Here is a 57,671-nt window from a genome sequence, read left to right on the forward strand (position 1 = left end):
ATTGCAAACAATGCTATATCAAGTACAGAAACAGAAGGTAGAACATATAATATAGCCCTTTCTTTCAAGTTCTAACATAGGCATATTTTAAATTTTACAATTTTTAATACTAAGATATTTGCCATTTTAAAAAAGTGGCAAATATGATAATTAATAAGATTAATTATCACTGTCATTTACATTTAGGTATCGTATATTCTAAGACTCAATACATACACCTCACTCTCTAGTATTAAGAACTATTTTTAAATTTTATAGCATGCTTTAAGCACAATACGATTACAATAACAATTGTAAGAACTGATATCAATATATAAAGTAAAGGCACTATGTTAGCGTATTATAAAGAACTTATTTATTATGTACAAAGAATGGTCGGAGATAAGGACAATGCAAAAGACGTTGTGCAAGAAGCCTATTCCAGAGTCATTCATGTTGATAATAAAACTACTATTTCTAATAAACGCGCTTATTTATATAAAATGGTTAGAAATATAGTTATTGATGATGTACGAAAAAACAAAAACATTGCTAAAATAGCCTATGAAGAAGAACAATTCGTAATTCCTAGCAATGAACAACCAGATGAGCTTACCGTTCAAGACAATACTCAGCAAGTATTAATGAGCATAGTACAAAACCTTCCTACACGTAGCAAACAAGCTTTTATTTTTCATATTTTAGAAGGTTACAGCAGAAAAGAAATTGCACTTAAAATGGGGATTAATATTAGTACAGTAGACAAACATATTACTCATGCTACACTTAAAATCAAAAAAGAATTAGAAGAACAATGAAAAGGCTAAATAATATGCAAACAATAAACGAACAAGCCTCTATTTGGATTTCAAAAGAACAAGATGGTTTAAATGAGCAAGAGAATAAACTCTTCCTTAAGTGGTTAGAAAACTGCACTCATCAAGAAGCCTATGATTCTATTATAAATATAAGAAATGTTTTTAAAACCTTGCCTTCATCCTGTCAAAATCAATTAAAATTTGAAGCAAAAAAAGAACTAAGAATGACTAAGATATTAGAAAAACTGAAACCTTTGGCTTTTGTAGCTATGTTTTTATTGACTGTATCTTTTACAATATTTCAAATGACTTCATCTTCTAATCCTCTTTATTCAGAAGAATTTGTAAGTGAATATACTCTTAATACAGTAATTAATTTACAAGATGGTTCCAAAATAATACTTGATGCTAATTCAAAAATAAAAGTGGATTTTTTTAAAAATACTAGAAAAGTAGCATTTTTAAAAGGAAAAGCAATCTTTGAAGTAAAAAAAGACATTACTCGTCCTTTTATTATTGATTCTAATAATGTGCAAATTGAGGTAGTAGGAACAAAATTTGAAGTTACCAATATTAAAAATATCAGCGCCATTCAAGTAAAAGAAGGAACAGTAAAAGTTTCACGACAAATTTCTGATAATAAATACAAAATACTTTCTTTACTTACAAAGGGTCAAAATATCTCTATCAATACAAAAGGAGAAATTCTTACTTATGGTGAAATAGAACCAAGCGAAATTGCCACATGGCAAAAAGGGTATATAGTTTTTAATAAAACTTCTTTAAAAGATGCTTTAGATGAGTTTTCAAGATATGTAGATATAAATGTAGCATATGAAGATTTTGAACTATCAAAGCTTCCTATTGCAGGTAAATTCTCTATTAATGAATTTGATAAATTTTTAAGCGCACTTCCTAAAATTTACCCCATTAAAATTAAAGACTTGAATAAAACTATAACAATAAGCAATAAAATCAATTAATTATTCATTCAAGAAAAGAACTTTATTAGAACTTATTTTCCTTTTAAAAGAGATTTCAAAAAAAATTAGATTTTTATACCGTTTTTTTTTCTTCTTACGTCTTATTAGTATAGAGAATGATTATCAAAATTATTCTTATCAAAAGGAAAAAAATGAACTTACTAAAATCATCGTTTATTGCAGTTAATCTATGTGCTTTATTAAGCCTTAGTTTATCAGCACAAACATTCAGCATACAAAATAAAACTCTAATTGAAGCCATAAAAGAAATATCAAAAAATGCAAATATTCCTTATTTGGCAAACAGTACTTTATTAGAAAATAAAAAAGCTCCTAATATTAAAAATATTGAAGGACTTGAAAATGCTTTAAAAAAAGTACTACAAGGAACGAATCTAGAAGCGGTAATTGAAGACGGTACTATTTTAATCAGAAAAAAAACAATAAAGTCCAACTCTTCCTCACATATTGGCTCAATAGATGTAATTGAACGTTCTAACATCACTGAAGGCAGTAAATCATATACAATTGGCTCGATGTCAACAGCAACAAAAATGAATCTATCCATAAAAGAGACACCTCAAAGTGTATCTGTAATCACAAGGGAACAAATCAATGATTTAAATATCACTTCCATAGCTGACATAGTGAGAGCTTCTACTGGTTTATATGCAGAATCTATAAATACTGATATCTCGAACTATTACGCCAGAGGATTTTCCATCAAGAATTTCCAAATTAATGGTGTACCTACTAATCTTAAAACAGGATACAAAGGGGATACGTATCAAGACTTAGGAATTTATGATAGAGTTGAAGTTGTTAGAGGATCTACTGGTTTGCTTTCTGGCTCTGGTGAACCCTCTGCTACTATTAACTTTGTAAGAAAAAAAGCAAATTCAAAAGAATTTAAAGGACAAATAGATTTAGAAGTTGGCTCTTGGAACAAAAAGAAAGCCAGTGTTGATTTAAGCTCTGCTTTAAATGCAAAAGGAAGTATAAGAACAAGAATATTTGCTAGTAAAGAAAATAAAGAAGCAGCACAAGATTTTTATGAAAAAGATACCAATGTTTTTTATTCTTTATTTGAAGCAGATATCACAGACAATACTCTATTAAGTCTGGGATTTTCCTACCAACAAGATGATGCAAAAGGTGTAACTTATGGCGAAATACCTGCACTTTTTAGTGATGGAAGTAAAACAGACTTTGATGTAAGCAAAACTACATCAAGCCCATGGACATTTAGAAAAACCACACAAAAAAGATATTTTGCCAGTTTAGAACATACTTTTATGAATGATATTAAAATTAATACCTCATATGCTCATGCCATAATTGACACAACTGCAAAATTAGCAAGATTAACTGGTACAGTAAATAAAACAACAGGTTTGGGATTAACAAGTAAAGCAAACTATTATCCCTCAGATAAAGTAACACAAGATACTTTAGATGTGTATGCAAACATACCCTTTGAAGCATTTTCTAATGAACATGAGATAATTGCTGGTTTTTCTTATAGTAAAATGAAAACAAATACAGACTCTATTACGGGTACAAATAGTGCAGCAAATTCATTCTATACTTGGAATGGAGCTACTGAACCTACTTGGGGAAGTGCCTCAAATAAAACTCAAGAAGTTAGTGAAAGTGGTATTTACACTGCCGCACGCATTAATGTTAGCAATGATTTAAAACTAATATTTGGTTCACGTTTAAGTAATTATTCTTACAATGAGAACAATGCAGGAATCAAAAAAAGTAGAGAAGATAAAAATGTTATTACTCCCTATGCAGGAATAGTTTACAATATAAACGACACGTACTCAGCTTATGCAAGTTATACCAATATTTTTACACCCCAAAGTAAAAAAACAAAAAATGGTGATACCTTACAGCCAATTAGAGGAAATAGTATTGAAGTAGGAACAAAAGCATCGTATTTTGATGATAAATTAAATGCAAGTCTTAGTATATACAAAATGCAACAAGAAAACCTTGCAAAAAGAGACCAAGGACAAACAGTATTGTTAACATCAGAAAATGCTTATACCGAAAGTAAAGGAACAATGAGTAGAGGAATAGAGTTTGAAGTAGCAGGAGATATTACTCAAAACCTAAATCTTTCAATTGGAATGTCAAAAAATACAACAAAATATTCGGATGGAAGTAAAGATGAGTACACACCAGATAGATTATTAAAAATATATGCGAAATATAATATTAACAAACTAACACTAGGAACTGGTCTTAATTGGCAAAGTGATAGAAAAGATGGTGTTGAACAAGCGTCATATGCGATTATAAGTGCTATGAGTAAATATGATTTTACTAATGACTTATCTCTTCAAGTAAATGTTACAAACTTATTTGACAAAAAGTACTACAGTACATTTTGGGTAAATGGCTACAACTATGGAGAAGCACGAAAAATCACAGCAAAACTCAGCTATAAATTTTAAAAATCAAAGGTTCTCCTATAACACTTGATTCGATTTAGTTACAGACATAATATCCATCATTTTTCGAAAATGATGGGTATTAATTTAAAACAATAAACTTTTCAAATATATTCTCCAGCTTCAAAGTTTTCGTCTTATTTACTAAAGATCAGTAATTAAAATATTATTTTAAGCTAAATATAATTACAATATCAATTCTGATAACAAATATCATTTAAATTATATTTTGATAAAGGCACTATGTTAAGCTATTACAAAGAACTCATTTATTATGTACAAAGAATGGTGGGAGATAAAGACAATGCAAAAGACGTTGTTCAAGAAGCCTATTTCAGAATGTTAAAAGTAAATCAGGATATTAACAATGAACGTGCGTATTTATATAAACTCTCAAGAAATATTGTAATTGACCAAGCTAGAAAACATAAAATCACTGCACAAACTGTTTATGAAGAAGAACAGCACACTATTCCACATGAACAACAACCTGATGAACTGGCGTATAAATCTAACCAGCATAAAGTTTTAATGGAAATTGTATTATCCTTGCCTACTAAAAATCAACAAGCATTTATTTTACATGTAATTGATGGTTTCTCAAGAAAAGAAATATCAATTAAAATGGGGATTTCAATTGCTGCTGTCGAAAAACACATTATTAGAGCCAGTGAAAAAATAAAAGATAAATTGAGTGACATACAATGAAAAATATTAAACAAACAGCAGCATCATGGGTGATAAAAGAAACAGAAGGCTTAAATTCCTGTGAACAGAATAACTTAGATTCTTGGTTAAAACAAAATCCTACACATCAAAAAGCATATAGCCAAGAACAAGATATAAGAGAATCTTTTAATACTATGCCCAAAGGAATGCGAGATATTTTAAGTAAAAAAGCCTCAAAAGGGATAAAAAGAACAAATAGTATTCAAAAAATAAAACCTATGTTAATAGCAGCACTTTTTTTATTAAGTATTTCTTTTTCTTATTATAAATATCAAGATTATTCTAAACCTATTTTTTCTAATACCTATGTTTCTTCTACTTTAAAAGAAAACAGCATTATACTTCCAGATGGTTCACATATTGTTTTGGATGTAAAAACAAGCATAAAAGTAAGTATATTTCAAAATAAAAGAGAAGTTAATTTCTTAAAAGGAAAAGCTTTATTTACAGTAGCTAAAGATAAAAATAGACCCTTTATTATTCATTCACTTAATACACAAATAGAAGTTGTAGGTACGATCTTTGAAGTAAGTAAAATAAATGAACAAACCCAAGTAAATGTAAAAGAAGGTATCGTAAAAATAAGTCAAACGTATTCTAATAAAACCTCTAAAGTTATTACTCTTTTAACTAAAGCCCAAAGCATTACTATCAATAAAGCAGGAAAAGTCTTAAACTATGGGAATAAAGATATAAATATCATGGCTTCGTGGGAAAAAGGTTATTTGTTGTTTAATCAAACCTCTTTAAAAGAAGCCATAACTACTTTTTCCAGATACTCCACTAAAACTATCCTCTTAGAAAATGAAACTGTAAAAAATACTCAAATTACAGGTAAATTCTCAATCCAAGAATTTGATAAATTCTTAAATGCTCTACCTGAAATTTATGCTTTAAAAATAGAAGAAAAAAACAAAGTTTTCAACATTCTTGAAAAATAGTGTCTGATTTTGTTTTCTAGTTCGTCTTATTTTTGAAAAGAATGATTATGAGAATTATTCTTAATAATTTAAGGAAAATGAATGAATTACATTAAATCAACATTAATTGCACCAGCATTAGCTGTTCTTTTATCAACAACTTTGCTTGCGGCAGAGTCTTATACAATTGAGAATCAATCCCTAAAAGAAGCGATTGAAGTTCTATCAAAAAAATCAAATATCCCTTATATGGTAGATGGAAAACTCTTACAAGGAAAAAAATCTCCCAATATCAAAAATATTGAAGGACTTGAAAATGCTTTAAAAAAAGTATTACAAGGAACAAATCTAGAAGCAGTAATTGAAGACGGTACTATTTTAATCAGAAAAAAAGCAATCAAAAATGAATCATCATCAAACTTAGGTCAAGTAGAAGTTATTGCAAACGCTAGTAATATAACAGAAGGAAGTGGTTCTTACACAATAGCTTCAATGAATACAGCTACAAAAATGAATCTATCCATTAAAGAAACTCCCCAATCAATTTCAGTAATAACCAGTGAACAAATAAATGATCAAGGCATTGATTCAATAGATGATGTATTGGAAGCTACTACTGGAGTTTTAGTTGAAAAAAAAGATACCCAGCGTACTAGATTTTATGCACGTGGTTTTAGAATAAGAAACTTTCAAATTAATGGTATTCCATCAAATTTAAAAGCCACCTCTACAGAAGAATATCAAGATATGGCTATTTACGATAGAGTAGAAATAGTAAGGGGAGCTACAGGATTACTTGTAGGAGCAGGTGACCCCTCAGCAGCAGTTAATCTTGTAAGAAAAAGAGCCTCTAGTAAAGAGTTCAAAGGAACAATAAATCTCGAAGTAGGTTCATGGAATAAGAAAAAAGCAACGCTAGATTTATCCGGTGCGCTTAATGAAGAAGGCTCACTTAGAGCAAGAGTTGTTTTTAAAAAAAGCACGAGTGATTCTTTTAGAGATTTTGAAACTCAAGAAACAGATGTATTTTATACCGTTTTTGAAAATGATATTTCTGATAATACCTTACTTACAATAGGCGCTTCTTACCAAAAAGTTCTTGCAAAAGGTGCAATATGGGGAAGACTACCAGCATTTTATAGTGATAATAGTCCTACCAACCTTGATAGGTCTACAACAATTGCAAGTCCCTGGAGCTTTAGAGAAATAATTCAAAAAAAGTATTTTACAAATCTTGAACATATCTTTAATAATGATGCAAAAATAAATCTATCTTACTCGCATGGCATTGTAAATTCACAAGGAAAAATATCAAGCTGGTATCCTTATCCAGCATGGGATAAAAATACTGGTCTTGGTTTAGAAGATAAAGCAATTAAATATACTCCTGATGACAAGACTCAAAATACGCTTGATTTATATACATCTGTTCCTTTCGAAGCTTTTAATTTAGAGCATGAATTTATTGCTGGTTTATCTTATGATAAAACAAAAATTTACACTAAAAGATCTATCGGTGCATATACAACACTAGGGGCAACACAAAGAACGACAGAAGAACCAACTATTTGGCCTGAAGCAACAGTTATAAATGATGAAGAAATTGAACAAACAGGAATATATCTTGCTACAAGATTATCTTTAAGAGATGACCTAAAACTTATTTTAGGAAGTAGATTAAGCAATTATAAAGTGAAGGATAAAAAAGAAGCATTAGAAAGAAAAGAACAAAATATTATAACTCCATATGCAGGAATAGTATATGATTTAAATGAGACATACTCATTTTACGCTAATTATTCAGATATTTTCAACCCGCAATCACAACAAGATACCCAAGGTAAAACATTGGATCCAATAATTGGTAAGAATTTTGAAATAGGTTCAAAAGCTTCATTTAATGACGACAAATTAAATGTAAGTCTTAGTATATTTAGAATCGAACAGGATAATCTTGCGCAAAAAGATGCTGGTAAAAAAATACTTAATACAACGGATGATGCTTATTATGGAGCTAAAGGTACCGTAAGTAAAGGTTTTGAAGCAGAAGTATCAGGAGAAGTAAATGATAGTTTATGGCTTTCTTTAGGTATTTCAAAAGCAATAATTAAAGATCATAAGGGAGAAGAACTTAATACACATAATGCCTCAACACTTATTAATTCTTATGCAAAATATAAATTTCAAAAACTAAGTATAGGCGCAGGTCTAAACTGGAGAAATTCCGCTCATAAAGGAGAAGGAGTAAAAAAGGTTGAACAAAAAGCTTACTTTATAACAAGCGCAATGGTTAAATATGACTTTTCTAAATATTTATCTTTACAAGTAAATATTAACAACCTTTTTGATAAAACATACTACGTATCAATTGATACAGAAGAATACAATTATGGTGCACCACGAAATGCCACTGTAAAACTAAAATACACATTTTAAAATAATATACACAAACATGATACTTCTCTCCTAAAAGAAATATAAAAAACCTAAGATTAATACTTAGGTTTTTTATTTTAAACTTTTTTTAATCCTAAGAAATCAAATTAAGAAGTATTATCTTGCTTTAAAAAAATTACTTTTTAACTTAAAAAATATAAATAATATATAAAAACAAGAAACTTTTCAAATTTGTAAAATATAGTGTCCGTTTTTTGCTAGTTTTTCGTCTTATTTAGTAGAGAACGATTATCATAATCAATGGTTTTAAACGGGAATATTTGTTATCTTTTTAATAAATCTTTCTTTACTTGTCATGTTTAATCAAGATATAAGTGCTTATTCAGTCAGTTTTAATTATTATTATGAGAATTATTATTATAAACAAATTTAAATAACAAGGAAAAAAATGAACCCCTTTTTAAAAGTGGCTTTACTTATGGCAATTATTATTAATACTGCCTTATCAAATACACTAGAACCAACGATTAAAGTTATTGAAAAGACAAATTCAAAACTTAATACTTTACAAAAAAAGATTAACAAATCTGAGGACAAACGTTTGGATTTATTTAATGAATACAAATATGTTAATCAGTCTTTAAAAAATACAAAAAACTACAATGCACAACTGCAAAAAATTCTTGATTCACAAAATAAAGAATTAAACAGTATTGATGAGCAAATAACAGACATATCTCAAACACAAAAACAAATCTTTCCTTTAATGAAAGATATGATTATTTCATTAAAAATGCTTCTAAAAGAAGATACTCCTTTTTTATTGACTGAGCGAAAAAACAGAGTTACAAGAATTGAAAAAGCTCTTGAAGCTGGTGATATTAAAACTCATGAAAAATATAGAATTATTTTAGAAGCTTTTAAAATCGAATACGATTATGCTAAAACAATTGAATCTTACCAAGAAAATATCAACGATATAACTTATAATATTTTACGTTTAGGTCGAGTGGCACTTTATACTCAAACGCTTGATTTAAAAGAATATGCATATTTTAATAAAGAAACACAAATTTGGGTAGCCATCACAGATTCATCTGCTAAATCAAATATTAGAAAAGCAATTAAAATAGCTAAAAAACAACAAAATGTTGATTTATTAAGCCTACCATTTTTAGCACTTAAGGATATAAAATGATTAGATATATTGTAGCTTTAAGCCTTATTTTTTCATTTTCATTTTCACTTGATCTTGAATCCTTATTAAAAAGCGTTAAAAACGAGTCACAAGTTGAAGTAGCACTTGAGAAACAAAGATTAAATGATTTTATTAACAACAAAGAACAACAAGCTAAAGTTTTAGCCGGCACGAAAAAAGCTTTAAAAAAAGCAGAAAAAAGAAGTATTACTCTTAAAAATGCAATAGAAGAAAAAGAGTTAGAGCTTATTGAAAAAGAAGCAGAACTTGAAAAAAAAGCAGCTAACTTAGGAGAAATGTTTGGAAGTGTTAGACAAAGTTCATCTGATTTTTTAATTAATTTTCAGCACTCCTTAACTGCCTCACAAGATGTATCAAAAGAAATGTTCTTTTATAAACTTGCCAATTCAAAAAAACTAGCAAATATTAGTGAACTGACTTTATTTTGGCATGAAATGTTAGATGAAATTATCAAAAGTGGTTCTATTTCACAATACGATGCAAAAGTAATTTTAAACTCAGGACAAAGAGCAGAGCAACGTATTACAAGAATAGGACTATTTTCAGCTACGAGTAATGGAAAATACTTAAATTATTCTAATGAAATGAAATCGTTAGTTGAATTAGCAGTACAACCAAGCTCAAGTGTTCAAAACAATGCAAAAAACTTTGAAAATTCATCTGATATTCAAAGTATTTTAATCGATCCTACAAGAGGAACACTCTTAGTAATGCTTGAAAATAACCCAAGCATTCTTGATAGAATAAATCAAGGTGGAATAGTTGGTTTTATTATTTTAGTACTTGGGGGATCAGGACTGTTATTTGCATTGTATAAGATATTGGTACTAAATATGTATTCACGTAATATTAAAAAACAAATTAAAGATTTAGAAAATGCGAATGATAATAATGCTTTAGGAAAAATTGCAAAAGTATTTTATAACAATTTAAATGATTCATTAAATGATTTAGAAATTAAAGTGGGGGAAGCCATTTTAAAAGAAAGTAATAAAATACAAAAAGGTCAAAGTTTTGTAAAACTTCTTGCAGCAGTTACACCTTTATTGGGATTATTAGGAACGGTTACAGGAATGATTACTACTTTTCAAGCCATTACATTATTTGGAACAGGTGATCCTAAACTTATGGCAGGAGGAATATCAACTGCATTAATTACTACTGTACTTGGATTAGTTGCTGCTATTCCTTTATTGTTTGCATATACCTATATTTCTTCAAAATCAAGACAACTTATTTCTATTTTAGAAGAACAAAGTATTGGTTTATTAGCCAAAAATTTAAAATAAATGTTTGAATTATATGTAGATGATTTAATGGGTTTCTTTGAAAAAGGAGGCCTGGTATTGTATTTAGTATTTATTTTAGCCTTATGTTTATGGGCTTTATTAATTGAACGCTATATTTATATATCTTATGAGTTTAAAGCATTCAAAAAAAATGTTTTAGAAGAAGTATCTAAAATACAAAAAGATCACCGATTTAAAGAAGAAATTAAACGCTACTTTATTGAGCATTCAGCCATTAAACTTGAAAAAGGTCTGCCTTTTATTAATACTATTATTATAGTGTGTCCGCTTGTTGGATTATTAGGAACAGTAACAGGAATGATTGAAGTATTTGATGTTATGGCTGTTCAAGGAAGCTCTAACGTCAAATCTATGGCTTCTGGTGTTTCTATGGCTACTATTCCGACAATGGCAGGAATGGTTGTTGCTTTAAGTGGTTTATTATTTGAGAAAAGATTAGAAATTACGATTACCCAATCCAAACAAAAACTTGAATTTGAAATTCAAAAGGTATTATAATGAGAAGATTTACACAAAAACATCATAAAGAAGATACAGAAATCAATCTAACTCCTATGCTTGATGTTGTTTTTATTATGCTTATATTTTTTATTGTTACAACTTCTTTTATCAAAGAAACGGGAATAGATGTAAACAGACCCTCTGCTAAAAGCACTCAAAGTAAAGCACAAGCCAATATTTTAATTGCCATAAAAAACAATGATGAAATTTGGATTGATAAAAGAATGGTTGATATCAGATCAGTTAGAGCCAATATAGAGCGCTTGAAAGCATCCAATGCAAATAACTCTGTTGTTATTCAATCAGATGAAGCATCCAAAACAGGTACTTTGGTAAAAGTTATGGATCAAATTAGATTAGCAGGTATATTTGCTATTTCAATTTCTACTTTAGAGACTAATTAATGAAAATAATTTTAAGCCTAATCTTTTCTACCCTTATTTGTTTGGGCATGTTTTTTGTTATGCACTTGATGATTTCTTCCGATCAACAAGCATTAAATGAAAAAAAGACAACACCTCATCTTGTTTATTTGAGAGATAAACAAGATACACATATTGAGCGTAAAAAAAGAGTGAAACCAAAAGTTCCTCCTAAAGAAATAGTACTTAAAAAAATGAAGTTATTAAGAACACCTCTTGATCTAAAAACGAATAAAACGATTAAAATTAAACCCTTCAAAATTGAGCACCAGAAAATTGATCTCTCTGCTATTAATTCCTTAGGTGGGGCGCAAATTGAGATGAATATGGGACTTATTGATGCCAATTCCTTACAGATATTAAGAAGAGCAAATCCACGATACCCTAGGCGCGCAAAACTTAAAAAACTCGATGGCTTTGTAAAACTTATTTTTACTATTTCAAAAGAAGGTAATGTATCAAATGTGAGAGTCCTAGACTCAAAACCAAAAGGTATTTTTGAGAAATCTGCTATAAAAGCAATGAAAAGATGGAAGTTTAAACATACGGGCATCCAAAAAGATGCAACGATTACATATAATTATAGGTTGGCAAATTGAAAAAATTATTACTTTGTTTACTTGTTTTAACAAGTTTGTTAAATGCAAAAAATACCATTTCAAAAACAGCATACAAACAATTACAAGAAGCACAAAAGCTAAGCGAAAGTAAGTTATATAAAAAGGCTTTATTAATTCTAGAGCCTATTATTAAAACATCTGAAAATAAACTTGAACGTTTATATGCTTATCAAGCAAAAGCAAATATTTATATAAATAAAAATGAATATGAAAAAGTTGCCCTTATATATATAAATATTATTAACTTAGAAGTTTCAGAAGAAAAAGATTTAGATACATTAAAAAAGAATCTTTCTCAAATATATTTAGGAGAATCTTTATACAAAAAATCTTTGAAATACTCTTTTGAAATTCTTGATAGCAAGTATGTAAAAAAAGAAAGTGTTATTAAAAATATCGCTTTAGCTTATTATTATGATGAAAAGTACAAAAAATCTGCACCTTATATAAAATCAGTAATTAAAGCAGAAAAGAAAAAAGAATCCTGGTATCGTATGCTTTATTCTTCTTATATACAAACAAAAGATTATAATTTGGCCATTGGTGTTTTAGAATATATGACACTTCATTATACTAATAAATCATCTTATTGGATGCAACTTATTTCTTTGTATCAACGTACCAAACAAGATAAAAAATCTTTGGCAACACTTGAACTGGCTTATAATAAAAAATACATTAGTCAAAAAGAAAATGCTAAATATTTTGTGAATGTTTTATTGCAAAATGACCTTTTTCACAAAGGAAGTCTTGTACTTAAAGATGCAATCAAAAAAGGTTTTATTACAAAAGATAAAAAGAACTTTGATTTATTAATAGCAGCCTATTTAAATGCCAAAAACTACAAAAGTGCTATTAAAGAATTAAATGCTTCTAAATGGGCACATACTTCTAAATACAGACTTATGCTTGCAAATATTTATTACAATAAAGAGAATTATAAAACAGCTATTAAAGTATTAAAACACTATAAGTTTAAAAAAGGAAGCAGAAAAGATGGGGAGAGATATTCATTAATCGCTCTGTGTTTTCATGAACTGGATGATAAAAAATCTTCAAAAACATACCTTCAAAAAGCTGTTTCTAATAAATACCAGAAAAAAAGAGCGACATACTTAGCAAAAAGTCTGGGTATTAAAATATAATTTAAAACTTCATAAAATAAAAAGGGCTTTTTAGCCCTTTTTTGTACATTGTTTTTATCTATACTTTCGCATGAGTAAAAATGAGATATTAAACTATTTAAAAAATGCTAAAATCAAAGATCATATGTTAGCGCAGATTTGTTACTATTTTTCACTTGATTATACAGCTAGTACAACAGCTAAAGAGCTTAATTTAAGTAGACAAACCATTAATAACTATTACAAGATAATAAGAACCCTACTTCTTAGAAAACAAGAAGAATTGATGTTGGATATGGAAGAAACATCTTCTACAAATGGTTTTTCATTAAAATATCTTCAGTCCAGTTCTTATGTAAACTATTTTATTGAATACAATGAAAAAGTATTTATTATAGATTCTGATTCTACCTTAGTACCTAAGATTGATAATCTATTAAATGAAGATATAAAAAATTCTCTTCATAACAATTCAAAATCAAACTGCGCAAAAGTTTTATTTAATCAAAGAAAACAGAGTTATTTAGTGATGAGAATGTTAAATACAAGCAACAATATGCAAGAGTTTGTGGATAAAAGATTAAAAAAATTCAGAGGTTTAAATAAAGAGAATTTATTAGTGCATTTAAAAGAATCTCAATTTAGATTTAATTATTCAAATGAATATTTACACTCTACTGTTTTGTCTTTGTTAAACCTCAATACAAAATCTTGCACCTTCTAAATCATTAGAAACACTTAATTCACCGCTAAAATGTGTTTCAATAATCATTTTTGACATATACAATCCAATGCCTGAGCTGTTCTGTTTTGTTGTGAAATAGGGTTCAAATATTTTTTCTATGATATTCGGATTTATTCCACCCGCATTATCACTAACACTTAAACAACTTTTATTTTCTTTTGTATCCACGATTACTGTTATTAAAGGATCAGTAATCTTATTCAGAACAAGTGCATCTTTTGCATTTTTTAATAGATTTAGCAGTACTTGCGAATATTCATTTTCTATTGCTTTTATTTTTTTATCACTTTTTATAATATATTTAATCTTTATATTTGAAGATACTAAAGAAGGATGAATAATATCTATTGCTTTTTGCACTGCCATACTAATAAAAAACTCTTCTTTTATTTTTGAGAGTTTATAAAAGTCTTTAAAATTATCAATGGTTTTAGACATAAAATCCAACTGATTATTTGACTCTTCAAGTTTTTCCTCTAAATATTTTTTGCTTAAATCATTGTCATCACTTGCTAGTTGAAGGTTCATATTTATATAAGAAAGATGACTTAAGGGTTGTCTCCATTGATGTGCAATATTATTAATCATTTCACCCATAGAAGCTAATTTACTTTGGTGAACATACATTTTCTCTTTTTCTTTTTTTTCAAAAATTGTTTCTTTCAGTTTGTAACCTAAAGCAAAAGTCAGAACAAGTGACTCCATGGGTAAGCCAATATGTAAAGTATGTACAATATCCAAATCAAAGTAAGGCATATACTCAGTAATAAATAAACTGGCTAATAATACACACCAGCCAAGTACATAAAATCCCGAGCTTTTTGTACCCTTGAAATAAGATATACTTCCAGCAAGAACCAATGAGGCTATTAAAACACTACGTGGTAAATACAAATATAAAATTGAGTATTGAAGTAAACAAGCTAAAAGTAAATCAACAATATGTACATAGAGCAAAAAATTAAAGAAAGTATTTATTCTTTTCATTTTGTTTTTGGTATTTAAAATTTCTTTTGTAAATAAAATGGCAAATAAAGAAGCAAACGTTTCTGCTTGATCAATAATCATTTGTTCAATACTCGTAAAAAAAGTCTGATTTAGAATAGTAGGAATAAGATACAAAGTAATTAAAGCAGATAATTGCATGAGAGAATAATAAATAAAAGCTTTCTCAAATGTATAAAGAAATAAAATAAAATTATATAAAAATGCACAAAAAATAATAGCATAAGCAATTCCAAAAAACAGACCTTCATTTATTTGTAAACTTTTATATCTACTGTCATTAACCAGTATTCTTCCAAAATTAATTAATTGTGCTTCTTTGTGTACAAAATAAAAAACAATTTCTTCTGGACTGTCCTTATTAACATCAAAAATAAGAGAATCATAGGTTTTTTCATATTCAATATTTGCATAAAGTAAATCATTGACAGCTGTAACTACCTTAAGTGAATAGGTTTTATTTTCTAAAAAACGCTTATCAATGTGAAGTTTTATTGCTACTTGTTTAAATTTCTCTTTTTTGATATTGTATTTTTCATAAAGTTTATAATTAATAAAATCTTTTGAAAGATAGGCTTCTTTTATAATTTGATTACGTAAAGGAGCAGCTTCTAAATAAAAAAATAAACATAAAAAACAAACAATATATTTAATCAAGAACTTCAATCCTGTAGCCTACTTTTGCTACATTAATTAAACTATCAGCAGGAAGTTTTTTTCTAAGATTTCTTACAAGTGAGCGAATAGCATCTTCGCTCATTGACGAATCGTACCAAATTTTATTTTCAATTTCTTCATAAGAAACGACCCTACTCTCATTTTTATGCAAAATGTCCAAAAATAGAAGCTCATTCTTACTTACTTTTATACTTTTATTATTTTTAATAAGTGTTCGCTTGAAAGGATCGTAATAACACTCTTTAGAAATATATTTTACCCTGTGAGTATTTTCTTTTATATTTTTAGCACATTGTAATAGTACTGGAAACAAAATATTATGTCGGATGGGTTTAATCATATACTTAAGTAATCCCAGTTCCACAGCAGAAATTAAATAATTGGTATCTGTAAAAGCTGTCATCATTATTATTTGCGTATTTATTTTTTTTTCTCTTAGTTTTTTAACAAACTCAATCCCCGTCATTTTAGGCATCTTTATATCTGTAATAATAATATCCGGTTCATATCTTTCTACCATATCTAAAGCTTCAAGTCCATCTTTTGCTTCATAAACAAAAGGAAATAACCTTTCTAAATAAGAAACTGCATTTTTTCGTATGAATTCTTCATCTTCAACATATAAAATTTTGATATTTTTAAACTCTTCTCTTTTCATAAGCGAAGTATACATTAATTATAATAACAATTATCACAATCGTACATTTATATTTCTTTTTTTCCTAAATTCATTCTTTTTATTATATATCAGGCTTTTATATACTTTTTAATATAATAAACCCAAAATATCAATTAGAATGATAAGGACAAAGAGTGAGAATACTTTCAGGAATACAACCCTCAGGAACATTACATATAGGTAATTATTTTGGTGCTATGCAAAAAATAGTACAAGCACAAGAAGAAGGTGAACTTTATGCTTTCATAGCTTCGTATCATGCCTTAACTTCGGTTAAAAATAAAGATGAATTAAAAAACAATATTTTCGAAGTAGCTGCTAACTTTTTAGCAATAGGAATGGATCCTGAAAAATCTACATTTTGGGCACAACATGATGTAAAAGAAGTATTAGAACTGTACTGGATTTTGTCAAACTCTTGTTCTATGGGTTTATTAGAACGTGCACACTCTTACAAAGATAAAACATCAAGAGGTTTAGGCGCTAATCATGGTTTGTTTTCTTACCCTGTATTAATGGCTGCTGATATTTTATTATATGATTCACAAATAGTTCCTGTTGGAAAAGACCAAATTCAACATGTAGAAATGACAAGAGATATTGCAACATCATTTAACCATTTGTATGGAGATATTCTAACAATTCCTCAATCAAAAGTAGATGAAAAAGTAGCTACCGTTCCAGGAACAGATGGAGCTAAAATGTCTAAATCTTATGGTAATACTATTAATATGTTTGGAAGTAAAAAAGTCATCAAAAAACAAGTTATGGGAATAGTTACTGATTCTAAAGGCCTAGAAGATGTAAAAGATTATTCTACGTGTAATATTTATACTTTATGTAAATTATTCATGAATGAAAATGAACTAGCAAACTTAAGAGATAGATATGAAACACCAGGCGAAGGGTATGGGCATTTTAAACTAACTCTTCTTGATCAAATAACGCAATACTTTGCGCCCTACGCAACAAAAAGAGAAGCTTTGTTAGCCAATCCAAAACAAGTACAAGAAGCTTTAGATTTTGGAGCACAAAAAGCAAGAAAAGTAGCAGCTGCTAAAATGGAAATAATAAGAGATGCAGTAGGTTTATAGTTAAATTAAAAAAGAAGCTTTGTTTATTTTATTTTTATAGGCAATAAACTTAAAAAACTCAAGGCTTCTGGTAAAGAAAAATATGCACCTTTGATATCATTGTAAGCAGGGTCAATTAAATAGTTTTTTGAGCTTTCAAAATTGGCTTTTTTAAGGCTATTTTTTATAAATACGCTTTGTTCTAAATTACAATTATCAAAGAGTGCTTTTTCTAAATTACACTCTTCAAAACCTGTGTCTTTAATCTCTGAGTTTAAAAACTTCATTTGTCGTAAATCCAAAAGATGAAAAGAATTTTGAGAAAGATTACAGCCATCAAAAATAACATCAAAAGATTCAGAACAGGAACTCCACGAAAGTCCAATAAGTCTTGACTTTTTAAACGTAACATCATTAAACACGCAGTTTTTTAGCTCAACTAAAGACAAATCACAATCCGTAAAAGTACATTCAATAAACTTGCAATTATAAAAAACAGCCTTTGAAAAATCACATTTTACAAAAGTACAATTATCAAACTCAATATCTTCTAGATTTTTATCCGTATATTGTTCAAACTCTTCTTCCCAGTAATCATTTTTTGAAAACATAACACTCTTTTTTATTTTGATTTTATCATATTAAGAATAAATAATACTAAAGTATTAACACATATTGTTTAACAAACCTTCATTTTTATAACACAGATTTTTAAATTGACTTTGGAGATATTCACTGCTTCCAATACAATGTTCCATACTTTGTGATATCAATGATATTTCACTGTAAGCAATTAGAGCATCTTGTTTAACTCTCTTTGAAAAAAAACCTTCAAGTATAAATGCAAACATATCTCCTGTAGTATTAAGATAATAAGCAGTGTTTTTTTCTTCATTGCAGATACAAAAATCCAAACAATCCAAACAAATTTCCAGTGTTCTATTAATAGATTCTATACTTGTATCTTGTATTATAATGTTTCTATTCGTTTCAAAAGCAAGCGTATAAAAAGAAGATGCTTCTTTTTCTTGCCCATACATAAATACGCTATGAGCTTGTAATTTGTATTGATTGTATTGATTTATCAGTATATTTGTTCTTTCAAGCATTTAATACTACTTACAATTTACTGTGTAGTCCACACTCACGATTAGCTAAACCTTTAGTGGGATCAAAATAATTTTTTACATTCTCTAAATTATGCTTTTTTAAATACGCATTCATATCTTCTTCTTTAAAATGAAGTAAGGGTGCAACTTTAAGAACTCCATTAAGTCCTGTTGAAAATACTTCCATATTCCCTCTTAGTTCTGTTTGTTCACTTCTAATAGCAGTAAACCATACATCAGGGCTTTCTTCTTTCATAGCTCGTTTAAAGGGCTCTAACTTAAACTGCTCCGTAAATAAATCATGTCGTTCATCATCAAGTTCTGGAATTCCTCCAAAAACACAATCATTTCTCATAGTACTCACCTTTGGAGTATAGATTTTAATATTTAATTTTAAAGCTTCGATGATTTTTTGTGCCACTAAATAAGTCTCTCTTGTGTTATATCCTGAATCAATCCAAATTACATGAATATCAGGTTTTATTTGTGTCACCATATGTAAAATTACTGCTTCGTGATATCCAAAGTTGGTAGTAACTAAAGGTTTAGAAGAATTTTTCAGTACCCAGGAAATAATTTCTTCTGGTGTTTTACTTCCTAAATCTTTGTTCATTTTTTTAATATCTATCATTGTATTTCCTATTTAAGGTACATTAAATTAATAATAATTATTACTATTGTATTTAAAATTTCCTAAATATTTGATTATTGTTTTAAATTAATTTTACACTTCATAAACAATCACAAGGGACAAGATTCATTTTTATACTTTAGTAAAAAAATATCTTTTAGGTTTTGATTTAAACCATTGCTATTAAACATTATAATTTCACGATAATATCGTTGAAAAGAAGAATGTGTAAAAATAGATTTTCCACCATTTAAGACCATTGCAGTTGTAATTAATTCTTGTACAAATAAAAACAACTCTACTCTTAATATACTCAATTCTTTTGCATCCGTACATGCTATAACTGATTCTTGTTTCTTTTTTAAAAGTAGTTTTGATTCTGTTTTAAAACTAATATTATTGGACTCTTTAATAGCAGCTTTTCCCAAACCGTAAATACAGTAATGTATGCTCTTAGCTAAAGAACGATTTTTAGAATAATTACCCAAGTTATGTGAAGATACAATATTTTTATCTTTTACAAAAAAATCTTTTAATTCAATATTTACTGTGTTTATTGAATATCCTACAAAAGTATCACAAGCAGGTGAAATGATAAAACCTTTTCTATTTTTAAAAGAGCTTAATACTTCTAATTCATACTCTTTATAATGAAAACCTATTAATAAAGAATCAAATATTGTATAACCACTGGCCCATGTTAAAGTACCTGTTAATAGATATCCATTTTTAACTTTTCTTCCCTGTACTTGTGTGGTTTTTAAATGCAAATGATTAATAGCAATACCACATTTTTTTTTAAAAAACCGTTCTTTTCTTGCAAAGTTATTTTTATTCATAATGGCATTTGCTGCAAGTATTTGAATAGCCAAAAAAGCAAGAGATCCAGAAAGCTCAGAAAATGTTGACAATAAAATGGCTTTGTATTTTTCTTGTAAAGCTGAAGAATATTTATATAAAGCAAAAGTATCGTTATCAAAAGCAATATCAAAGGCATTTTTCAAAGTATTTTTATCTTCATCCATAACATGTAAAGCTAAGTTTTTGATTTTACAAAGGGTGCTTTTTATTTTCTTATTGTAATTCATTGATTTTATCTTTGTTCCAAAAGTAAATTTTTATAATATTCATAATCATCATGTTAAAAAAAGACAGTTAAAAGTTAACATCTCTTTGTCTAACATAAGGGGGGATATTTATTATTACCACTCTTTTATTCTTGCAATAAGATAATTATATTAGTTATTTAGTTAATCTACTATTAAATTCACTGCTTCTTAAATAATTTGATTTTGTGCCATCAAAATTTGGATAATTTGATTTTTTGTCCTCAAAATTTCAAAATAAATATTTTTTATTCTAGAAAAATAAATAAAAATATAATTTTAAATAATATTTTTTATGCTTATTTTACGCCTAAACTCTTTTTATATATGAATAAATAATTTATATAAAATTACGAGTAAAGGACTTGTAAATAAACACTTAACACAAAAACTTTACTATTACAAATATTTTATATAAAGGATTTGTATTGTACAGATTATTATTTGGTCAAAAAAGAGTATTCGAAGATTTATCGTTGTTGTTACTTAGGTTATTTATGGGAGGGACTTTTATTGTTTATGTAAGTAAAAAAATACTTAATTTTGATAATTATGTCATTTTGTTTTCAGATAAATTAGATTTACCTTTGCCTTTACTAAATCTTTATTTAGTGATTGCAGTTGAAGCAATAGGAGGAGTATTACTTCTAATAGGATTATTTACGAGATTGGCAACAATACCATTAATTATCACCATGATTACCGCATTATTCTTAGTCAATTTAGAAAAAGGTTTTGCAGCATCCAATTTTGGTATGGAAATACCACTTGCGTATATATCCATTTTATTTGTATTATTTGCATTTGGATCCGGTAAATTTAGTCTAGAAAATAAAAAAACAAGTGAATAAATATTCACAGTTTACACTTTATTTTTAAGAAAATTTAAAAAAATCACATTCTAAAGGATCTTAACTCTGACGTTAATAAAGCTAAATCTTTTATTTTTTAGCCCAAAATGCTGAAAACTGTTAGTACATTTTATCACAGAGAGTGCAGGAACAAGAGAGAATTTTTGGACTTAGCTAACAAATAAAAATATTTAGGCACCCGAAGGGCTTTATCAATGTGTCAGTTGCTTTCTTGTTTCTTCTTTTCAAGAAAAGAAGATGCTAGAATGTACAGAGAAAATTCTGCTTGCAGACAAAATAAACGCAAAGGTCACTTTGTATGAGCTCTTAAATAATTACTTTATAAAAAGTTGAGATTCGTCCTCAGGGGCTAAGTAGCTTATTAATAAAGTGATAAAACAATACTCTTTTTCTTGTATAAGAATGATTATGATAATATCTATCAAAAAAATTTGGAATATTTATGATAGATTATTATAAAGAACTTTTTTATTATGTACAACGCATGGTTAGAGACAAAGATAAAACGCAAGATGTCATTCAAGAAACATATGCTAGAGCCATAGAAGTAGACTCACGAATTAAAATCATTAATAAGCGCGCCTATTTATATAAAATGGCTCGAAATATTGTAATTGATGAAATAAATAAAAATAAAAATATCTCAAAAGTAGCGTATGAGGACAATTCAAATATAATACCTGCATCTGAACAACCAGAAGAAATAATATTAAATCAAAGTTTAGAAAATAATTTAATGGATATCGTAAAAACTCTGCCTTCACGATCAAAACAAGCCTTCATTTTACATACAATTGATGGATATTCAAGAAAAGAGATTGCCTTAAAAATGGGAATTACGATAAATGCTGTTGAAAAACATATTACAAGAGCAACTATGAAAATCCAAGAAAAATTAGAAGAGGTTGAAGCATGAAAAATTTAACAACAATTAATCAAATAGCAAGTTATTGGATAGCCTTAGAGAAAGAAGGGTTTTCACCAAGTGAAGAAAAAGAATTTAATACTTGGCTAAAAACGAATACTTTACATGAAGAAATATTTGTGAAAGCCAAAAAAACACAAAATTTGTTTAAAAACTTAAGTAAAAAAAATTCACAACAATTAAGTACTTATGCGAATAAAGCTGCTTTTAGAACAAAAATAATTGAAAAAACAAAACCTTTATTAATGGCTGCAGTATTTATATTAAGCATAGGTTTTGCAGTTTTTGAAGTCCATGATTATTACACTCCTTCTTACAGTAAAATATATATCACCAATAAAAATATTATCAAAACAATCAAACTTCCTGATAACTCTTTATTAAGTTTAGATGCAAAATCACAAATGCAAATTGATTTATTCTCTCATAAAAGAGAAATCTCACTTTTATATGGAAGAGCTATGTTTAATGTAGCAAAAGATAAAAACAGAGTGTTTACCATACAAGCAGGAAAAACCTTGATTGAAGTAATAGGCACAAAATTTGAAGTAAATAAAGAAAAAAACAAAACCTATGTTACAGTTGAAGAAGGAAAAGTAAAAGTTTCTTATATTCTTGCTTCTGGAAAAAATAAAAGTATTGTGCTTTTACTTAAAGGTGAGACCCTAAGTTTAAATAATAATGGGAAAGTAGAAAAGTATGAAAAAAGAGATATTTCATCCTTGGCTTCATGGAGAGAAAATCTACTAATCTTTAAAGAAACTTCCCTGAATGATGCCTTTAAAGAATTTTCTAGGTATAAACACTTTGATGTTTTATACAAAAACAATGAAATTAAAGATTTTCTTATCTCAGGGAAATTTACTAAAGATGAGTTTCAGATATTCTTAACAACCCTTCCTAAGATTTATCCCATTAAAATCACTAAAAATAAGAATTTAATACAAATTTCAAAAATAAATTAAATTCGTGTCCGCTTTTTGTTCTTTTTTAGTCTTATAGTTCAAGAGAATGATTATCAGAATTATTTTCATACAATTTAAAATAAATTTAATTAAATTGCTTTAATTCTAAGGAGAACAGATGAATATAAAAAAAACAGTATTATTAAGTCCCCTTGTGGCTATTTTATTAGCTTCAAATGTATATGCAGCACAAAACTTTTCCATCAAAGCACAAAGTTTACAAGAAGCAATACAAAGTATTTCAAAAAAAGCAAAAATACCTTTTATAGTCGATGCCGTACTATTAAAAGGAAAAACCTCTAAGAGTATTAAAAATATTGAAGGTCTACAAAATGCCTTAAATAAATTACTTGAAAAAAGTGGTTTAAAAGCAAGTATAGAAGATGGCGCAATTATTATTAAACAAATAATAATTATAAAAAATACTTATTCTTCAAATTTAGGAGAAGTGGAAGTTATTGAAAGATCAGGTAATATTACAGAAAAAAGTGGTTCTTATACTATTAGTTCTATGAATAGTGCTACAAAAATGAACTTATCTATTTTAGATACACCACAAAGTGTAAGTGTAGTTACAAGAGAAAAAATGAACGACTTTTCACTTAATACAATCAATGATGTTTTACATCAAGTGCCAGGAATTACTGTTGAATTAAGAGAACCTAACAGAGCTAAATTTACAGCAAGAGGTTTTGCTATTAGTAATTTACAAATGGATGGTTTATCTTTACCACTTGATGCTGAATATTCAATGGGAGGCGTTGCAACTGAGATTTTTGATCATATTGAAGTAACTAAAGGTGCTACTGCTCTTACAAGTGGTGCAGGAGATCCAAGTGCAAGTATCAATCTTATTAGAAAAAGACCTACAAAAGAAGCACAACATTCTGTTGATGTAAGTTTAGGTTCATGGAATAATAAAAAAATAATGGTGGATAGTAGTGACTCAATTAATGAAAACTTTAGAGCAAGAATTGTTGCTTCCTACGAAAAATCAGACTCTTATTTAGACAGATATAATTTCGATAATAACTTATTTTATGCTATTTTTGAAGCAGACTTAAGTGATGATACTTTACTCTCTTTTGGTTTTTCACGTTATCAAAATAACACAAATGAAGGGCCATGGGGAAGTTTACCTTTATATTATACTAATGGTAATGCTACATCTTATGATGTTTCTAAAAACACCTCATCTGATTGGTCATTTTGGGATACTACTAAAAGTGAAGCTTTTATACAAATTGATCAAAACTTAAAAAATGACTGGAAATTACAAAGTGTTTTTAAACATAATACGCACAAAGAGCGTTCAAATTTGTTTTATATGTATGGAACTCCCACACAAGGCGATGAATCAGGACTAAAAGCAAGCCAAAGTGATTATTCTATTGATGTAAAAGAAAATCTTTTTGACTTATCTGTAAATGGGCCTTTTACATTAGCAAATAGAGAACACGAAGCAGTAATTGGAGTAAGTATTGCTCAAAGTTCTATTATAAAAGATTCCTTAAATGCAGATAATGGATATCCTATTATTCCAAACTTTGGCACTTGGAATGGAAGTATTGATAAGCCTAACTTTATTACAAACAGTAAGCCTTCTGCTGATTTTACAAACAAACAAATAGCAATATATGCAGCAAGTAATATAAATATAACCGATTCACTTTCTTTATTATTAGGTTCACGAATATCGAATTGGGAAACAAAAGGTTACAGTTACAAAAACAGTGTCAACTCAAAAGATAAAAATGTTCTGACACCTTATGCGGGAATAGTATACAAACTTAATGACAATCAAAGTATTTATGCAAGTTATACAACGTCGTTTAAACCTCAGGAAAAAATAGATGCCAATTTTAAACAAATCGAAGCCAGTGAGGGAAAAAACTATGAACTTGGAACAAAAGCAACATTTTTCGATGGCGCATTAAATGGTACTTTTTCTTTATTTAAAACAAAACAAAAAAATGTTGCTTCAAAAGGAGCAAAAATATCAGGAATACAAACCTATGATGTGGATGAAGGTTTAGAAAGTAAAGGGTTTGAAGTTGAACTAGTAGGAGAAATATATAAGAATTTGAACCTAAGTTTTGGATATACTAATCTCCGTATTAAAGACCTAGATGATAACGTAGCAAAAACATATATTCCCCAAGAAACAATAAAAATATCTACTTCATATAACTTTGAATCCTTGCCTGCATTAAAAATTGGAACCAGTCTAAGATGGCAAGATGATATTTATAGAAATCAAAAACTAGCAACACAAGGGCCTAAAACAGGAGAAATGATTGTTTCTAAACAAAAAGCCTATACCATTATTGATATTATGTCATCGTATAAAATAAGTAAAAACGTATCTACTTCTTTTAATATAAAGAATATTACCAATAAAAAATACTATTCTAGTTTGTACTGGGCTCAAGGTTCTTATGGTGCACCAAGGTCTTACCATTTTAATTTAAAATGGACATTCTAGTAAATGACTAAGTCACTTCGTAGTATTCACAAATATTTGTCCTTAGCGGTATTTATACCCATTATAATTATTTCATTAAGCGGATCTATTCTTGTTTATAAATATGAAGTTGACAACATTTTAATGCCTAAAGTAACAAAAGTACAGATAAAAAAGAAACAACTTTCTTATGAAAAATTAAAAAAAATAGTGAATCAAAGCCAGCCTAGGCACGAAATTGTAGGCTGGTTAATTCCCACTAAAAAAGATCAAGCTCACAGAGTTTATTTAATCAAACACCATACGAAAATATGGGAATCTCTTTACTTAAACCCTTATACAGGTGAATTACTAGACGTATTAAAAAACCATGATTCTTATTTTAGCGATATTATAGTAGAACTTCATGCAAATTTTCTTCTGGAAAAAAAGGGGTTATATTTGCTTTTACTTGTTGGGATTTTTTATTGTTTTATAGCCATAAGTGGCATTATTATTTATAAAAACTTTTGGAAAAACTTTTTTATACTCAGATTTAATAAAAACCTTTTAGTATATTTTAAAGATTTTCATAAAATGATTGGGATTCTATCTTCTCCACTTATCTTAATCATAGCGATAATAGGCAGTTATTGGAGTATTAATTCCATATTAAAAAAAGAAATTCCTTATCATGTCAAAGAAAATTTATATAATAAAAATCTTTCACTTGATACCTTACATCAAGAAGCAAAAAATAGTATAAAAGATTTTAAACTTACCTATATCAGTTTTCCATATAAAGGAAAAAAACAGCTCAGCTATTATGGAGAAATAAAATCTCAAAACATTATTCATAATCAGTATTCAAGCAGCATTATTTTTGACAAACACACAGGAAATATTATAAGAGTATCTAATGTCAATGATTTATCAATATACCACAAGTTTCTAGGAAGTTTGAGAAAACTTCATTTTGGTTATTATAATGAAGGCACAAAATTATTTTGGTTTTTTCTTGGATTAAGTCCACTCTTGTTAAGTATTACAGGTATTACTTTAATGTATAAAAAAAGAAAAAAATAGTTATTTTCTATTCATTAAAGTGAGAGTAATGAAATACCAAGTAGTAAATAATATATATTGTATTTCGTTTATATAAAAAGTCTTTTTATATTCCTCTATATAACACTAGGTACAAGGGAGAGTACTAATATTATTGCCATAATAACATTAAAGCGTTTTATACCCTTAGGACTTTTAATAAGTTTTTTAAGAACTACTCCACCTATAGCCCAAGAATTTGCGGAAACAAGCACCGTTAAAAAGAAGATGATACTTATTATTATGATTTGTATACTTGCATACTCAACAGATGTAACATATACAGACATACCCGTAATAATTTTAATCCAGTTTTTTGGATTTAGCCATTGAAACAATACAATAGGCAAAAACTTCATGGGTTGAGAGTCTTCATCCTTTTTTTTGAATTCTGGACTTGAATTTGCAATTTTCCAAGCTAAAAAAAGTAAATAGGCAATTCCTATGACTTTTAATACGTCCAAAGCAGAAGGATAGATTTTAAAAAACTCTCCTAATCCAAGCCCCACAAAAATAGTCATTAAAGGAAAACCAAGAACAACGCCTAACATATGAGGAACAGTTCTTCTGTATCCAAATGTTAAACCAGAAGATAAAAGCATGATATTGTTAGGCCCTGGCGTAATAGAGCTTGCAAAAGAGAACATAAAAATTGATATTAAGATTGTTAGAGTAAATGTTTCCATAATACTATTTCCTTAAATATTTTCTAGGTTTATATCTTTTTAGCGATAAAGATATATTTATCCGCATCTTCATCACTGTGAAGATTAAAATTAATTATTTGCTCTATTTTGAAACCACAAGAACTTAATAGAGTTTTTAAATAATCTAAAGCATGATAGTATTGGGTAATACTGTCTTGTTCTTTAGTATAGGTATTGTTTTTAGTTTTTGAAAACAGTGTCATATCTGTTTTTAATTCATTGTTTTCAAAAATTGCATCTATGGCTATAAATTTATCTTTTTGATTAATGTTTAAAGAACCTTGAGCTATTTCTTCAAAACCAAAAAGGGTATTAACATCAAAGATAAAATATCCATTAGGGTTTAATATTTTGTGGGTATTTTTTAAAAAGTCTTCTAAAGAGGTTTTTGGAATATAATTAAGCACATCAAAAATAGCTGTTGCACAAGCAAAAGTATCTTCTACTTCTTTTACATCTATGGCATCTGCACGTAAGTTAAAACTTTGGCAGACTTTTATTTGTTCTACACTTAAATCTATTCCATACACTTCTATACCATTGGCTAAAAGATGCATCATAAATGCACCTTGACCACAACCAATATCGATAATATCGTTTAAATTCTTTTCAAAAATAAGACCTAAAAAAGCTGAGTGTAATTCTTTTACTTCCTCTTCTAATTCTAAATAAGGTTCAATTTTTGAATATAAATCCAATCCCACTATAAAACAGCTTCTATTTTCTCTTTTAATGAAAAAATCGCTGCTTTTTTTGAGTAATAAGCATTTTTATTTACAATTAAATGAGCAGACGTTTCCATAATAGTAGCCCCTACTTCTAAACCGTTTTGTTTCATTGTTGCACCTGTTTCAACAATATCAACAATACAATCAGCAAGTCCAACCAAAGGTGCTAATTCAATAGAACCATAAAGTTTAATAATTTCTACTGCCATTGCTTTTTTTTCAAAGTATTTTTTAGCAATTACTTCATGTTTTGTTGCTACTTTTATAATACTCTTACTCCAATCCAGTTCTTCTCCCGCTCGAAGACCAATTGCAACCTTACATTTACCTAATTGTAAATCTAGTAGTTTAATTAAATCGTATTCTTTTTCTTCTAAAACATCTAATCCAACTACTCCTAAATCAGCAGCACCATGCATAACATAGGTTGGCACATCTTGATTTCTTACATTTAAAAATGTAAATCCCGCTTTTACTAAAATTAGTTTCCTGTCTTCAAATACAAATTTTTCTCCAAAAGCTTTTTCAAACTTCTCTAGAGTATCTTGTGCTATTCGTCCCTTAGGTAATGCAATTGTTAGCATTAATAAGTCCTTTCATATTGTTAAAAATTAAATGTTCATCGTAGGTACACGTAGGAAAAAAAGAAGAAAGTTCTTTTGCATCCCCACCAGTAATTATGATTTGTTTGTTTTTTGCAAACTCTTTTATGGGTAAAATAATTGCTTTTAATATCCCATAAGAGATTGCTTCTTGCGTACTTAATGGGATTTTATCTAAATCTTGCTTTAAATTTAAATCATAGTTTAAAACAGGAGATATAGTAGGATATAAATCATGGAGTTTTTTTAAACCTGGAAGAATAAAACCACCTCTGTGAATTCCATTTTCCATTAAATCTACTTTTATACAAGAACCCGCATCTATTATTACTTCATTTTTGGCATTTAAACACGCCAGTTTTCGATCAAGTCCCAAACCTTTATATCGCGTAGGGAAGTTCAAATATTTTTCTACATCTATTAATGTATTTGTCGTTTCTTTTAACCTTGCAAGTGCAGTTAAATTAACAGATATATAATAAATAGGCTCATTAAAAACAGGAAGTGTTTCATTCATATAATATTTTTTAGATTCATTGTTAATTAAAAAATGAAAAGAGGTATTTCCAATATCACATAAAATCAATTTCAATTCTCCAATCATTTTCTTCAAGATATTTTTTAGACTTAGAACAAAGAGGCGAAGATATTAACAAAATTTTCTTTTTAAAATTGTGTTCTTTATATAAAGCCAGATTTTCACATAAAATCATAAGTTCATCCGCATTTTTTCTTATAAATCTTGATTTTGCCACTAATATAAAAATAGCATAAAACTCTCTTTTAACACTGGTTGCTGTAAAAATATCTATTTTTTTTCTTGTACCCAAATCTTTTAGATTAATAGCTTCTATTTTTTTAAATAAAATATTCTTCTCTAAAAAGTAACCTGTTATGTCTTTCAATATTTTTCCATTTTTTGTGAATTATAGCGTAGTTTGAGAGTTTTTTGAAGGCTTAAGAACAAGGAAAATAGTATTTCCTTGTTTGTTTAATTTATTTTTTACTTAGGGGATGAGTTGAAGCAAAGTTTTTAGCTATGTTTGTAGCTTCAGGACTACATTTGGGATGTCCCCATCCACTTTTACTTATTTTATTTGTAATGTCATTTACTATATTATCACTACCATCACTGTTAACTCCACCAGGAATAGTATCAAGTTTTAATGCAGATCTCAGTTTCCATGCAATATTGTGATCCGCACAAGAGCTGTCTCCACTTACACCTAAAGCCCCAAGAAGTTCGCCACTTTTAGAATATAAAGCCAAGCCTCCACCAAATACATTTACTCCGCCAATTTTTTTACCTACCATGTAGTCATTTTTCATACCAATAGTTTCATTTGAGCCGCCATATGCAACACTGGTATCTACAGGATTACTGTGTTGAAGTCCAAATAAACTTCCCCCATCTTGAGTTGCTGTAAATAAGTTTGCAGTTGAAAGAGATAAGTTTGTTAAACTAAAAGCATTAGCCGTATTTGCTTTTTGAGCTGAAATCACTCTACTTCCTGGCCATTGATCTGCTCTTGTTTTTCCTGAAAAAGTTACTACTTTTACTACCCCATCTCTATTAACAAGTGTAGCCCACATGTTTAATGAAAAACCACCATTGTTTTCTTTTACAATTTTAATTAATTCTTTTTTTACTTCATCATACGTAGGTAAAACTTCCATTGAACTTTTTGCTTCACTTAAACTAGCTACTAACATTAGTGCTGAAAATATACCTGTGTTAATTTTGTTTTTAATCATTTTTTTTCCTTTTTGATTTCTCTTTTTATATGAGAATAATGCTAGAATACTAGCAAAGCATAGTATGTTCGTCAAGAAGTTTACCTTTGGTAGGATAGTATACAAAAGGTTTGATTTGTGCTAAAACAGTGCTTTAATTAAAATAAAAAAATGAGAATTTATGCCAAATGTAAGACAAAATAAAGTGCATTGCAATAATTATACATCTGAAATTGAAATCACAGTAGAAATATTAAGTGGAAAATGGATTGTGCTTATACTTTCGCATTTAAGTGAAAAAAAAATAATACGCTTTAATGAGTTCAGAAAAGTATTACCAGATATAACTCAAAAAATGTTATCGCAACAGCTAAAAAAACTAGAGCAAAATAAAATAATTTCAAAAAAAATCTACAATGAAGTACCACCAAAAGTAGAATATATGTTAACAAAAGAAGGTGAGAAACTTATTCCAATTATGGAAAAAATGCAGCTGTGGGGACAAGAATATTTAAAGAAAGAATAGCCCTGACTATTTTTTCTTTATTTCTAAACGTTGAGCTCGCACAGTAATATCTGTAATAACCCCATTAAAGTTAAGAATATCTATTACTGTAGATGCGATATCTTTAGCTAATAAATGGGTATTTTCTTTTTCACTTGGTTCAAAATTCAAAGCATCGAAAAAAGAAGTTTTTGTAAGGTCTGGATTAATAGATGTTACTTTAACATCAGCTCGTCTTAACTCTTCAAATAATGTTAAAGAAAAGTCCCTTAAACCTGCTTTACTTGCTGTGTACAAAGCAGAAAACTTTGAATGTTTTGTAGCTTCAATGGAAGCTATATTTATAATATGACCTTTTGTTTTTTTCAAAGATCTTAATAAAAGTGACGTTAAAATAATAGGCGCAGTCAAATTCACATCAATTAATTCTTTTATTTTTGCAACTTCGATTTCTTCATGGGGTTTAAATATTCCAAAACCAGCACAATTTACTAAAACAGATATATCTTTCGTTTTTAAAAGTTCTTTGATTTCTTTCTCTAAAGATATACTATCTTCTAATCTTGATTTTAAACGAATGATTTCATAGTTATTTTCCTCTAAACTCACGCATATTTCTTTTCCAATACCAGAGCTATAACCTGTAACCACTGCTGTCATTTTAAGCCTTCTTTTTATAGTAAATTAAAACAATTATACTTAAAATAAACAAAAGTGAATAAATAATATAGGAAAGGTATTCTTTAATTAAGTCTTGCTTATCACCTATGTAATAACCCAAAAGAGTAAGAATTACAACCCAAATACTAGCACCCAGTGTAGTATAAAAACAAAAAGTAAAAAGGTTCATCTTTGCAAGCCCTGCAGGAAAAGAAATAAGCTGTCTAATTCCAGGGATCAATCTTCCTGTAAATGTAGATATATGCCCATGACTTAGGAAAAAGTCTTCCATTTTTGTTATAGTAGCTTCACTAATAAAAGCGTATTTACCAAAACGAATTAATAAAACACGTCCCAGTTTTAATGCAAGAAAATAATTAAATAAAGCCCCTGCTAAACTTCCCGAAATCCCACAAAATAATACAGCTGCCATATTCATTTCACCTTTATATACTAAATAACCAGCTGGAACCATAACAATCTCAGAAGGAAAAGGGAAAAAAGTACTTTCTAAAAACATCATAATAAAGATTCCAGCATATCCAAAACTAGAAACTATATCTACAATATAAAGAGCAATATCATGTAACATCAAGAGCCTTGATTTTAGAATAGTAGGATGTTTTCATTCTGTCTTCCATGTCATCATTCGTAGCATATTCATAACCAAAAACTTCTTTCCATAAAGTATGATTTTCCATACATAAATAAAAATACACATCTTCATGCCAAGCTTTAAAGGAATCGTAAGCATGTTTAAACATTTCTCTTTTTACATCTAAAGAATAAGAAACTTTTCCATTGGCATTTTCAAAAGGCATTTGTAAAATCTTTGTTTTAAAAGAACGGGCTTGAATTTTTTTAATCACAGGTTTAATAAAAGTTAGTGTTCCAAAAGATATCAAAACTACTTTTTTTGAATCAAACATATCAACCACACGTTTGTATACTTCCCCATACTCTTCTAAATAATTCTCATACTGAACAATGGGATGAAAATGAAAACCAATTAGAACATTTTTATCACTTAAAGCTTTTGCAGCAGCAAGCCTTTTATCTAAACTTGCAGTTAAGTGTTCTTCATTGGTAATAATAGTAGGCGTACTTAAAGACCAAGTACAAATGATATTTTTAGGAACATCATTTTCTAAAAAATATTTAATATTATTTGATTTTGTTTTAAACTCTAAAATCACATTAGGGTTTGCACGTGCGAAATCAAAAAGTGCATCTAAAATACCTTCTTTGTTTCCCCACATTAAAGAATCAGAACTTTGTCCTGTTCCAATGTGATACATTTTAGAAGGGTCCAGTTTAAGTGAGAGTAAGTTCTTTTTAAAATTCTCATCAAAACCAATTTTATTTTGATTGTAAAAAGATTGAATGGAACAATACGAACAATCAAAACCACAGGACTGTACGGCATCAAGAGTCATTAAATTACAGCATCGTGTACCTGAACTTGCTACAGGACAGGCCCCAAGTGCAGAAGTATCACTTTTAAATTTAGTAAAAGATACTTTCCTTACATCTTTTTTATACAAGTCTTTTGAAAAGTTACTGTACGAATTGGGTTTGTTTTTCAAAGCTGTCCAAACTCCCCTTATATGATTAAAGGCTTCTTTTTTAGAAGAATATTCATCTTTGAAAATATTAACAATATTATCTTCATTCCATAAAACAAAATCGATTGAGAAATCAATTATTTGTTTTAATTCTTGATAAGAAAATTTGTATTCCAAGAATTTTTCTTTGACAAACGTTTGGTTGTCTAAACTTAGATTTTTATAATTTGTTTTTAAAATATGTTCATTAAATTTGTTCAAACTCATAATAGGTGTTTCCATTCTTTAAAGGTATTTTGTATCAATTGTATTACAAAAGATTTTGTAGGTATTTGTTCTTCTAAATGATCAGAGACCACTTTTATTATATAGATATCTTCTAGGTGAAAAGAAGCTATTTCATCAAAATATTGGCTTTCCATATCCACTAAAACGGTAGAAATTTGATTTTTATTAGTACATATTGTATCTAATGTTGTAATTCTTGCATGGTTTAAGTTTTCAAGTTTTTTATTCGTACAAAAAAGACTTCCAATTTTTATATTTTCATCTACACATCCTGCAATACCTAAATTAATAGCTTTTGATATTTGATAGTTTTTAAATATATATTTTAAAGTATTTTGTGTATTAATTTTACCTACGCCAGAAATCACTATTACTAGTGTATCATTGCTGTATATTTTAATGTGTGTTGCTTGGTTTGGTTTTGTTCTATCAAGTGATAGTTTGTAATAGTTAATAAGTGCTTGTGCCTCACAAAGTAAGGCACAATGAATTAATGTTTTAAACATTAAAAGTGTGTTAAGACTAAGCCTTAACGTTCTTTTTTAATTCTTTAATTCTAGCAGCTTTACCAGTTAATCCTCTTAAGAAATGTAACTTAGCTCTTCTAACTCTACCTCTTCTTAGTACTTCAAAAGTTTTGATTGAATCAGAGTATAATGGAAAGATTCTTTCAACTCCAATTTGATTTGCAGCAATTTTTCTTACTGTAAATGTAGCTGCAGTACCTTCTGCATGTCTAGCAATAACTATACCTTCAAAAGATTGAACTCTTTTTTTAGTCCCTTCTTTAATTTCAATACCAAGTCTTACTGTATCTCCAGCTCTAAACTGAGGGATTTCTTTAGACTCCATTTGTGCTGCTTCAAAGCTAGCAATATATCTGTTTTTCATTTCTTTTCCTTATTAGGTCTGTAATATCTTGTTCTACAAATAGACATTTTTAATTTTAAGTCGTGAATTTTACTATGATTTCCCTTTAAGAATTCTTTAGTGACACTTAAATTTTGGAAATTTTCAGGTTTCGCAAAAGATGGCGCTTCTAAAAGATTGTTTTCATAGGATTCCATGTCCAAGGATTGGGCATTTCCAAGTACTCCTTGTACATTTCTAGAAATTGCATCTGCCATTACTAAAGAAGGCAATTCTCCTCCTGTTAAAACATATTCACCAATACAAAACACTTCATTGGCATATTTTTCAATAACTCTCTCATCAATTCCTTCATATCTACCAGAAACAAAAACAATATTTTTTTTCTTAGCAAGTCGTTTTGCATCGTTTTGTTTGAAAGCTTTTGCAGCAGCTAAGGGAAAAATAATATATGCATCTTCATTTTTAGCTTTTATGTCATCAAGGCAATCAAATAAGGGTTGGCAAGTCATTAACATACCAGCTCCTCCACTGATTATTTGTTTATCAACTTTATGATGTTTATTAGTAGTATAAGCTCTGGGATCATAAAACTCGTAAGATATAAAATTTGAAGCAATGGCCCTTTTTAAGATAGAGTCTTGAAAATAAAACTCTATTAAATTAGGGAACAAAGTAACAAAAGTAAAATTCATTTTTTTCCTTATACATTATTCAATACAAAATTCTTTTTAATCATTATATTATGAAAAATATTTTAGTGAATAATTGTAAGTTTCTTTCTTTAGTAAATTTAGGCTAGAATGTAAGCCAAAATTTCTATAAAGATATGACATGATAACATTAACTGACATAAACCAAGCAAAAGAAAAATTAGAAGGAATAATAAATAAAACTTCTATTACGTACGCACCTTTTTTAAGCCAAGATTCAAAAGGGCAAGTTTACTTAAAAAAAGAGAACTTACAATTAACAGGTTCTTTTAAATTAAGAGGTGCTTTTAATAAGATTTCAACGCTAAGCCAAGAAGAAAAAGACAGAGGAGTAGTTGCAGCTAGTGCTGGAAATCATGCCCAAGGTTTATCTTATGCTGCCAAACATTTTGGAATAAGTGCAACTATATTTATGCCTGAATCAACACCTCTTACTAAAGTATCTGGGGTTAAACTTTATGGTGCGACTGTTGTTTTACAAGGTGCTAATTATGATGAAGCATATGAAGCAGCAAAAGAATTTTCAAATAAAAACAATCAGCCTTTTATTCATCCTTTTGCTGATGATAAAGTTATTGCGGGACAAGGAACACTTGGTCTTGAAATTCTTGAGCAATGTGAAAACGTAGAAGAAATACTTGTTCCTATTGGTGGTGGAGGTTTAATTGCAGGAATTGCAATTGCTGCTAAAAGTATGAATCCTGATATCAAAATAATTGGAGTAGTTGCAACTGGTGCTAGAGCAATGAAAGAATCTTTTGAAGCCAAACTACCTATTGATTCTAAAAGTGTTAAAACCATAGCTGATGGAATAGCAGTACGCTGTGTTATGCCAAAAAACCTGGACTATGCCCTTGAATATGTAGATGAAATTGTTGAAGTAAGTGAACAAGAAATTGCCAATGCTATTTTATTTTTATTAGAGCGTCATAAATTAGTTGTTGAAGGAGCAGGCGCTGTTACTGTGGCTGCTATTATGCATAAAAAAGTTGATATTGAAAATAAAAAAGTCTGCGCATTAGTAAGTGGTGGTAATATTGATGTTACTATGCTTTCTTTAATAATCGAAAAAGGTTTGGTTAAATCTTATAGAAAATTAAATTTATTGGTTACGTTAATGGATAAACCAGGTGCGTTAATGGATATTACAGATGTGTTTACACAATGTGATGCGAATATAGTACAAATTGATTTTGATAGAAATTCTGTAGAAATTGATTTTGGAGAAGCGTATGTAACTATTGCTTTAGAGACAAAAGGTCCTGAGCATCAAAAAGAAATAAAAGAACATTTGAAAAATAATGGTTACAAATTTAAACAAATATAAGTTTTTGCTTAATGATTCATAAGGTATTTAGATTAATGTCATTATAATACGTGAAATAATTAATAAATAGAAACAACAAAATAAAGGAAGACAATGGAAGGAAGACTATTTACGTTCTTAGGTGCTATTGGTGGGCATGGTCAAGAATGGATAATCTTATCGCATTATGCATTAGTAATCGGTATTATCGTTTTATTAGTAAGAGCAGCTACGAGTAAGATACAATTAGTACCATCTGGTACACAAAACGTTATGGAAGCATATATTACAGGTATTATCGCAATGGGTAGTGATAGTATGGGTGAAAAAAATGCTAGAAGATATTTACCATTAATTGGTTCATTAGCGCTTGTAATTTTTTTATCAAATATGATGGGAGTTATTCCAGGTTTTGAATCTCCTACTTCAAACATTAACTTTACTGCTGCATTAGCAATTATGGTATTTGTATACTATAACTATGTAGGTATTAAAATCAATGGTTTTGTGAATTACTTCAAACACTTTATGGGTCCTATGCCTATATTAGCACCTTTGATGTTTCCAATCGAGATTATATCTCACTTCTCAAGAATCATATCTTTAGCATTTAGATTATTTGGTTCAGTAAGAGGGGATGATATGTTCTTAATGGTATTATTAATGTTAGTTCCTTGGATTGTGCCTTTACCTGGGTTTTTCTTATTAACTGCATTTGGTGTACTTCAAGCCTTTATTTTTGCAATGTTAACATATGTTTATATTGCAGGTTCAGTTATGATGGCTGAAGAAGATCACTAGTAATTTAGCTTAATTTTTAAAAGGGGAGACAGAAATGTTTCCCCTTTTTTTATGTCTGATAATTATTATTTTAATTTTTTAGGTATAAAAAGTATTTTATACTGTTATTTTTATCTTTATTTTGGTAATATATTTTTTACCAAAATAAAGGATACAAATGTTTACTTTCTTTTCGAATTTAAGTTTAAGACTCAAAAGTACTATTATTTTAGCAAGTATTTTAACTGTAATATTACTGGCTTTCAATATATTTTCTATGAGAAGTTCAGAAGATCTCATTACAAAACAAATATACTCTCAGCTAAAAGTACAATTACATCAAGTCAATCAAACACTGGAAACCTTTGATGGTTTATTAAAAGATGTAGCAGACAGTTTATATGAAGCTTTTGACAGTCAATTTAATGATATTTCTTTGGATACAAGTAAAAGTATTCTAGTAAATAATGTAAGCACCCCAGAGATCACTTCACAAGGTATTGTTTTGAATAATAATTTCACTTATGTGGATGATTATACAAAATTAAAAGGCTCTACTGCCACCGTTTTTGCAAGAATAGGAGATGATTTTATAAGAGTAAGTACTTCTTTAAAAAGAGGTGATGGTTCAAGAACCTTAGGAACTTACTTAGGTAAAAAATCACCCGCTTATGCACCTATAATGCAAGGTAAAAAATATTTTGGAACTGCTTATTTATTTGGGGAACATTATATGGCAGTATATAATCCTATTATGAAGAACAATGAAGTTATAGGAATCTTATATGTAGGGTATAACTATACAAAAAGTTTTAATAAACTAATAAAAAGACTTAAAGATATCAAAATTGGTAAGAGTGGTTATTTATATATATTAAGTACCAAAGAAAAAGATTTAGGTACATTAATTTTGCATCCTACAAAAGAAGGTGAAAATATTATAAACCTTAGTGATATTAATGGAAAAAAATACATAAAAGATTTATATAAAAAAACAATAGGTCAAGACTCCTATATTTGGACAAATTCTAATGGTGAGCGTTTTCATAAAACAGTTTTACATGAAAACTATACAGATAGAAAATGGAAATTAGTATTAGGAAGTACAAAAGAAGACTTCTTAAAAGAAAGTAATGAATTCTCTATGCTCTTATTAGTATTGAGTATAGTTTCAATCCTTCTAATTGTTTTATGTATTTATTTAGTAATAAAAACCTTAGTCATTAATCCAATGAATAACTTACAGCATGGCTTGGTTGATTTTTTTGATTTTCTTAATAATAAAAAAGACGATACTTCTTTAATCACAATTAAAAACAATGACGAAATTGGCCAAATGGCCTCTCTTATAAACAAAAATATTTCGCAAATAAAAGAAAATTTATCCATAGATAATATTTTGATAAAAGATACTGTTTTGGTTGCGTCAAAAGTAAAAGAAGGGTATTTAGATAAACGTATTTTGGCACATTCAAATAATAAAGAATTAAATGAATTAAAAGATGTAGTTAATTCAATGTTGGATGGAATATCCTACAATATAAAAAATGTTCAAGAAGTTTTATCTTCTTATGCCTCATATAACTACATAAACTCTGTACCCACAAAAGACATTCACGCAGATATCAAAAAACTCTATGAAGATGTAAATGCTCTGGGAATTTCAACAACATCCATGTTACAAGTTAATTTAAAAAATGGAAACAAATTAAAAGATAATTCTAAAAATCTTAAAGATATTACGAATACTTTAAATACTTCAAGTACAGCTCAAGCTGTTTCTTTAGAAGAAACAGCAGCTTCAATAGAAGAACTTAGCATGAATATGACAAACAACGAAAACAATATGTCAAATATGGCGAATAATTCAAATGTTTTACAAGATTCCATAACAAAAGGCCAAGAATTAGCCAATAAAACGCTTTCTTCTATGGATTCAATTAATAAACAAACCGACTCAATTTCACAAGCCATTGTCATAATTGACCAAATTGCATTTCAAACCAATATATTATCTCTAAATGCAGCCGTTGAAGCAGCAACAGCAGGAGAAGCAGGAAAAGGTTTTGCAGTAGTTGCGCAAGAAGTAAGAAATCTTGCAAGTAGATCAGCACAAGCAGCCAAAGAGATCAAAGACTTAGTAGAAAATGCAACAGTAAAAGCGAATGAAGGAAAAAATATTGCCACTGAAATGATTGAAGGATATGAAGATTTAAATAAAAATGTAGAACAAAATACGCAAATGATTAAAGAAGTTATTCATAACTTTAAAGAACAAGTATCGGGCATATCACAAATTAATCATACTATCTCTCGTTTAGATTCTATGACACAAGAAAATGCAGCTATTGCACAAAAAGCAAATGATATTGCAAGTACCACAGATGATATTGCAAGTAAAATACTTGAAGACAGTCTTGAAAAAGAGTTTGAAGGAAAAAATAGTTAAATAAGAGTTTTCTCTTATTTATCGTGAATTTAACACTTTTTTAGTTCTTAGATATTATACTTCTACATACATGCAAAAAGGTAAAAAGTGAAATCTTATTTAATAACAGATCCCAATTATTATAAAGAAACAAAAGAAGTGTTTGAAAAAAACCTTTTAGATGTTTTGTCTAAAAATAAACCTGACTTTATTTGTTTTAGAGACAAAACAAATAATGACTATGAAAATTTAGCCAAAACATTTATTAATATTTGCAAAACTTCAAACATCAAAAATATCTTACTGAATCAAGAATATCTTTTAGCCCATAAATTAAAAGCAAGTGGGGTTCATTTAACATCACAACAGTTTGATAAAATAAAAGAAGCCAAAGAATTAGCTTTATATGTCATTATTTCTTGCCATAATGAAGAAGATATAAAAAAAGCAATTCTAAATAAAGCAGATGCTGTTTCTTTCTCTCCTATTTTTGATACTCCTAATAAAGGAAAAAACAAAGGAATAGAAGAATTAATACGTATTTGTAATACGTATGAAATCAAGGTTTTTGCACTTGGTGGAATTATTACAAAAGCGCATCTTAAAGAAATAAAGAAAAGCAAAGCGTATGGTTTTGCTTCTATAAGGTATTTTCTTTAAAAAGTTTCTTTTATTTTTGTTCCTTTTTCATTTAAATAAATAACATAGGTTTTAATATTTTTTGTTTTAAAAATATCTGCTATGGCTTTTTTATAATAGGAAACTTGAACCTCATGCTCAAGGAGTTCGTCTTTTGTGGTTTTATAATCACAAATAATAAAAGAATCCTCTTTATATAAAAGTAAATCCAATATCTTAATTTCATTTTTATACATTACTGCTTGTTCTGCTATAAACGTACTGTCTTTAAGTAAAGATATAAAAAGATCATTCTTAAGTAAGTGTTCAACTCTTTTATAGATTGATATAAAATCAGCTGTGCTTAAATAATTCATATATCTACTTTTAGTTAATTTAAGCGCATAAACCAGAGAATCTAAGGTAAATTCATTCATCATTTCAAGCGTATAATGAGTAGCAAGTCCAAAATATTTTGCATGCAAAGTATAAGAAGTATCTTTTTCTTTTTTAATTTGTTTTTCTTGTTTTCCTAAATCTAGTGCAGTATAAGAAATAGCTTGAACTTTCTCTTTGGCTTTTGGAACAATTTCTTTGCTAAAAAGTGTACCATTTTGATAGGCTTCTAAATTTAATAAATCAAAAACAGAAGTTTCATCTTTTTTAAAAATAATCAGATTATTTTTTGCTCGTGTAATTGCCACATATAAAATATTTAATTCATCGTCCCTTGAAAGTGCTTTTTCTTTTAAAAGTGCATTTTTATACTCTTCATTATAGTGTTCAAAATTAGGTATTTTATAATAAATATTTTTTAAAACCACATCTTCGTATTCAAATAACAAAGAAGAACGGTCTACATTTTTTCTTTTAATTCTATCTAATAAAAGGACGGTATCAAACTCTAAACCTTTTGATTTAAAGATAGTAAGTATTTGTAAACCATGCTGTTCTTTATTTTCAATACTGCTTTCAAGTTTATCTATTTCATATACAAAAGAAACAATATTAGAATACGTTTTACTTAAATCAATTAGTTTAATTACATTGTCATCTATTAACTTTAAATATTTAGCCACATACATTAAATTTTTACTTAGATTAGCTTGGATATCAATGTGCAGAGTTAATTCTTCTAAGGGTTTTTTACCAATTAAAGCATGTAGATTTTCTTTATAAATGTCTTCTTTGAAATATAAATATTTTATAGTATTAATCAAAGCTTTTACATTTTCTTGATTTTTTAACCTTGACGTCATTTCTGTTGAAATTTTAAGATGAGGAAACTTCTCACTTAAATACGAGTATAAAGATAAAACATCTGCATTGGTATACGTAAGAATGGCTACATCATTAATATCAACACCATTTTGTAATAAATAAGATATTTTGGAAGCCACATTGATAAATTTCTCATCTTCTTTTAAAGCAGTATCTATAAATACTTCTACATATCCATCTTTATTAATAGATTCTTGTTTGATGTATTCATAATTATGTACTTTTAAAAAGATTTCATTCACAAAAGAAACAATATTCTCTTTTGAACGGTAATTGGTATTAAGACTGTCCATTTCAATTAAGGGAAACGCATTACTAAGATGATCAAAGAGTTCTCTTCGTCCACCTCTGAATCTATATATACTTTGTTTCGTATCTCCTACATAAAAAAAACTTTTTTCGCTTGAGCTGGAACCAGATAATATCTCATTAATTAAAGGTTCTAGAATTTTATATTGCAAGGTAGAGGTATCTTGAAACTCATCTATCATCATATGTTTATATTTAGCATCCAATCTAAAATACAAAAAATCTTTATCAATTTTATTTTGCAGTAAATCATAAACCAAATTTGAAATATCATTAAATTCTAAATAATTCTTTTCTTTGTTATACGATTTTTTAAAATTCACAAACATACGATATAAACGCAGTAAATTACCTAAAGAATACGTAGATTTTAGTTTAAAATATATTTCTAGTTGTTCTTTTAAAAGGGTAAAATTGTTTTCCATAATATCATTACAGCATTTTTTAAAATAAGAATATTCTTTGGCTGCATTTTTATTTAACCATGTTTTTTTAATAAGTTCTTCAAAGCTGACAAAATCAACTGCTTTTTTTGCAGAATTTGAAGCGACATCAGAATTAAGCACTTGTTCTTTAATGATATAAGCATATTTCATTAAAGATTCTTTTTGTGCAAAAATCAAATCTTTTTCTATATTTATCGTTTTAAAGTCTTCATTTTTTTCATACAAAACTTTAAATAAATCAAAAATAGAATGATATTTTTTATTTTCAAAATGAGAAAAATCCAAAAGAAGTGAAAACTCTTTTTCATCCAATGAGTTTAATAACTTTAAAGAGATATCATCTAAATCATCTTCTTTAATATCAAAATCATCACTAATTCCTATATATCCACAAAATTCTCGTAAAATTTTATTTACAAATTTATCTATAGTATAAATGGAAAGTTCAGAATTTCTAAATTTTTTTAATAAAATATTCTTTTTATTTAAAATTACTTGTTTTGCAAGGCCCGATTCTTTTATAATATTGTCTAAATATATTTCATCATCCCCTAAAGTAAGCAAAGTATTGTATATTCGCTCACTCATTTCACTGGCTGCTTTATTTGTAAAAGTAAGAGTTAATATTTCATTGGGTTTTGCATCAAGCAACAATAAAGAGATGTATCGGACCGTTAATGCAAAGGTTTTTCCGGAGCCTGCACTGGCTTTTAGGGCTAAAAATTGTTTCATAAATGTATTCTACTCAAAAACAAATTAGAAGCAATTTTATCTACTTTCAAAAATAAAAAAATTTACCTTAGGACTTAGAAAGTTTAATTTTAGTACAATTCCAACTATTAAAATATTAAAGAAGATATGGAAATGGAAAAAAAACTTAAAAAAATTGAAACGCTACTTGATGCGATTCCACATATTAAAAAATTCTATGGAAAAACTATTGTAATAAAATATGGTGGCTCAGCTCAAACGTCACCTGAATTACAAGAAAAGTTTGCGGAAGATATTGTTTTACTTAAACTTGTAGGAATGAATCCTGTAATAGTTCATGGTGGAGGTGCTAGAATATCTGAGCTTTTAGAACAACTTAATATTACATCTGAATTTATAGAAGGTCAAAGAGTTACGTCTAAAGAAACAATGAGAGTTGTAGAGATGGTACTTTCAGGTGAGATTAATAAAAACCTAACTTCTTTATTAAACTATCATGGAGCAAAAGCCATTGGTATTTCAGGAAAAGATTCTTCTTTAATACAAGCAAAAGCAAAAGATCATGGAAAATTTGGTTATACAGGTGAAATTACTAAAGTAGATGCCAAACTTATTAATGCTTTAATTCACGAAGGTTTTATTCCTGTAATTGCACCAATTGCTGACTCATTAAAACCCAATCATCCAGGCTTTAATATTAATGCAGACCTAGCAGCATCTAAAATTGCAGCTGCATTAGATGCCCAAAAAGTAATCTTCTTAACAGATATTGTAGGTGTATTAGATAAAGATAAAAATTTATTATCAACATTAACACAAGAACAAGTAGAAGCATACAAAAAAGATGGAACCATACATGGCGGAATGATACCTAAAGTAGATTCTTGTTTAGAAGCTATTAATAATGGGGTTAATAAAGCGCACATACTTGATGGAAGAGTTGAACATTCAATTATTCTAGAGCTGTTTACAAGTGATGGAGTTGGAACTCAATTTATTCGAGAAAACAATGCAAATAACGGTATAGATATCGAAAAACTATTACAAGATTAAAAGGGAAAACATGCAATTTATAGAAACCAGAGGAAATGATGGAAAACACGAAGAAGAAGTTGCTTTTTCACATGCAATTTTAAATCCAAGTGCTTCATTTGGAGGTTTATATGTTCCAAAAACATTGCCTATTTTAGGAAATGCATTTATTGAAGCACATATAGACTCTTCTTATAAAGAATTGGCATTTAGTTTTTTAAAAACATTTAGAATTGATATTGAAGATGAGGAATTAGAAAAAGCATTGTCTTTGTATGATGCTTTTGATGATAAAGATAATCCAGCGCCTGTTGTAAAAATTAAAGATGATTTATTTATTCAAGAACAATATCATGGACCAACAAGGGCGTTTAAAGATATGGCTTTACAACCATTTGGCTCAATTTTAAGTGCTCTTGCTAAAAAAGAAAATCAAGAATATTTAATTTTAGCTGCAACTTCTGGAGATACTGGACCTGCTGCTTTAAATACATTTAGAGACAAAGAAAATATCAAAGTTGCTTGTTTATACCCACAAGGTGGAACTTCTGATGTACAGCGTCTACAAATGGTATGTGAAACAGGTAAAAATTTAAAAGTAATTGGAATTAATGGGAATTTTGATGATGCGCAAGCTGCACTTAAAAATCTATTAGCTTCCCAAACATTTAAAGATGAATTACAAAAAGAGGGGATTAAACTCTCAGCTGCTAATTCAGTAAACTTTGGACGAATTCTATTTCAAATTATTTACCATATTCACTCCTATATCCAGCTCTTAAAACAAGAAGAAATCACTTTAGGTGAAAAAATCTATTTAATTGTACCTTCTGGAAATTTTGGAAATGCACTTGGCGGGTATTATGCGCGTTTAATGGGTATTCCAATAGAAAAAATTCTTATTGCTTCTAATGAAAACAATATTTTAACCCAATGGATTAATACTGGAATTTATGATATTAGAGGAAAAGAATTAAAATTAACAAGCTCTCCTGCTATGGATATTTTAAAATCGTCTAATATTGAAAGAATTATATTTGATTTATATGGACCTTTAAGAACAAAAGAATTAATGGACAATTTAAATGAAGAAAATAAATTTTCTTTAACAAAAGAAGAATTAGTTTTATTGCAAAATGTATTTTCTGCTATAAACTCTGATGACGATTATGGTTTAAATATCATAAAAGAAGCAAGTCTGGATGGATATTTAATGGATCCTCATACAGCTACGTGTTTTAAAGCATACGAAAATTTAAAAGAAAAGAAACTTAAAACAGTAATGTACTCAACTGCTGAGTGGACAAAATTTTCTCCTACTGTACTTAATGCTTTAAAAAGTGATAAAGTAAAATACTCTGATAAAGAAGCTTTAGATGAAATATCTTCAAGTTTTGATATAAAAATCACAGATTCTATAAAAAATTTATTTAACGCAGAAATTATTCATAAGTCAGTTATCAACAAAGATGAGATAGAAAAAGAAATAATAAATTTTATTAAATAATAAGAATCATTCTCAATAAATAATCATTATCAAGTCATAACAGTTACCATCTTTAGGTAGCTGTAACCATCTGTATCATTTTTTCATCACATCTTTCAATTTCGTTATTAATTATTCATTAACATATATTTTTAAGTGAAGTTTAATTATAATGGGACAATTTATTTTAAAATAAGGAAGATTAATGTCTAACGATACTAATAGACGTGATTTTATTGGTTATTCATTTGCAGCTGTTGCAGCTGTAGGTGGTGGATTTGCACTTGTTGGAATGAAGCGAGCTTGGGATCCATTACCAAGTGTACTTGCTGGTGGATTCACAACAATTGACTTAACCCCAATGAAACCAGGTAAACCAGAAACATTTGAGTGGAGAGGTAAGCCAATATTTGTGCTTAAGAAATCTGAAAGTATGGATGATTCTGAGCGAGATTTAATTGTAGGTAAAGAGAGATTTACTGTTGCAATTGGTTTATGTACTCACCTAGGTTGTATTCCTGCATGGAAAAAAGATACTTGGAAATGTGCCTGTCACGGCGGTCAGTTTAATGCGAGTGGAACACAAACATTTGGACCACCCCCTAGACCACTTGATTTACCACCATTTTCTGTTGAAGGAAATACTATCGTTTTAGGTAACGAAGGTCCTGAATTCAAAAAAATTGCTGCTTTTTTAGCAACACAAGCGTAAGGGGTAGCGAATGGCAAAATTAACAAAAGCAAACTCTCTTGGTGAGTGGTTTGATCAACGATTAAATACCACACAATTCAATAAAGTTATGATGACTGAATATTGGATTCCAAAAGATATTAACTTCTTATGGGCAATGGGTGTTTTATTAGCAACTACTTTTGGAATATTAATTATTTCAGGTATTTTTTTGATGATGTATTACAAACCTGATATTAACTTAGCATTTGATTCTGTTAACTACACAATTATGCAAGAAGTTGCATTTGGTTGGTTGTTTAGACATATGCATGGTGTTGCAGCTTCGGTTATCTTCTTAATTATTTATATTCATATGTTTACTGGAATTTATTATGGTTCTTATAAACAAGGTAGAGAAATGATTTGGATTTCTGGTATGTTATTGTTTATGACATTTTCAGCAGCTGGATTCTCTGGATATATGTTACCTTGGGGACAAATGTCTTACTGGGCAGCTATGGTTATTACCAATCTATTTGGTGGAGTTCCAATTATTGGGGATGCACTTGTAGTTTGGATTAGAGGGGACTTTAATGTAGCAGATGCTACGTTAACAAGATTCTTTATGTTACATGTATTTTTATTACCTATTACTATTATGGGATTAATTGGATTACACTTTTATACATTAAGAATTCCTCATGTTAATAATCAAAGTTCGGAAGAAATTGATTATGATTTAGAAGCACAAAAATATTTATCTGGAAATAAAAAAGAATCTAAAGTTATTCCTTTTTGGCCTGTATTTATCTCAAAAGATTTAGCAGTTCTAGGTGTATTTTTGATTTTCTATTTTTACTTAGTATTCTTCCATTATAACTTTGCTATGGATCCAGTTAACTTTGATCCTGCTGATAATATGGTTACACCTGCACATATTTACCCAGAGTGGTATTTTTTATGGTCGTATGAAGTATTAAGAGGTTTCTTCTTTGATATTGCTGGAATTAAGGCTTTTGATATTGGATTAGCTGCATTTGGTTTTGCCAATGTTGCATTCTTGTTATTACCGTTCTTAGACAGAGATCCTGAAATTTTACCAGCTCATAAAAGACCACTATTCTTTATTTGGTTCTGGATTTTAATGGCCGATTTAATTGTATTAACTGTTTATGGAAAACTTCCTCCAACAGGTTCTAATGCATGGGTAGGATTCTACGCAGCCGTTGCATTCTTAGTAATTTTTGCAGTATTACCATTAGTTACTAAAATGGACGCTAAAAAGAGAGGTAAGTAAAATGAGAGAATTAAAAATACTTGCAGTTGTTGTTGGTCTTACTCTTGTGATGTATTGGGGTGTTGAACCTTATGCTCATCACGAGATGCATCCAACAGTTGCAGAAGCTGATTTTGATTTTAAAGATGTTGATGGATTAAATGGAGCTAAAGGTGATGCTGTAAATGGTGCTACTTTAGTTCAAGCTAATTGTACAGCATGTCACTCTATTGAAGTTGCTAACTTTCCTGCTTTAATGTCTAACGCGGATAATGGAGCAGCTTATGGTGTTGTTCCACCTGATTTATCCTCAGCTGGTAAGATTTATTCTGGTGATTATTTAGCAGCATTTATTAAGAATCCTGCTAAAGCTGCAAAAGTTGAGCATAAATTCGTAGATGATGCAGTTCACCCTATGCCTAATTATGATTGGATGCCTGCATCTGATATTGCTGATATGGTTGCATATTTACAAACAATTGCTCCTAAAGAAATGTCAAATAAAGAAGTGTTTACTGATGCTTGTTTAAGATGTCATGGTATTAAATACGCAGATATGAAAGGTGGCTCAATGGCTGCTCAAACTCCTGCTGATAACATCAAAGCATATATGGGAAAAACTCCTCCAGATTTATCTCAGTACATCAGATCAAGAGGACATGAATACTTAGGAACATTTATTAATGATCCTGCTAAACATCTTGAAGGTACAGCAATGCCAAGAGTGGGACTTAATGAAGAAGCTCAAGCTCAAGTAATTGCATATATGGAAGACATAGGAGATTCTAAAAAATCTCAAAGAGAAGAATTAGGACCTAAGTTCTTAATTTATATGGTTATCTTTGCTATTTTTGCTTTCCTTTGGAAAAACAGTAAATGGAGAGAAGTTCACTAGAACATCTCTTCTAAATAAAAAAGGGCACAGAGAAATCTGTGCCCTTTTTTTATGCCTAAAATAAAGAAATTATCTGTAAGAGTGAAGGATATACTAAGGATAAAGAAAGAATATAATAAATATACTATTATTCAAAGGGCTTATTAAAGTAATACTTTAGAAGCCATTGCTGTAATAGCAGTTTCTGAGCGTAATATAAGCTTAGATGAAAAACCAACAATATTTTCTTCTTTAAATAAAGAAAGTTCTTCTTTTGAGAAACCACCTTCACACCCAAGTGCGACAGATGAAAAATCTGCTTGTGAAACATTTTTTTTAGAAAAATTAAGCGCATGTGTATCTGGGTTTAAAGCTAAAAATTCTTTTAAAGAAGTAATTAATTCAAGTTTTATAATAGAAGAACGTCCACATTGCCCAGATGAATTAATTAGTATTTTTTCAAACTTTTCAAAATTTAATTTAAAGTTTTTTTGAGAAAAAGATCCATAATAAAAAGATATTTTATCTACTCCTATTTCATTTAAATAAGGAAGTTGTTTTTCTATTGTTTTAGGATCAACCACTGCCCATAAAATATGAAGTTTTTTATGAGCTTCTATGCATTTTTCTTCATTTTTTATAAGAGTAAGTATTGCTTCTTTTTTAAGAATATTGAAAATTTCATAGGTATAAAGTGAAGTGTCTTGTAAGTTTCTAAAAAATATTTGATCTTGTAGTTTGTGACGTCTGGCTTTAATTAGATATTTGTAAGCATCTTCTTTTATAACAAGAGAAGATGCTCCTGCATCACTATGATGTAAAAACTGCATTAAATTAAAGAAATAATGGTTGACATTACAATAAGCACTGCCATTTCAATTCTATAAATCTTTTTTGCATAAGGAATAAAAGCTTTTTGTAGTTCTATATCTGTACTTTTAATAACTCTCATTTTTTTGAAACGTTTAATTTCAATAACCATTAAAAAGATTCCTGTTGGAATCATTAATAATACTTTAAATGCTAAGTCATGATAAAAGGCTGATAAAATCATTCCTGTATAAATAATCATTGCATTTGCAATATGATAGATTGATGTCATAGCTTTTAGTCGTTTAGCCATTTTAATAAAGTTCTTAACGGTAGAAACAGTATAGTAATTAAACAACATAATACCAAAAAAAACAAAGAGCATAAAAACATGCATTTGTACGGAAGAACTCATTACGTCCATATTATCTCACTTTTAAAAATTTTGGGTATTATATCAAAGATATACCAAATAAAAGATTTATATTTTATCTTAATATTATGGACTAAAAGACGCAAGAAGGAACAAAATGGCAGTTACTCCCAAAATAGCAAATGAAATAATTTTAACAAGTATCAAAAATGAAGTTTGTGAATTTTTACCTTTTGAACAAGCCAATCAAAGAGTACTGGGTCAAGATATAGTTGCCACTTCTTCTTTGCCTAAGTTTGACAATTCAGCAATGGACGGTTATGCCATTTTGCTTGAAGATGAAAATAAAATACTTACACTAATTGATACTATTTTTGCAGGTGATAACAATACTAAAATGCTGGAAGAAGGTACTTGCATTAAAATTATGACAGGAGCAAGAGTTCCATCTAATTGTACAGCAGTTGTTCCCAAAGAAGATGTTGAAGTTTTTAGTGATAAATCAATAAAACTTCATAAACAAATTAAAGAATATCAACATATTCGTTTTATTGGCGAAGATATTAAAAGCGGTGAAGTTTTGATTAAAAAAGGTGAGATACTTAATTTCTCACATATTACACTCTTAGCATCACAAGGAATTTCACATATAAAAGTTATCAAAAAACCTAAAATTGTTGTTTTTTCTTCAGGAGAAGAACTAAAATTACATTATGAAAAGATTGAACCTTACCAAATATACAATTCAAATACCCCCACTTTACTCTCTCGTTGTAAAGAATTAGGTTGTGAGGTGAGTTTTATAGGCCAAGCACAAGACAGTATAGAATCTATTAAAGATTCTGTTTTAAATGCATTGGATGCAGATTTGATTATTACTTCAGGTGGGGTTTCTGTAGGAGATGCTGATTTTACAAAAGCTGCTTTCAATGAGCTTTCTTTTACAACACTTTTTGATGGTATTTTTATTAAACCAGGGAAACCAACAGTATTTGGGAAAATAGATAATTCTTATGTATTGAATTTACCAGGAAATCCCTTAGCAGCTGCATTAATTTTTGAGCTCTTTGGAAAACTAATAATTAACAAACTTTTAGGCGTAAATGTCATTTACCATAATTATATAGAAACATCTTTAGAAGGTGAATATATTAATAATAAAGCGCAAATGAGTATTGTTCCTGGTTTTTTTGATGGCTCAACTTTTACTATATGTAAAAAAATGCGTCCAGGTATGGTCTCTACCTTAAGTCATTGTAATTCTTTAATTGTAGTAGATAAAAGTGTAAAAAAATTAAGCAATAAAACAAAAGTAAAAGTTCTTCCTATTTCATGGAAGTTTTTTACGAACAAAGAAAAGGATTATTTAACCTATGAGTAAAAAAGCAATATGTATTTTAAGCGGAGGGATGGATTCAACCCTAGCTTCCTATATGGCAAAAAATGAAGGTTATGATCTTGTAGCTGTTCATTTTAATTATGGTCAAAGAACACAAGAGCGAGAATTAAAAGCATTTAGAGATGTTTGTAAATCTTTGGAGATAGAAAACAAATATGAAATTGATATTCCTTTTTTTGCACAAATTGGTGCTTCTTCTTTAACAGATAAAAGTATAGAAATTCCCACTTCTGGAATTGAAGAAGGAGTTCCAAGTACTTATGTTCCTTTTAGAAATGGAATATTTTTATCCATTGCTTCTGCAATAGCAGAAAAAGAAGGAGCACAAGCTTTATTTATAGGCGTTGTGCAAGAAGATGGTTCGGGATATCCAGACTGTACAAACTCTTTTATAGGAAAAATGTTAGCAGCTATTAATCAAGGAACTAAAGAAAGCACAAAAATTAGTATTCAAACACCCTTGGTTAATTTAATGAAAGAAGATATAGTAAGAAAAGCTTTAGAATTAGATGTTCCACTAAAACTTACTTGGTCTTGTTATCAAGAAGAAAAAGAGGCTTGTGGTTTATGTGATTCCTGTCGTTTACGCTTAAATGGTTTTGCACTTGCAAATACTATTGACCCAATTCCTTATAAGGCTAAATAATGAAATGGAATATTTCAAAAGAATTTGATTTTTGTTATGGACATCGTGTTTGGTCACAAGAGCTTGATATTGAATTTGCACTGGATGACTGTTTAGTATGCAGACACCTTCATGGGCATCAAGGTAAAATCATTATTCATTTAGAATCTGATAAATTAAAAGGTGGTATGGTAACTGATTTTAAACATTTAAATTGGTTTAAAGTTTTTTTAGATAAAACACTGGATCATAAATTTATAATAGATATTAATGACCCTTTATTTCCTACCCTACTGCCTCATTATACAAATAAAGAAAATCTTATTTCTTTTGAAGAAAATTATAAACGTCCGGATATGGATTTTATTAAAAATGAAGAAGATCATATCAAAGAAATGTATGAAGGTTATATCATAGTTGATTATGTTCCTACTAGTGAAAATATATCAACATGGTTATTAAAAATCATCGAAAAGAAAATGAAACGCTTAGATGTAAAAGTTTCACATTTAGAATTTTTAGAAACGCCTAAAAGTAAAAGCACGGTATATGCTTGACCTAAATGAAATTTTTGGGCCTACTATTCAAGGAGAAGGAAAAAGAATAGGTAAGGTTTCAATTTTCATTCGTTTTTCTAAGTGTAATTTTTCCTGCTCTGGTTTTGCTGTTGAATACATCACGCCTAAGGGTGAAAAAAAATGGGGTTGCGATACTTATTATGCCGTGGATAAAAGTTTTAAAAACGAATGGAAAAAAACCTCTTATGAAGATATTATCAAAGAGGTTAATCAACGCTGTAATAAAAAACTCTATGATATTGTTATTACAGGAGGAGAACCCCTTCTTCTTTGGAATAAAAAAGAATTTCAAGAAATCTTAAAATATTTAATTCTTAAAGGGCATAAAGTAACTATTGAAACAAATGCTTCATTAAATATTGATTTTACATGTAACTATCAAAAAAGTATTCTCTTTTCAATGAGTGTTAAATTATCCAATGCAAATGAAAAATATGAAAAAAGAATAAATATTTCTGCACTTAAAAATATAATACAAAATACTAAAGATGCGTATTTAAAATTTGTACTTAATGAAAAAAACATACAAGAGCTCGAAAAAGAAATTGAAGATCTTAAAAATGTTTTGCCAAAAATTGATATTTATTTAATGCCCATGGGAGATAAAGTCAAAGACTTAAGTTTAAATGACAAGCGTATTATTGAATTATGTATTAAACATGATTACATTTATTGCGACAGAACCCATATTAGAATTTGGGGTGACAAACGTGGAGTGTAAATCACTTAATTAGTAAAAAGTAGGAAAAGATGAATAAAGTCAAATTTTGCTAAAAAATGATAAAATAAATTTTTAAAAGGATACAAATGAAATTTACAGGAACAAATGTATTAGTAACAGGTGCAAGCAAAGGTATTGGAGCACAAATTGCCAAAACTCTTGGTAGTTTTGGATTAAAAGTTTGGATTAATTACCGTTCTAGTGCAGATGCTGCGAACATAATCAAAGAAGAAATTGAAAGTGCTGGTGGAAGTGCTGCTATTATTAAAGCAGATGTTTCAATAGAAGAAGAATTTGTAGCTGCTATTAAAACAATTGTAGATGCAGATGGTCAAATTTCGTATTTAGTTAATAATGCTGGAATTACTAAAGATAAATTGGCATTAAGAATGTCTGTTAATGATTTTAATGATGTATTAAGTGCTAATTTAACGTCTACTTTTATTGGGTGTAAAGCGGCTTTAAAATTTATGGGTAAAAAAAGATTTGGTTCTATTGTAAATATTTCATCAATTATTGGAGAAATGGGAAATGCAGGTCAAACCAATTATGCCGCTTCAAAAGGTGGAGTTAATGCAATGACAAAATCATTTGCTAAAGAAGCTTCGGTGCGAAACTTAAGATACAACGCTGTAACTCCTGGTTTTATAATTTCTGACATGACTAAAGAATTAAGTGATGAAGTAAAAGATAATTATGAAAAAAATATTCCTCTTGGAAGAATGGGCGCTGCTAGCGAAGTTGCTGATGCAGTTGCGTTTTTATTAAGTGATCATTCTTCATATATAACGGGAGAGATATTAAAAGTTAATGGTGGATTATACGTATAATTCAAAAGCAAAGAAGATTTAAAATCTTTTTTGATATAATACTAAGATAATTTTTTAAAAGGAACAAAAAATGGCATTATTAGATGATGTAAAAGAAGTAGTAGTTGAGCAATTAGATTGTGAAGCAGCAGAAGTTAAAGAAGATTCAAAGTTCATCGAAGATTTAGGTGCAGATTCACTAGATGTAGTTGAATTAGTTATGGCTTTAGAAGAAAAGTTTGATATTGAAATTCCAGATGAAGATGCAGAAGGTATTTTAACTGTTCAAGATGCGATTTCTTACATCGAAAACCACCAATAGACCATAATAATATTAATACATTCTAAATAAAAAATCACTTTGTGGTTTTTTATTTAAAGTATTGAGTCTTTAATGGAAGATTAAATACTTTAAATAAACATAAATTATAATACGGAGTTAAATATATGAAAAGAGTTGTTGTAACTGGATTAGGTACTATAAACTGTATAGGACATAATGTAGAGGATTCATTTAATGCAGTTGTTAATGGAGTAAGTGGAATAGATACTATTACACTTTTTGATGCGGAAGCATTTTCTGTTAAAATTGCGGGAGAAGTAAAAGACTTTGATCCAACAACAATTATGGATAAAAAAGACGTTAAAAAAGCCGATCGTTTTATTCAATTGGGATTAAAAGCCGCACAAGAAGCAATGAATGACTGTGGATTAGTAGATGAGAATGGTAAAGTATCAGATGAGGATGCAAACAGATTTGGAATGATTTCTGCTTCTGGAATTGGTGGTTTAGGTACTATTGAAAAAAATTCTATTGCTTTAAATACAAAAGGACCTAGACGGGTTTCTCCTTTTTTCATTCCTTCATCATTGGTTAATATGTTAGGTGGATTTATTTCAATTTCTCATAATTTAAAAGGCCCTTCTTTATCTCATGTTACTGCTTGTGCTGCTTCTACTCATGCAATTGCAGATGCTTGTAAAACAATTATGTTAAATGGTGCTGATCGTATTTTAGTTGTTGGAGCTGAAAGTGCAATATGTGGAGTAGGAATTGCTGGTTTTGCTGCAATGAAAGCTTTATCTACTAGAAATGATGATCCAAAAACTGCTTCAAGACCTTTTGATAAAGACAGAGATGGTTTTGTTATGGGAGAAGGTGCAGGAGCACTGGTACTAGAAACACTTGAATCTGCGGAAGCAAGAGGTGCTAAAATCTATGCTGAAGTAATTGGTTTTGGAGAAAGTGCTGATGCAAATCATATTACTTCTCCTGTAATGGACGGCCCACTAAGAGCAATGCAAGCTGCATTTGATATGGCAGAACATCTTACAGGTGAAAAACCAAAGATTGATTATGTTAATGCTCATGGAACGTCCACTCCTGTTGGAGATGTAAATGAATCTGCTGCTTTAGTTGCAATCTTTGGAGGGGCTGATAATTGTCCTCCTGTTTCTTCAACAAAAGGACAAATTGGTCATTGTTTAGGAGCAGCTGGAGCTATTGAGGCTATTTTTGCTATAAAAGCAATGAACGAAGGTGTAATTCCACCTACTATTAACATAGAAAATCAAGATGAGAATTGTCCTTTAGATTATGTAGCAAATAAATCAATAAAAGCTGATTTAAATATAGTAATGAGTAATAACTTTGGTTTTGGTGGAACAAATGGTTCTATCATCTTAAGAAAATACAGTAAATAACTAGAACGTTTAAGGGCTTTGCCCTTAATGAAAAGGAAACGCTTGGCGACTTATTTAGCATTTGAAGAAAAAATAAAAAGTATAGAAGAAGATATTATTCTTGCGAGAACAAAAGCAGATGATCCCGCAGTAGATATCTTAAAAAACAAACTTGAAAAAGAAGTAAAAAAAACCTTTTCTAACTTAAGCGATTACCAAAAACTACAACTTGCACGACATGCAGATAGACCTTATACAATGGATTATATTAAAGGTTTAATGACAGATTCTTATGAAATTCATGGAGACCGACATTTTGATGATGACAGTGCTTTAGTATGTTTTTTAGGTTATATTGGCGAAGAAAAAGTAATGGTTATTGGAGAGCAAAAAGGTAGAGGGACTAAAGACAAATTAAGAAGAAATTTTGGAATGCCCTCTCCTGAAGGTTATAGAAAAGCATTAAGAGCTGCTAAAATGGCAGAAAAATTTGGTATCCCTATTTTAATGTTAGTAGATACTCCAGGTGCTTTTCCAGGCCTGGGAGCAGAAGAGCGAAATCAAAGTGAAGCAATTGCTAGAAACTTATATGAGTTTTCTGATTTAAATACTATTACTATTTCTGTAGTTATTGGAGAAGGTGGTTCGGGAGGAGCATTAGCAATTTCTATTGCAGATAAACTAGCAATGATGCAATACTCAATTTATGCCGTTATTTCACCAGAAGGCTGTGCAGCTATTTTATGGAATGATCCAGCACAAGCAGAAACTGCTGCAAATGCTTTAAAAATTACAGCCTCTTCTTTAAAAGAGTTGAATTTAATTGATGATATTATAGAAGAGCCATTAATTGGAGCGCACAGAAAAAAAGATGAAGCAATAAAAGCTTTAGGTGATTATTTTCTTAATACTTTAAATGAGATTAGAAAATTAACACCTGAACAACGGTATAAAAAAAGATATGAAAAACTTGTGAATTTAGGTTCTTTTGAAGAGTAATATTTTATAAAGTAAGGAAATCTTCCTTACTTTTAAGACTAATTTATTTATTTCCTACTAATTTTCCAACATACTCACCTGCTAATAAATGAAAATGTAAATGATGTACTTCTTGTCCACCATGATCACCAATATTAGTGATTATTCTATAACCAGAGTCTTTAATCTCCAAGTTTGATGCCAGTTTTTGAATAAATTCTGTCATATCAGCCATTACTTTTGGAGGCATAACATCAAAAGAAGAAATATGCTCTTTTGGAATTATTAAAGCATGAATTTTTGAAGCAGCATTAATGTCTTCAAACGCTAAAAAATCTTCATTTTCTAATAACGTTTTATTTGGAATTTCGCCTTTTACTATCTTACAAAATATACACATAATCGTCCTTGTTATTATTAAAAATCAATTATAACCAAACTCTAATAAATTCTTAAGTATAATCCTCAAACTATAAAAATAAATGACATGTAAAATGGAGACAGATTGAAAGAGTGGTTAGAAAAAATTAAAACTTCATCATCTTTAGATGGGTTAGAAACGTTAAGAGTTGATATACTTGGGAAAAAAGGTGTATTAACAAAAGAATTTGCAAAACTTAAAGACATTCCAAATCAAGAAAAAAAAGCTTTTGCTCAAGATCTTAATACTAAAAAAGTATCAATTAACCAAGCAATTGATGATCAAAAAATAATACTTGAAAAAGATGCTTTAAATAAACAATTGCAAAGTGAAAAGATTGATGTTTCAAAATTTAACAATGATTTATCTTGTGCAGCGTTACATCCTGTAAACTTTACAATGGACAGAGTGATTTCTTATTTTCAAAATCTTAACTTTTCTGTAGAAGAAGGTCCTTTAGTAGAAGATGATTTTCATAACTTTGAAAGTTTAAATCTTCCTAAGTACCATCCTGCAAGAGATATGCAAGATACTTTTTACAATAAAGATTATTCACTTTTAAGAACACATACTTCTCCTGTTCAAATTAGAACCATGTTAAAACAAAAACCACCCATACGAATGATAGCACCTGGAACTGTGTTTAGAAGAGACTTTGACATTACTCACACTCCTATGTTTCATCAAATTGAAGGTTTGGTTGTAGATTCAAGCGATAAAATTTCTTTTGCAAATTTAAAACATGTTATGGAAGAATTTTTACACAATATGTTTGGAGATGTAGAAGTTAGATTTAGACCCTCTTTTTTTCCTTTTACAGAACCATCTGCTGAAGTTGATATTTCTTGTGTTTTCTGTGAAGC

General features: G+C 28.8%; 61 protein-coding genes (2 of these 61 cut by a window edge). 39 read left to right on the forward strand and 22 right to left on the reverse strand.

Features of this window, described 5'->3' with window-relative positions; genetic code table 11:
* From HRT41_05535 to HRT41_05600, 14 genes are all read left to right on the forward strand, one after another.
* Positions 1 to 75: the 3' portion of a TonB-dependent siderophore receptor gene (locus HRT41_05535; GenBank protein ID NQY23472.1), read on the forward strand. It extends 2,160 nt beyond the left edge of the window; the window shows 75 of its 2,235 coding nt (coding positions 2,161-2,235); the start codon falls outside the window, past its left edge; its stop codon occupies positions 73 to 75.
* A gap of 254 nt (positions 76 to 329) precedes the next feature.
* Positions 330 to 797: an RNA polymerase sigma factor gene (locus HRT41_05540; protein ID NQY23473.1), complete on the forward strand. Its 468-nt coding sequence runs from the start codon at positions 330 to 332 to the stop codon at positions 795 to 797.
* A gap of 14 nt (positions 798 to 811) precedes the next feature.
* On the forward strand, positions 812 to 1,780 hold the full coding sequence (locus HRT41_05545; GenBank protein ID NQY23474.1) for a FecR domain-containing protein: 969 nt from the start codon (positions 812 to 814) through the stop codon (positions 1,778 to 1,780).
* Positions 1,781 to 1,932: 152 nt separating this feature from the next.
* Positions 1,933 to 4,245: a TonB-dependent siderophore receptor gene (locus tag HRT41_05550; protein ID NQY23475.1), complete on the forward strand. Its 2,313-nt coding sequence runs from the start codon at positions 1,933 to 1,935 to the stop codon at positions 4,243 to 4,245.
* 240 nt (positions 4,246 to 4,485) lie between these two features.
* Positions 4,486 to 4,950, forward strand: a complete 465-nt coding sequence (locus tag HRT41_05555) for an RNA polymerase sigma factor (GenBank protein NQY23476.1) — start codon at positions 4,486 to 4,488, stop codon at positions 4,948 to 4,950.
* On the forward strand, positions 4,947 to 5,912 hold the full coding sequence (locus HRT41_05560; protein ID NQY23477.1) for a FecR domain-containing protein: 966 nt from the start codon (positions 4,947 to 4,949) through the stop codon (positions 5,910 to 5,912). Before HRT41_05555 ends, HRT41_05560 begins: the two co-directional genes overlap by 4 nt.
* 81 nt (positions 5,913 to 5,993) lie before the next feature.
* Positions 5,994 to 8,327, forward strand: a complete 2,334-nt coding sequence (locus HRT41_05565; protein ID NQY23478.1) for a TonB-dependent siderophore receptor — start codon at positions 5,994 to 5,996, stop codon at positions 8,325 to 8,327.
* 409 nt (positions 8,328 to 8,736) lie between these two features.
* Positions 8,737 to 9,486: a DUF3450 domain-containing protein gene (locus tag HRT41_05570; protein ID NQY23479.1), complete on the forward strand. Its 750-nt coding sequence runs from the start codon at positions 8,737 to 8,739 to the stop codon at positions 9,484 to 9,486.
* Positions 9,483 to 10,796 (forward strand): MotA/TolQ/ExbB proton channel family protein, encoded by a 1,314-nt coding sequence (locus tag HRT41_05575; protein ID NQY23480.1) that lies wholly within the window; start codon positions 9,483 to 9,485, stop codon positions 10,794 to 10,796. The genes HRT41_05570 and HRT41_05575 overlap by 4 nt, the downstream gene beginning before the upstream one ends.
* On the forward strand, positions 10,797 to 11,315 hold the full coding sequence (locus HRT41_05580; GenBank protein ID NQY23481.1) for a MotA/TolQ/ExbB proton channel family protein: 519 nt from the start codon (positions 10,797 to 10,799) through the stop codon (positions 11,313 to 11,315). It abuts the gene before it with no gap.
* A complete protein-coding gene (locus HRT41_05585) occupies positions 11,315 to 11,722 on the forward strand; it encodes a biopolymer transporter ExbD (GenBank protein NQY23482.1) in 408 nt (135 codons plus the stop codon). Before HRT41_05580 ends, HRT41_05585 begins: the two co-directional genes overlap by 1 nt.
* The gene (locus HRT41_05590; GenBank protein NQY23483.1) at positions 11,722 to 12,339 is read left to right on the forward strand and encodes an energy transducer TonB; all 618 of its coding nucleotides are present in this window, start codon (positions 11,722 to 11,724) and stop codon (positions 12,337 to 12,339) included. Before HRT41_05585 ends, HRT41_05590 begins: the two co-directional genes overlap by 1 nt.
* Positions 12,336 to 13,505: a hypothetical protein gene (locus tag HRT41_05595; GenBank protein NQY23484.1), complete on the forward strand. Its 1,170-nt coding sequence runs from the start codon at positions 12,336 to 12,338 to the stop codon at positions 13,503 to 13,505. The genes HRT41_05590 and HRT41_05595 overlap by 4 nt, the downstream gene beginning before the upstream one ends.
* A 70-nt stretch (positions 13,506 to 13,575) precedes the next feature.
* The gene (locus HRT41_05600) at positions 13,576 to 14,208 is read left to right on the forward strand and encodes a hypothetical protein (protein ID NQY23485.1); all 633 of its coding nucleotides are present in this window, start codon (positions 13,576 to 13,578) and stop codon (positions 14,206 to 14,208) included.
* Here HRT41_05600 and HRT41_05605 read toward each other — a convergent pair.
* Together HRT41_05605 and HRT41_05610 are read right to left on the reverse strand one after the other, a co-directional pair.
* Positions 14,176 to 15,891 (reverse strand): sensor histidine kinase, encoded by a 1,716-nt coding sequence (locus HRT41_05605; protein ID NQY23486.1) that lies wholly within the window; start codon positions 15,889 to 15,891, stop codon positions 14,176 to 14,178. The genes HRT41_05600 and HRT41_05605 overlap by 33 nt on opposite strands.
* Positions 15,884 to 16,570, reverse strand: a complete 687-nt coding sequence (locus tag HRT41_05610; protein NQY23487.1) for a response regulator transcription factor — start codon at positions 16,568 to 16,570, stop codon at positions 15,884 to 15,886. The genes HRT41_05605 and HRT41_05610 overlap by 8 nt, the downstream gene beginning before the upstream one ends.
* 155 nt (positions 16,571 to 16,725) lie before the next feature.
* Between HRT41_05610 and trpS the strand changes: the two genes are divergently transcribed.
* The gene (trpS, locus tag HRT41_05615; GenBank protein ID NQY23488.1) at positions 16,726 to 17,685 is read left to right on the forward strand and encodes a tryptophan--tRNA ligase; all 960 of its coding nucleotides are present in this window, start codon (positions 16,726 to 16,728) and stop codon (positions 17,683 to 17,685) included.
* Positions 17,686 to 17,708: 23 nt separating this feature from the next.
* Here the strand turns inward: trpS and HRT41_05620 are convergent, their stop codons facing one another.
* From HRT41_05620 to HRT41_05635, 4 genes are all read right to left on the reverse strand, one after another.
* Positions 17,709 to 18,275, reverse strand: coding sequence for a pentapeptide repeat-containing protein (locus tag HRT41_05620; GenBank protein ID NQY23489.1), 567 nt, complete (start codon positions 18,273 to 18,275; stop codon positions 17,709 to 17,711).
* Between the two features lie 54 nt (positions 18,276 to 18,329).
* A complete protein-coding gene (locus HRT41_05625) occupies positions 18,330 to 18,773 on the reverse strand; it encodes a hypothetical protein (GenBank protein ID NQY23490.1) in 444 nt (147 codons plus the stop codon).
* A gap of 10 nt (positions 18,774 to 18,783) precedes the next feature.
* The gene (locus HRT41_05630; GenBank protein ID NQY23491.1) at positions 18,784 to 19,404 is read right to left on the reverse strand and encodes a phosphoadenosine phosphosulfate reductase family protein; all 621 of its coding nucleotides are present in this window, start codon (positions 19,402 to 19,404) and stop codon (positions 18,784 to 18,786) included.
* A gap of 110 nt (positions 19,405 to 19,514) precedes the next feature.
* On the reverse strand, positions 19,515 to 20,492 hold the full coding sequence (locus HRT41_05635) for a hypothetical protein (protein NQY23492.1): 978 nt from the start codon (positions 20,490 to 20,492) through the stop codon (positions 19,515 to 19,517).
* A 446-nt stretch (positions 20,493 to 20,938) separates the two neighbouring features.
* On the opposite strand from HRT41_05635, the gene HRT41_05640 reads away from it, so the two are divergent.
* From HRT41_05640 to HRT41_05660, 5 genes are all read left to right on the forward strand, one after another.
* Positions 20,939 to 21,361, forward strand: coding sequence for a DoxX family protein (locus HRT41_05640; protein ID NQY23493.1), 423 nt, complete (start codon positions 20,939 to 20,941; stop codon positions 21,359 to 21,361).
* Between the two features lie 463 nt (positions 21,362 to 21,824).
* Positions 21,825 to 22,298: an RNA polymerase sigma factor gene (locus HRT41_05645; protein NQY23494.1), complete on the forward strand. Its 474-nt coding sequence runs from the start codon at positions 21,825 to 21,827 to the stop codon at positions 22,296 to 22,298.
* Positions 22,295 to 23,272, forward strand: coding sequence for a FecR domain-containing protein (locus HRT41_05650; GenBank protein ID NQY23495.1), 978 nt, complete (start codon positions 22,295 to 22,297; stop codon positions 23,270 to 23,272). The genes HRT41_05645 and HRT41_05650 overlap by 4 nt, the downstream gene beginning before the upstream one ends.
* 118 nt (positions 23,273 to 23,390) lie before the next feature.
* Complete coding sequence (locus tag HRT41_05655; GenBank protein NQY23496.1) at positions 23,391 to 25,757, forward strand: TonB-dependent siderophore receptor; 2,367 nt, start codon at positions 23,391 to 23,393, stop codon at positions 25,755 to 25,757.
* Between the two features lie 3 nt (positions 25,758 to 25,760).
* Complete coding sequence (locus HRT41_05660; protein ID NQY23497.1) at positions 25,761 to 26,801, forward strand: PepSY domain-containing protein; 1,041 nt, start codon at positions 25,761 to 25,763, stop codon at positions 26,799 to 26,801.
* 95 nt (positions 26,802 to 26,896) lie between these two features.
* On the opposite strand, the gene HRT41_05665 is transcribed toward HRT41_05660, so the two are convergent.
* The 6 genes from HRT41_05665 to HRT41_05690 form a co-directional block, all read right to left on the reverse strand.
* Complete coding sequence (locus HRT41_05665) at positions 26,897 to 27,508, reverse strand: LysE family translocator (GenBank protein ID NQY23498.1); 612 nt, start codon at positions 27,506 to 27,508, stop codon at positions 26,897 to 26,899.
* A gap of 26 nt (positions 27,509 to 27,534) precedes the next feature.
* Positions 27,535 to 28,230, reverse strand: coding sequence for a class I SAM-dependent methyltransferase (locus tag HRT41_05670; protein NQY23499.1), 696 nt, complete (start codon positions 28,228 to 28,230; stop codon positions 27,535 to 27,537).
* Positions 28,230 to 28,838: an ATP phosphoribosyltransferase gene (locus tag HRT41_05675; protein NQY23500.1), complete on the reverse strand. Its 609-nt coding sequence runs from the start codon at positions 28,836 to 28,838 to the stop codon at positions 28,230 to 28,232. Before HRT41_05675 ends, HRT41_05670 begins: the two co-directional genes overlap by 1 nt.
* Positions 28,816 to 29,460: a type III pantothenate kinase gene (locus tag HRT41_05680; GenBank protein NQY23501.1), complete on the reverse strand. Its 645-nt coding sequence runs from the start codon at positions 29,458 to 29,460 to the stop codon at positions 28,816 to 28,818. The genes HRT41_05675 and HRT41_05680 overlap by 23 nt, the downstream gene beginning before the upstream one ends.
* Positions 29,429 to 29,761, reverse strand: a complete 333-nt coding sequence (locus tag HRT41_05685; protein NQY23502.1) for a hypothetical protein — start codon at positions 29,759 to 29,761, stop codon at positions 29,429 to 29,431. The genes HRT41_05680 and HRT41_05685 overlap by 32 nt, the downstream gene beginning before the upstream one ends.
* Before the next feature lie 91 nt (positions 29,762 to 29,852).
* Positions 29,853 to 30,611 (reverse strand): heme-binding protein, encoded by a 759-nt coding sequence (locus HRT41_05690; protein ID NQY23503.1) that lies wholly within the window; start codon positions 30,609 to 30,611, stop codon positions 29,853 to 29,855.
* A 160-nt stretch (positions 30,612 to 30,771) separates the two neighbouring features.
* Here HRT41_05690 and HRT41_05695 point away from each other — a divergent pair, with 160 nt between their 5' ends.
* Positions 30,772 to 31,116, forward strand: a complete 345-nt coding sequence (locus HRT41_05695; protein NQY23504.1) for a helix-turn-helix transcriptional regulator — start codon at positions 30,772 to 30,774, stop codon at positions 31,114 to 31,116.
* Positions 31,117 to 31,122: 6 nt separating this feature from the next.
* Here HRT41_05695 and HRT41_05700 read toward each other — a convergent pair whose 3' ends face one another.
* The 6 genes from HRT41_05700 to trmD are packed head-to-tail and all read right to left on the reverse strand — an operon-like array spanning position 31,123 to position 35,173.
* On the reverse strand, positions 31,123 to 31,755 hold the full coding sequence (locus tag HRT41_05700; protein NQY23505.1) for an SDR family NAD(P)-dependent oxidoreductase: 633 nt from the start codon (positions 31,753 to 31,755) through the stop codon (positions 31,123 to 31,125).
* 1 nt (position 31,756) lies between these two features.
* Entirely contained in the window at positions 31,757 to 32,347 is a 591-nt protein-coding gene (locus tag HRT41_05705) for a DedA family protein (protein ID NQY23506.1), read from the reverse strand.
* The gene (locus HRT41_05710) at positions 32,337 to 33,587 is read right to left on the reverse strand and encodes a hypothetical protein (protein NQY23507.1); all 1,251 of its coding nucleotides are present in this window, start codon (positions 33,585 to 33,587) and stop codon (positions 32,337 to 32,339) included. The genes HRT41_05705 and HRT41_05710 overlap by 11 nt, the downstream gene beginning before the upstream one ends.
* On the reverse strand, positions 33,584 to 34,114 hold the full coding sequence (locus HRT41_05715; GenBank protein ID NQY23508.1) for a hypothetical protein: 531 nt from the start codon (positions 34,112 to 34,114) through the stop codon (positions 33,584 to 33,586). The genes HRT41_05710 and HRT41_05715 overlap by 4 nt, the downstream gene beginning before the upstream one ends.
* A gap of 16 nt (positions 34,115 to 34,130) precedes the next feature.
* Positions 34,131 to 34,499 carry a 50S ribosomal protein L19 gene (gene rplS / locus HRT41_05720; protein ID NQY23509.1) on the reverse strand — a complete coding sequence of 123 codons (369 nt, stop codon included), beginning with the start codon at positions 34,497 to 34,499 and terminating at the stop codon, positions 34,131 to 34,133.
* On the reverse strand, positions 34,496 to 35,173 hold the full coding sequence (gene trmD, locus HRT41_05725) for a tRNA (guanosine(37)-N1)-methyltransferase TrmD (protein NQY23510.1): 678 nt from the start codon (positions 35,171 to 35,173) through the stop codon (positions 34,496 to 34,498). Before trmD ends, rplS begins: the two co-directional genes overlap by 4 nt.
* 139 nt (positions 35,174 to 35,312) lie before the next feature.
* Between trmD and HRT41_05730 the strand changes: the two genes are divergently transcribed.
* From HRT41_05730 to HRT41_05745, 4 genes are all read left to right on the forward strand, one after another.
* On the forward strand, positions 35,313 to 36,518 hold the full coding sequence (locus tag HRT41_05730) for a threonine ammonia-lyase (protein ID NQY23511.1): 1,206 nt from the start codon (positions 35,313 to 35,315) through the stop codon (positions 36,516 to 36,518).
* A 93-nt stretch (positions 36,519 to 36,611) separates the two neighbouring features.
* Positions 36,612 to 37,298, forward strand: coding sequence for a F0F1 ATP synthase subunit A (locus HRT41_05735; GenBank protein NQY23512.1), 687 nt, complete (start codon positions 36,612 to 36,614; stop codon positions 37,296 to 37,298).
* A gap of 157 nt (positions 37,299 to 37,455) precedes the next feature.
* A complete protein-coding gene (locus tag HRT41_05740) occupies positions 37,456 to 39,726 on the forward strand; it encodes a methyl-accepting chemotaxis protein (protein NQY23513.1) in 2,271 nt (756 codons plus the stop codon).
* A gap of 87 nt (positions 39,727 to 39,813) precedes the next feature.
* Complete coding sequence (locus tag HRT41_05745; protein NQY23514.1) at positions 39,814 to 40,365, forward strand: thiamine phosphate synthase; 552 nt, start codon at positions 39,814 to 39,816, stop codon at positions 40,363 to 40,365.
* On the opposite strand, the gene HRT41_05750 is transcribed toward HRT41_05745, so the two are convergent.
* The gene (locus HRT41_05750; GenBank protein NQY23515.1) at positions 40,362 to 43,091 is read right to left on the reverse strand and encodes a RecB-like helicase; all 2,730 of its coding nucleotides are present in this window, start codon (positions 43,089 to 43,091) and stop codon (positions 40,362 to 40,364) included. The two genes, HRT41_05745 and HRT41_05750, sit on opposite strands and share 4 nt — an antisense overlap.
* Positions 43,092 to 43,223: 132 nt before the next feature.
* Here HRT41_05750 and argB point away from each other — a divergent pair, with 132 nt between their 5' ends.
* The 5 genes from argB to HRT41_05775 all read left to right on the forward strand — a co-directional run bounded on the left by argB (position 43,224) and on the right by HRT41_05775 (position 48,432).
* Positions 43,224 to 44,123, forward strand: coding sequence for an acetylglutamate kinase (argB, locus tag HRT41_05755; protein NQY23516.1), 900 nt, complete (start codon positions 43,224 to 43,226; stop codon positions 44,121 to 44,123).
* Between the two features lie 10 nt (positions 44,124 to 44,133).
* Positions 44,134 to 45,609, forward strand: a complete 1,476-nt coding sequence (locus HRT41_05760) for a threonine synthase (protein ID NQY23517.1) — start codon at positions 44,134 to 44,136, stop codon at positions 45,607 to 45,609.
* Positions 45,610 to 45,793: 184 nt separating this feature from the next.
* Positions 45,794 to 46,300 carry a ubiquinol-cytochrome c reductase iron-sulfur subunit gene (gene petA, locus HRT41_05765; protein NQY23518.1) on the forward strand — a complete coding sequence of 169 codons (507 nt, stop codon included), beginning with the start codon at positions 45,794 to 45,796 and terminating at the stop codon, positions 46,298 to 46,300.
* Positions 46,301 to 46,310: 10 nt separating this feature from the next.
* Positions 46,311 to 47,558, forward strand: a complete 1,248-nt coding sequence (locus HRT41_05770; GenBank protein ID NQY23519.1) for a cytochrome bc complex cytochrome b subunit — start codon at positions 46,311 to 46,313, stop codon at positions 47,556 to 47,558.
* A gap of 1 nt (position 47,559) precedes the next feature.
* Positions 47,560 to 48,432, forward strand: coding sequence for a cytochrome c1 (locus HRT41_05775; protein ID NQY23520.1), 873 nt, complete (start codon positions 47,560 to 47,562; stop codon positions 48,430 to 48,432).
* Between the two features lie 143 nt (positions 48,433 to 48,575).
* On the opposite strand, the gene HRT41_05780 is transcribed toward HRT41_05775, so the two are convergent.
* Entirely contained in the window at positions 48,576 to 49,241 is a 666-nt protein-coding gene (locus tag HRT41_05780; protein NQY23521.1) for a 16S rRNA (uracil(1498)-N(3))-methyltransferase, read from the reverse strand.
* Complete coding sequence (locus HRT41_05785; protein NQY23522.1) at positions 49,241 to 49,645, reverse strand: hypothetical protein; 405 nt, start codon at positions 49,643 to 49,645, stop codon at positions 49,241 to 49,243. Before HRT41_05785 ends, HRT41_05780 begins: the two co-directional genes overlap by 1 nt.
* A 106-nt stretch (positions 49,646 to 49,751) precedes the next feature.
* Between HRT41_05785 and HRT41_05790 the strand changes: the two genes are divergently transcribed.
* From HRT41_05790 to accA, 8 genes are all read left to right on the forward strand, one after another.
* Complete coding sequence (locus tag HRT41_05790) at positions 49,752 to 50,975, forward strand: molybdopterin molybdotransferase MoeA (GenBank protein ID NQY23523.1); 1,224 nt, start codon at positions 49,752 to 49,754, stop codon at positions 50,973 to 50,975.
* The gene (gene queC / locus HRT41_05795; protein NQY23524.1) at positions 50,968 to 51,639 is read left to right on the forward strand and encodes a 7-cyano-7-deazaguanine synthase QueC; all 672 of its coding nucleotides are present in this window, start codon (positions 50,968 to 50,970) and stop codon (positions 51,637 to 51,639) included. Before HRT41_05790 ends, queC begins: the two co-directional genes overlap by 8 nt.
* Complete coding sequence (locus tag HRT41_05800) at positions 51,639 to 52,175, forward strand: 6-carboxytetrahydropterin synthase (GenBank protein ID NQY23525.1); 537 nt, start codon at positions 51,639 to 51,641, stop codon at positions 52,173 to 52,175. The genes queC and HRT41_05800 overlap by 1 nt, the downstream gene beginning before the upstream one ends.
* On the forward strand, positions 52,168 to 52,917 hold the full coding sequence (locus HRT41_05805; protein ID NQY23526.1) for a 7-carboxy-7-deazaguanine synthase QueE: 750 nt from the start codon (positions 52,168 to 52,170) through the stop codon (positions 52,915 to 52,917). The genes HRT41_05800 and HRT41_05805 overlap by 8 nt, the downstream gene beginning before the upstream one ends.
* Positions 52,918 to 53,003: 86 nt before the next feature.
* Positions 53,004 to 53,747: a 3-oxoacyl-ACP reductase FabG gene (gene fabG / locus HRT41_05810; GenBank protein ID NQY23527.1), complete on the forward strand. Its 744-nt coding sequence runs from the start codon at positions 53,004 to 53,006 to the stop codon at positions 53,745 to 53,747.
* 70 nt (positions 53,748 to 53,817) lie between these two features.
* Positions 53,818 to 54,048 (forward strand): acyl carrier protein, encoded by a 231-nt coding sequence (acpP, locus tag HRT41_05815; GenBank protein ID NQY23528.1) that lies wholly within the window; start codon positions 53,818 to 53,820, stop codon positions 54,046 to 54,048.
* A 125-nt stretch (positions 54,049 to 54,173) separates the two neighbouring features.
* On the forward strand, positions 54,174 to 55,430 hold the full coding sequence (locus tag HRT41_05820; protein NQY23529.1) for a beta-ketoacyl-ACP synthase II: 1,257 nt from the start codon (positions 54,174 to 54,176) through the stop codon (positions 55,428 to 55,430).
* Positions 55,431 to 55,472: 42 nt separating this feature from the next.
* Positions 55,473 to 56,408, forward strand: coding sequence for an acetyl-CoA carboxylase carboxyl transferase subunit alpha (accA, locus tag HRT41_05825; protein ID NQY23530.1), 936 nt, complete (start codon positions 55,473 to 55,475; stop codon positions 56,406 to 56,408).
* Between the two features lie 43 nt (positions 56,409 to 56,451).
* On the opposite strand, the gene HRT41_05830 is transcribed toward accA, so the two are convergent.
* A complete protein-coding gene (locus tag HRT41_05830) occupies positions 56,452 to 56,787 on the reverse strand; it encodes a histidine triad nucleotide-binding protein (protein NQY23531.1) in 336 nt (111 codons plus the stop codon).
* Between the two features lie 105 nt (positions 56,788 to 56,892).
* Between HRT41_05830 and pheS the strand changes: the two genes are divergently transcribed.
* On the forward strand, positions 56,893 to 57,671 hold the 5' portion of the coding sequence (gene pheS, locus HRT41_05835) for a phenylalanine--tRNA ligase subunit alpha (GenBank protein ID NQY23532.1). The gene runs 214 nt beyond the window's last position; the window shows 779 of its 993 coding nt (coding positions 1-779); the start codon lies at positions 56,893 to 56,895; the stop codon falls past the right edge of the window.

It is taken from the genome of Campylobacteraceae bacterium (genome assembly GCA_013215945.1).
GTDB lineage: Bacteria > Campylobacterota > Campylobacteria > Campylobacterales > Arcobacteraceae > NORP36.

Bases quoted from the DNA above. Each gene is read 5' to 3' on its own strand.
- HRT41_05540 (NQY23473.1), top strand. From the start codon at position 330: ATGTTAGCGTATTATAAAGAACTTATTTATTATGTACAAAGAATGGTC.
- HRT41_05545 (NQY23474.1), top strand. From the start codon at position 812: ATGCAAACAATAAACGAACAAGCCTCTATTTGGATTTCAAAAGAACAA.
- HRT41_05550 (NQY23475.1), top strand. From the start codon at position 1,933: ATGAACTTACTAAAATCATCGTTTATTGCAGTTAATCTATGTGCTTTA.
- HRT41_05555 (NQY23476.1), top strand. From the start codon at position 4,486: ATGTTAAGCTATTACAAAGAACTCATTTATTATGTACAAAGAATGGTG.
- HRT41_05560 (NQY23477.1), top strand. From the start codon at position 4,947: ATGAAAAATATTAAACAAACAGCAGCATCATGGGTGATAAAAGAAACA.
- HRT41_05565 (NQY23478.1), top strand. From the start codon at position 5,994: ATGAATTACATTAAATCAACATTAATTGCACCAGCATTAGCTGTTCTT.
- HRT41_05570 (NQY23479.1), top strand. From the start codon at position 8,737: ATGAACCCCTTTTTAAAAGTGGCTTTACTTATGGCAATTATTATTAAT.
- HRT41_05575 (NQY23480.1), top strand. From the start codon at position 9,483: ATGATTAGATATATTGTAGCTTTAAGCCTTATTTTTTCATTTTCATTT.
- HRT41_05580 (NQY23481.1), top strand. From the start codon at position 10,797: ATGTTTGAATTATATGTAGATGATTTAATGGGTTTCTTTGAAAAAGGA.
- HRT41_05585 (NQY23482.1), top strand. From the start codon at position 11,315: ATGAGAAGATTTACACAAAAACATCATAAAGAAGATACAGAAATCAAT.
- HRT41_05590 (NQY23483.1), top strand. From the start codon at position 11,722: ATGAAAATAATTTTAAGCCTAATCTTTTCTACCCTTATTTGTTTGGGC.
- HRT41_05600 (NQY23485.1), top strand. From the start codon at position 13,576: ATGAGTAAAAATGAGATATTAAACTATTTAAAAAATGCTAAAATCAAA.
- HRT41_05610 (NQY23487.1), bottom strand. From the start codon at position 16,570: ATGAAAAGAGAAGAGTTTAAAAATATCAAAATTTTATATGTTGAAGAT.
- HRT41_05620 (NQY23489.1), bottom strand. From the start codon at position 18,275: ATGTTTTCAAAAAATGATTACTGGGAAGAAGAGTTTGAACAATATACG.
- HRT41_05625 (NQY23490.1), bottom strand. From the start codon at position 18,773: ATGCTTGAAAGAACAAATATACTGATAAATCAATACAATCAATACAAA.
- HRT41_05630 (NQY23491.1), bottom strand. From the start codon at position 19,404: ATGATAGATATTAAAAAAATGAACAAAGATTTAGGAAGTAAAACACCA.
- HRT41_05635 (NQY23492.1), bottom strand. From the start codon at position 20,492: ATGAATTACAATAAGAAAATAAAAAGCACCCTTTGTAAAATCAAAAAC.
- HRT41_05645 (NQY23494.1), top strand. From the start codon at position 21,825: ATGATAGATTATTATAAAGAACTTTTTTATTATGTACAACGCATGGTT.
- HRT41_05650 (NQY23495.1), top strand. From the start codon at position 22,295: ATGAAAAATTTAACAACAATTAATCAAATAGCAAGTTATTGGATAGCC.
- HRT41_05655 (NQY23496.1), top strand. From the start codon at position 23,391: ATGAATATAAAAAAAACAGTATTATTAAGTCCCCTTGTGGCTATTTTA.
- HRT41_05660 (NQY23497.1), top strand. From the start codon at position 25,761: ATGACTAAGTCACTTCGTAGTATTCACAAATATTTGTCCTTAGCGGTA.
- HRT41_05675 (NQY23500.1), bottom strand. From the start codon at position 28,838: ATGCTAACAATTGCATTACCTAAGGGACGAATAGCACAAGATACTCTA.
- HRT41_05680 (NQY23501.1), bottom strand. From the start codon at position 29,460: ATGATTGGAGAATTGAAATTGATTTTATGTGATATTGGAAATACCTCT.
- HRT41_05690 (NQY23503.1), bottom strand. From the start codon at position 30,611: ATGATTAAAAACAAAATTAACACAGGTATATTTTCAGCACTAATGTTA.
- HRT41_05695 (NQY23504.1), top strand. From the start codon at position 30,772: ATGCCAAATGTAAGACAAAATAAAGTGCATTGCAATAATTATACATCT.
- HRT41_05700 (NQY23505.1), bottom strand. From the start codon at position 31,755: ATGACAGCAGTGGTTACAGGTTATAGCTCTGGTATTGGAAAAGAAATA.
- HRT41_05705 (NQY23506.1), bottom strand. From the start codon at position 32,347: ATGTTACATGATATTGCTCTTTATATTGTAGATATAGTTTCTAGTTTT.
- HRT41_05710 (NQY23507.1), bottom strand. From the start codon at position 33,587: ATGAGTTTGAACAAATTTAATGAACATATTTTAAAAACAAATTATAAA.
- HRT41_05715 (NQY23508.1), bottom strand. From the start codon at position 34,114: ATGTTTAAAACATTAATTCATTGTGCCTTACTTTGTGAGGCACAAGCA.
- rplS (NQY23509.1), bottom strand. From the start codon at position 34,499: ATGAAAAACAGATATATTGCTAGCTTTGAAGCAGCACAAATGGAGTCT.
- trmD (NQY23510.1), bottom strand. From the start codon at position 35,173: ATGAATTTTACTTTTGTTACTTTGTTCCCTAATTTAATAGAGTTTTAT.
- HRT41_05730 (NQY23511.1), top strand. From the start codon at position 35,313: ATGATAACATTAACTGACATAAACCAAGCAAAAGAAAAATTAGAAGGA.
- HRT41_05735 (NQY23512.1), top strand. From the start codon at position 36,612: ATGGAAGGAAGACTATTTACGTTCTTAGGTGCTATTGGTGGGCATGGT.
- HRT41_05740 (NQY23513.1), top strand. From the start codon at position 37,456: ATGTTTACTTTCTTTTCGAATTTAAGTTTAAGACTCAAAAGTACTATT.
- HRT41_05750 (NQY23515.1), bottom strand. From the start codon at position 43,091: ATGAAACAATTTTTAGCCCTAAAAGCCAGTGCAGGCTCCGGAAAAACC.
- argB (NQY23516.1), top strand. From the start codon at position 43,224: ATGGAAAAAAAACTTAAAAAAATTGAAACGCTACTTGATGCGATTCCA.
- HRT41_05760 (NQY23517.1), top strand. From the start codon at position 44,134: ATGCAATTTATAGAAACCAGAGGAAATGATGGAAAACACGAAGAAGAA.
- petA (NQY23518.1), top strand. From the start codon at position 45,794: ATGTCTAACGATACTAATAGACGTGATTTTATTGGTTATTCATTTGCA.
- HRT41_05770 (NQY23519.1), top strand. From the start codon at position 46,311: ATGGCAAAATTAACAAAAGCAAACTCTCTTGGTGAGTGGTTTGATCAA.
- HRT41_05775 (NQY23520.1), top strand. From the start codon at position 47,560: ATGAGAGAATTAAAAATACTTGCAGTTGTTGTTGGTCTTACTCTTGTG.
- HRT41_05780 (NQY23521.1), bottom strand. From the start codon at position 49,241: ATGCAGTTTTTACATCATAGTGATGCAGGAGCATCTTCTCTTGTTATA.
- HRT41_05785 (NQY23522.1), bottom strand. From the start codon at position 49,645: ATGGACGTAATGAGTTCTTCCGTACAAATGCATGTTTTTATGCTCTTT.
- HRT41_05790 (NQY23523.1), top strand. From the start codon at position 49,752: ATGGCAGTTACTCCCAAAATAGCAAATGAAATAATTTTAACAAGTATC.
- queC (NQY23524.1), top strand. From the start codon at position 50,968: ATGAGTAAAAAAGCAATATGTATTTTAAGCGGAGGGATGGATTCAACC.
- HRT41_05800 (NQY23525.1), top strand. From the start codon at position 51,639: ATGAAATGGAATATTTCAAAAGAATTTGATTTTTGTTATGGACATCGT.
- HRT41_05805 (NQY23526.1), top strand. From the start codon at position 52,168: ATGCTTGACCTAAATGAAATTTTTGGGCCTACTATTCAAGGAGAAGGA.
- fabG (NQY23527.1), top strand. From the start codon at position 53,004: ATGAAATTTACAGGAACAAATGTATTAGTAACAGGTGCAAGCAAAGGT.
- acpP (NQY23528.1), top strand. From the start codon at position 53,818: ATGGCATTATTAGATGATGTAAAAGAAGTAGTAGTTGAGCAATTAGAT.
- HRT41_05820 (NQY23529.1), top strand. From the start codon at position 54,174: ATGAAAAGAGTTGTTGTAACTGGATTAGGTACTATAAACTGTATAGGA.
- HRT41_05830 (NQY23531.1), bottom strand. From the start codon at position 56,787: ATGTGTATATTTTGTAAGATAGTAAAAGGCGAAATTCCAAATAAAACG.